A 57,671-nucleotide genomic window follows, 5' to 3' on the forward strand; every position below is an offset into this window, starting at 1 on the left:
CCAGAAGAGAAAAAGAATAGTAAATGCACTCGCCATTGCACTCATCATATTCACCGCTTTGGCTGCACTCATTGGATCATCTCCAAAAAGAATAATGAAAATTCTACCCAAAATAACAAATAAAGGGGCGCCCGGAGGATGCGGTATCTGGAGTTTGAAACAGCTACTCACAAACTCACCACAATCCCATAAGCTTCCGCCCGCTTCCGCAGTAAGTGTATAAACCATGCTGGCAATAGCAAAAACCACCCAGCCAATAATGTTATTAATCTTGTTAAACTGCATATTTGTTTTGGTTTTTAAAGACTGGCAAACATAACTTATTATAGGTGAAAATTGAAATACATTGAGGGGATTCAGCCATTTTAAGAAAGTTTTTACACCTGTAAACCTATGATTTTGAATACCAATGCTGCCTTAGAATTGTAAAGCGGTAATTTCAAAAGCCTGTCTTAACTTTGCGCCGGCATGAATCAAAAACAAACGGTAGCATTTCACACCCTGGGCTGTAAGCTGAATTTTTCCGAAACCTCCACCCTGAGCAGGTTAATGGAGAAAGAAGGTTTTGAGAAAAAGGAATTTGATGAAGTAGCAGATGTATATGTAATTAATACCTGCTCAGTTACCGATAATGCGGATAAGGAATGTCGCCAGATTGTACGCAGGATTCAACGCAAAGCACCTGAAAGTTTCGTAATCATTACAGGTTGTTATGCCCAGTTAAAACCCAAAGAAATTGCCAGTATTCCAGGAGTTGACCTGGTTTTGGGGGCAGCTGAAAAATTTAATATTGCAGAACATATCGGCAATCTGACCAAAACCAATGATCCTGCCAAAATTTGCAGTTGCGATATCAGTGAAGTGAGTGGATTCAATGCTTCCTTTTCACAAAACGATCGTACCCGTACTTTTTTAAAAGTGCAGGATGGGTGTGATTACAACTGTTCCTTTTGCACGATACCTATGGCCAGGGGAAAAAGCAGAAGTGATAGTATTGCCAATGTAATTATGAATGCTGAGAAACTGGCAGCGGACGGTGTAAAGGAAATTGTACTGACTGGCGTTAATCTGGGAGATTTCGGGAAAGGTCCTGACGGAGACAAACAGCATCAGGAAAATTTTACCGATCTGGTAAAAGCATTGGATGAAGTAAAAGGCATTGAGCGTTACCGAATATCTTCCATAGAACCGAATCTTATTACCAATGAGTTGATTGAATGGGTGGCAAACAGCGACCAGTTCATGCCTCATTTTCATATTCCACTTCAAAGTGGATCAGACAGAATACTGGGCTTGATGAGAAGGAGATACAAGCGGGCATTATACGCAGAAAAAGTAGCGCTGATTAAACAATTGATGCCCCATGCAGCCATTGGCGTCGATGTGATTGTAGGTTTTCCGGGAGAAACGGATGAAGATTTTAAAGAAACCTTTGACTTTATCCATTCGCTGGACGTCTCTTATCTGCATGTATTTACTTATTCGGAAAGAGACAATACCAAAGCCCTGGAAATAAAACCTGTGGTTCCCATTTCTGTTCGTAATGAACGCAATAAAACCCTCCGGAATTTGTCTTATATGAAGTTGCAGTATTTTACTCAGCAACATGCAGGAACCAATCGTCCTGTTTTATTTGAAGCCTATAACAAAGAAGGCATGATGGAGGGATATACTGACAACTATATCAGGATTAGTACTCCCTACAGAGCAGAGTGGGCAAATCAGATTGTAGCTTGGAATATATAAGACTTACTTATTTTACCGTAAGAAAAGTAGCGGGAAACTCCACTATCATTACTTGTCCCAGACCTTGTAACTGTACATATACTTTTTTTCTTCCACCTCTTACTACAGTTCCTTCCTGATCCATGAAGACGCCGTAATTTACTTTAACTAAATCGCCACTTGAAAAACCTTCATCAGAGATAATGGTAATTTTGGCATCTTTTTCGGCAAGGTATAGTTTAATGTTTTCTACTTCTTCATCTTTTATAACAGCAGGCTTACCCAAATAATAAACAAAATTCAAAGCGCCGTCGGTCATGAGTACTTTGGACCTTTCTGTATCATCAATTCTAACAAAAACATAAGATTTAAAGAGCGGCTCTTCAATAATTTTCTTTCGGTCCGACCATTGTCTTTCCACCTTTTGCAAAGGGCACCAGCTTTCAATACCCTTTCTGATTAAAACAGAATCTATTTTCTTTTCCCACCTTGGCTTGGTGTAAATGGCGTACCATTTTTTTGTTAGTTTATTTTCCATTTTCTCGCTGAATCGTACTATCTGTTTAGCTAATCAATTTTTTGCCGTTGCTGTCTTTGTTTCAGCCAATTGCTGTATTACTTTCACCCCTGCATCAATATGTAAATCCTGCTTTAATAATTTCAACCATTCCTGGTAACGAATTCCTTTATTTTTATCAGGATTATTGTAAAATTTATCCTTGTCTGCATCCATCGCCTGTACATTCAATTCGGACTTCAATTTAAGCAATGCATTATTCTGATTTACCGTACTGGTAATTTGTTTCTGCATTTGCTTGAACTGATCAATTTGCAGATTAATGGGATTTTCATTCTTGGCGCTTAACCATTTTAAATTGTCCTGTAACAATTTCAGGTTGGGATCGGAAACAATTCGTTCCTGTTCCTTTTTAACTATTTGATCCAGATGGGTGCCTTCACCCCCATTCCATAACTGATATCTGGTCTGTGGAATAGCATCCCAGGGTAAGGAATTGGGATTATCCTTCTCTCTGATCTTCAGATATTCATATGTATCGGGCATAATAATATCTGGCACTACTCCTTTTAATTGTGTACTGCCACCGTTAACCCTGTAAAATTTCTGGAATGTTAAGCTTACAGCTCCGAACTCTGTTCTACTGCTGTAAAAATCAATCGGTCTTCCAAATGGTATGGGTCTTTGTACTGTTCCTTTTCCATAGGTTGAGCTACTTCCGATAACAATACCTCTTTTATAGTCCTGGATAGCTGCAGCAAAAATTTCACTGGCAGATGCACTTAGTTCATTCACCATTACCGCTAATGGTCCATCATATAAAACCGATTCATCATTGTCTCTCCAGGTCTGCTGATCAACTCTGCCGTCTCTTTCCTTTACCTGAACAACCGGGCCTGATGGGATAAACAAGCCAACCATTTTAACCACTTCCAACAAGGAACCACCCCCATTGTTTCTAAGATCAATCACAATTCCTTTTACATTTTCAGCTTTTAGCTTTTTAACTTCTTCTGCTACATCTTCCGAACACTTAAAACCATTTTTGTCTTCAAAATTGGCATAGAAATCTGGCAATGCGATATACCCGATTTTATCACTACCCTGCATCACAATTGCACTACGGGCCAATCCTTCATCCTGTTCAATTTTTTCTCTGATCAGTGAAACTGTTCGGGTAGTACCATCTTGTTTTTTGAAGGTAATTCTTACTTCTGTGCCTTTATCACCTCTGATTAACTTAACTGCATCTTCTGTACCATATCCACTCACATCAACGGGTTCATTAGCCCCCTGTGCTACTTTTATAATTATATCTCCCGCAACGATGGCACCTGATTTCCAGGCAGGTCCTCCAGTAACAATGCTGGCTATTTTTATTCCATTATCATCCTGTTGCAACTGCGCCCCAATGCCGTAAAACTGGTTGCTCATTCTCTCATCAAATGCTCTTTTCTCAACGGGAGGATAATAATCCGTATGAGGATCCATTAAATTGGTAATAACATTTATAAAAGAATTGAATCGCTGTTCTTCCGTAAAAGTAGTTTTAATCCGGTTGAAAGTCCGGTCCATCATTTTAAGCACACTGTTTCTTGCATTCAATTCCAGACTATCATCTGGTAACACACGAAAACTATCCTTGCCTTTGTTCTTTTCTCTTTCTTCCTGTAAATCAACAAAACGTTCCAGTGTATAATATTTCAATTTTTTTCTCCAGCGATCCTTACGGTCCTCATCAGTCGGGGCATAACTCAGTTTTTCACCATCCAGCTGCACCGATTCATTTACAGAGAAATCAAAGGGCTTTGATAATATCTCTTTATAAAAACCTACCGTTTCTTCAACGCGTTTTGAATAAATACTACTGACTGCTGGCTGAAAATGCATGGCAGCACCATGAATTTCATCATCAATCGTTGTTTCCATTTTCTTCAGACCATTTACATCTTCGGAAGTAAAAATACTTTTATCTCCATCCAGTTGATCTAAATAACCTTTAAAGACTTTTTTTGAAAAATCATCATTGATTTTTTTAGGACTGTAATGCTGCTGTTCCAGCAACATGCCTACGGTATTCAATAATCTTTGCTGCTGTGCTATTTTTTCATTGGAATCTGCTCCGTTTATGCTGCGAAATGCAATAAAAAGTGAGCCAAATAATACCAGAGCCGTTAACACTAACCCTTTTCTACTCTTCATAAATTGCTTGAATTTTTGCATGGTCTTTCCAAAAATAATCCAAAATAAGATGCCAATTGCAACTACATTTTCAATTAACAAAGGTTTGGATGAAGTTTTTTTAAAAAATATTTCCTACTTTTGCCGTCCACAAAACGGAGGGCGTAGCTCAGTTGGTTAGAGCGTCAGTTTGTGGCACTGAAGGCCGGGGGTTCGAGACCCCTCGCTCTCCCACTTAAAACCTATAAAACGTATGTTTTATAGGTTTTTAAATTTTACAGCATGAGTCTTATTTACCTGATACCCTTTATTTCAGCCTTTATTGGCTGGTTTACCAATTGGGTTGCCATTAAAATGCTTTTTCATCCCAAAGAACCCGTGAAGATTTTGGGCATCACTTTTATCGGAATATTCCCTAAAAGGCAGGCTCAGTTTGCTGAAAAACTGGGCAAATTGGTTAGCGCCGAATTGCTCTCCTTTCAGGATATTGAAGAAAAAATAACCAACCCTAAAAATATGGAAGCGTTGATCCCCCAAATTGACGCCCATATTGACCATTTTCTGCGAGTGAAACTAGCCGACCACATGCCCATCATCAGTATGTTCATTGGCGACCAGACCATTGTACAGATGAAAGCTGTTTTTATGGCTGAGTTACAGGAACTATTCCCGGGTCTAATGAAATCCTATATGAATCAGTTGCAAAATCAGCTAGACCTCGAAAAAATTGTAATAGAAAAAGTAAAAGGGTTTTCATCAGACAAATTAGAACAGATATTAAATGATATCATGTCTAAGGAATTCCGATTTATTGAAATTCTTGGAGGTGTTTTAGGTTTTATTATTGGTGTTATTCAGGTGCTGCTAACAATGATTGCTTAGTCACCGACGGATTAAAAGCCCTATTCGCCGATTTTGTTAAACTTTATCCACTCAGGCTTGTCATATTACCGCTCATAAAATGGGAGATTCAATCCCAATGGGTCTAAACCAACTTTGCAATTAATAACAATGATGAATATGCGTAAATTTTTAGGAATTTTTCTTTTAGCCGGGATGATTATGGGTCATGCCAAGGCACAAATGCCCCCAATGATGGGTGGACGTGCCGGTGCAGGCGCCAGCCAGAACATGAATATTGGACATTTCTATGGAAAAATGGTTGACAGTAAAACCAATAAAGGAATTGAAGGCGTTACCGTTCAATTGAGAGGTAATAAATTCGATACCGTTACCAAAAAAATGAAAGAAGCCATTTTGGGAACCGTTATTACCAAGTCTAATGGTGATTTCAGTTTCGAAAACCTGCCACTATTTGGCAATTTCAAATTAAATGCTACTGCTCTTGCCTATAAAACGATAGACCAGACCATTTCATTCGGCATTAAAATGCCTTCAGGCGGAGGTGGAAATATGCAGCAAATGCTGGGAATGGCCGATAAAGATTTAGGCAATATCAAAATGGAAGAAGATGCCACGAATTTGGGTAACGTTACAGTAACCGCATCTACCAAACCCCAATTTGAATTGGGCATTGATCGTAAAATCTTCAATGTAGACAAGAACTTAATGGGTTCGGGACAAACCGCAACCGAATTAATGCGTAATATCCCTGCTTTAAATGTTGATATTGATGGAAATGTAACATTAAGAAATGCTTCCCCAACTCTATTCATTGATGGCAGACCAACGACAATTACACTGGATCAAATACCTTCTGATATTATTGAAAGAGTTGAATTAATCACCAACCCTTCCGCCAAATTTGATGCTTCCGGTGGTAATGCAGGTATTTTAAATATCGTCCTAAAGAAAAATAAGAAAGTGGGGTACAATGGTGGTATCAGAGCAGGCGTTGACTCACGGGGAATGTTAAATGGCGGTGGAGATATCAATATCCGTCAGAATAAATTGAATTTTACGGGTAGCGGTGTTTATAATCAGCGTAAATCTATTTCTGAAGGTATTACCGACAGAAACAATTTATTAGCAACCCCAAGCAATATATACAACGTGCAGGACGCAACCAACAAAGGATACTTTGCTTTCTTCAGAGGTGGTCTTGATTATTTTATTGATAACAGAAACACCATTTCTGTTACAGCCAATTACAACAGAGGCCAGTTTGATAATGACCAAACTCAGCGTGTTGACTCTACTATCAAGGGGATACCAACTTCTTATTCTAATATCGGAACCCAGTCTACCAGCAATTTCAGAAATCTGGGCACCCAAATTAGCTACAAGCACAATTTTGCAAAGAACGGACACAATATCTCTTCAGATTATAACTATAATAAAAGCACCAACGATAACCTGACTAATATTGGCAATTATACTTATAATCTGGATGGCACACAGAAAGGCAACCCTTTGTTGCAACGTGGTATTGGATCCGGAGGAACTACCAACCATACCTTCCAAATAGATTATGAGAACCCGCTTAGTGATGACAGTAAATTTGAGGCAGGTGGACGTGTGGCTATCAGAGATTTTAATAACAAACTAGATCAATTTCGCTTTAATCAATTGACTGGCCAATACGAACTGGTTCCTTTAATTAGCAGCAGATACAAATACACAGATGCTGTATATGCAGCCTACAGTACTTATAGTTTTAAAGTTAATAAGTGGAGTTATCAGTTGGGTTTAAGAGCTGAAAGTTCCAATTATACCGGAACCCTTTTAAATGCCAGAGGTGCTGATTCGGCCACTTTCTCAGTTAAGTTCCCATTGAGCTTATTCCCAAGTGCATTCATTACTTATAAAATTGATGAGAAGCAGGATTTCCAGATCAACTATTCAAGAAGAGTAAACAGACCTAATTTCTTTCAGTTAATGCCTTTCCCGGATTATTCAGACCCTCAGAATATCAATATGGGTAATGCTGGTCTTAAACCTGAATTCACCAATTCATTTGAAATGAGCTGGAACAATGCTTACAAAAAAGGATCAAACTTTTTGGTAACGGCATTCTTTAAACATTCTACCAATTTAATCACCCGTTATGTTTATAGAGATGCAAATGCCTTAATTCCCGGGGACAGCGCTTTCTTCAGCACTTTTATCAATGCAAACAGTGCCAGATCATTTGGTTTGGAATTAACCAATAAAACAGCCGTAAACAGCTGGTGGGAAATGACGGTTAACCTGAATATATTCAATTCCAGATTAAATGCAACGGTACCTGGCCAACCTAATCTGGTTCAGGAGCAATGGAGCTGGTTTACCAAAATGAACAATACATTCAAATTAGGCAAAGGATTTTCAATCCAGTTAAGCGGAGATTATCAAGCCAGAACCGTATTACCTCAAAGCGGCGGCGGTGGTGGCCGTGGCGGTGGTGGTGGTGGTATGATGTTCGGAGGCGGGCCTCAGTCCGGTGCTCAGGGATACAATCAGCCTCGTTATGGTGTAGATTTAGCAATCAGAAAGGAGTTCACCTGGAAGAATGGCAGATCTGGCAACTTAACCTTAAGCATGAATGATATCTTCAGAACACAATTGTTCCAGAGTTATTCTGAAAGTTCCTTCTTCAACCAAACCAACCAACGTAGAAGAGATCCTCAGGTTTTACGCCTGAATTTCAGCTACCGTTTCGGAAAATTCGATGCAAGCTTATTCAAACGCAAAAATACCAAGGCTGACCAAAGTGGTGGCATGGATATGATGCAGCAATAATTTTAGTTTTAGTTTAAGATGAAAGGCCCTGGTTTCTACCGGGGCCTTAGTTTTAAATAACAGTAAATTTTGAGATTTTTGGGGCTAAGAAAGCTTTCAGAAGAATCAAATTAAACACCTAATCAGCCGATTTTCCCTGCAACATAGGAACAAAAGAAAATTCATCAAACAATTCTTCCTGTAAACTTCCATCTGCAAGTTTGGTTATTCGCATCATCCTTTGTGCTTCTCCCTCATTTACAGGTATCACCATCATTCCTCCTGTCTTTAATTGTTCAAGAAGCAATGGGGGTATAAATGGAGCGGCTGCGGTTATCAGAATTTTATCAAATGGTGCATAAGTTGGCAACCCTTTGAATCCATCCCCGAAAAAGAATTTTACATTGGGGTAATTTTTTCTGAAATGATAGTATTCTTTTTGTTCGTCAAACAATTTCTTCTGCCTTTCAATGGTATATACCCATTGAGGTCCAAGTTCAGCCAAAATGGTGGTCTGATAAATACTTCCGGTCCCTATTTCTAATACCTTATCCCCCTTTTTTATTTGTAGTAACTGAGTTTGATAAGCTACTGTATAAGGATGGGAAATGGTCTGGTCTGCAGAAATAGGGAAAGCACGGTTTTCGTAAGCAATTTTGTCGAATACAGATTCCAGAAAAAAATGCCGGGGAATCTTATTCATTGCCTCCAAAACGGCTTCATCTGTAATTCCTTTCTCGCGCAAAGTATCAATCAGCTTTTTGCGCATTCCCTTATGATGATATGTATCCAAATAATCTCTGTCTTTTTGCATGCTGCGAATATACCTTACTATTTTAGGTTCATACTACTGATAATTCCTTCAATTCTGTTTTCCAGTTCTTTTTGTTTCACATCAAATGCTTCGCGGTTTTCCAGGCGGGTATTTACACTGAAGTAGAACTTGATTTTTGGTTCTGTACCAGAAGGTCTCGCAGAAATCTTACTTCCATCAGCGGTAATAAATTGAAGCACATTACTTTTCGGAAGTTGAATCGGCCAGGTTTCACCGGTTTGTAAATTTTTACCCACCTGTAATTGATAATCCAGCAACGTAGTTACTGCAGAACCGTTAATGGAAGATGGTGGATTGGAACGATATCCTTCCATCATATCTGCAATTTCTTTCTGTCCGTTCATGCCTTTTTTGGTAATGCTGATTAGATTCTCATAATAAAAACCATATTGAATATACAGGTCAATCATTTTATCGAATAAGGATCTGCCCTTGTTTTTTTCATATGCCGCCATTTCGCACATCAATGCAACTGCACTAACAGCATCCTTATCTCTGATCTGATCTCCGATCATTAATCCAAAACTTTCTTCACCACCAATTACGTAATTTTCTTTCCCTTCCAGTTCTTTAATTTTTTCAGCAATCCATTTAAAGCCGGTTAAAACATTATAACAGGCAACCTTATTTTGTCTGGCTACTTCATTAATCATTTCTGTGGTAACAATTGTAGAAACTACCATATCATTGGGCTGTGCAATGCCTTTGGCTTTTCTGGCTTCCATCATGTATGCAAATGCAAGTACTGCTGTCTGATTGCCATTCATCAAAACCCATTCGCCCTTATGATTCTTAACACCAATACCCACACGGTCCGCATCCGGGTCTGTTCCCAAAAGAATATCTGCATTCAATTCACGGGCTTTAGCCAATCCAATGCTCATGGTTTCGCTTTCCTCCGGATTGGGATACTTTACAGTTGGAAAGTTACCGTCTGGTGTTGACTGCTCTTCTACAATATGTACGTTCTCGAATCCGAATGCTTGCAAAACTTTAGGTACCAGTGTTATACCTGTTCCGTGAATTGGCGTATATACAATTTTTAAATCTTTCTGTGCTGATACAACATCTGGATAAACACTAAGCTCCTTTACCATTTCAATGTACTGGGCATCCAGTTCCGCTCCAATAATGGTAATATTGGCTTCACCTCCATCCCACTTTACGTCATCAACACTTTTGATAGCTTCTACCTCTGTGATTACATTTTTATCATGGGGTGGCACCAGCTGTCCCCCATCATTCCAGTAAGCTTTATAACCATTGTATTCTTTGGGATTATGAGATGCTGTACATACCACGCCTGCCTGACAACCCAATTTACGAATTGCAAAACTCAGCTCCGGTGTTGGTCTTAATGCCTCAAACAAATACACTTTAATACCATTGGCTGCAAACACATTAGCTGTGGTTTCAGCAAAAAAACGGCTGTTATTCCTACTATCGTGGGCAATTGCTATTTGTATGCTGGAATCAGGATAGGTCTTCTTTAAATAATTAGAAAAACCCTGAGTAGCCATTCCAATAGTGTATTTATTAACCCGATTGGTACCAACACCCATTAATCCTCTTAAACCACCTGTTCCAAATTCAAGATTCCTGTAAAAGGCATCTGCCAGTTCATCAGGATTGCCGGCCTGTAAAGCGAGAATTTGGTCTTTTGTGTACTGGTCATAGTTCCCGTTTAACCAGGTATTTACATTGGCTTGTATTGCTGCGTCCATATTAAATGCTCATTTATATTTTAATTATTAAGATACTATCATTTCTTTTATTTAACATATGCACCCTGAATTTTTCCGCCTTCAGTTTCAACCTGGATATGTTCCTCCTGAGTGGTGGCAATAGACAGACCCACAAAATCGGGTTTTACCGGAAACTGTTTATGCATTCTTTCCACTAATACAAGTGTTTGAATACTTTTCGGATGTGCTTCCAATAATGGTTTCAATGCATATAATAGTGTTTTTCCACTATTCGTTACATCGTCTATTAAAACAATATTAGCACCGTTTAGATCCAGTTTTTCACTCAAAATCACGTCGGTTGGCTTTTGTTTGTTCAGCTGAACAGCTATCGTTTTAATGGGTTTGTTTAGCAAAGTCCCCAATAAGCTGGCCATTTCTTCCGCAATAATCATCCCACTCTGCTGAACTCCCATTAAATATAGCTCTCCTGTTTGGCCGCTCAGGCTTTCCGCAATCTCCAGACTCATTCTTTTTAATTTCTGCTGAGCAGCTGCTGCGGTTAAAACGTATTTTCTTTCAGACATAGTATAAATTATACCTCAAAATAACAACAATAATGCATTCTCCAATTGTATTATCTTAGCGTATAACTTTCTTTATGCAGTACTTACAACAAGTTTTGTTTTGTATCATGGCCGGGGCAGCCATTTACTGGTTTTCAAAAAAAGTGGCCGAAATCAGAAGGAATATATTTCTTGGGAAAGCACAGGATTTATCGGATAACCCCGGCCAGCGCTGGAAGAATGTAATATTACTGGCACTTGGGCAGAAGAAAATGTTTCATAATGTTCCGGTTGCCATCATGCACTTCATTATTTATGCCGGTTTTATCATCATTAATATGGAAGTGCTTGAAATTGTACTGGATGGTATTTTAGGCACCCACAGACTTTTTCTTCCTTATCTGGGCGAGTTCTACGGCTTGCTCATCAATACTTTTGAGTGGTTGGCGGCAAGCGTTATTGTCGTTTGTATCATTTTTCTTGCCAGAAGAAACTGGCTTAAACTAAAACGATTTATCAGTAAGGATTTAAACGGATGGCCCAAAACAGATGCCAACCTGATTCTGATTACAGAGATTGTATTAATGAGTTTGTTTTTAACCATGAATGCAACTGATCAGATTTTACAGGACAGAGGCGTTGCACATTACGAGCCTACCGGAAGTTTTTTTCTTTCTGCTCAATTAATACCTCTGTTTGAAGGTTTGCCCGATGGCACATTGATAGCCATTGAGCGAGTAGCATGGTGGATTCATATTGCAGGAATTTTCGCCTTCCTGAATTATCTTCCTTACTCTAAACACTTACATATTGCACTTGCTTTTCCCAATGCTTATTACGCAAATTTGCAGGCTCCGGGAAAAATAAAAAATATGCCCGAAGTACAAAATGAAGTATTGTATGCAATGCAACCTGAATTCGCACCTGCTAACGCTACTCCACCTGCCAGCTTTGGTGCAAAAGATGTATTTGATTTAAGCTGGAAAAATTTATTGGATGCTTATAGCTGTACAGAATGCGGAAGATGTACTTCAGAATGTCCAGCGAACCAAACGGGTAAATTACTAAGTCCCAGAAAAATCATGATGGCCACCCGAGACAGACTGGAAGAAGTAGGCAGAAATATCAATGTCAACCAATCATTTGTTTCTGACAACAAAACTTTGTTACACGATTATATTTCAGTAGAAGAACTTAGAGCATGTACTACTTGTAATGCCTGTGTGGAAGCATGTCCGGTAAGCATTTCTCCTCTCGACATAATTGTTGAATTAAGAAGATCATTAATTATGGAAGAAAGCAATGCACCACAGGAATGGAACAGCACTTTCAGCAATATTGAAAACAATTTTGCGCCATGGAAATTTTCTCCTGATGATCGTGATAAATGGGCCAATGAAATGGCCTCTTAATAATTACTAATAAACATTAAAAAGAATATATGAAGATCAATACGATGGCCGAAATGATGGCAAATGGAGAAACCCCTGAAATTCTGTTTTGGGTTGGTTGTGCAGGAAGCTTTGATCAGCGCGCACAAAAAATAACCAAAGCTTTTGCTACTATACTTGATAAAGTAGGAATAAAATTTGCCATTTTAGGAAAGGAAGAAGCTTGTACTGGCGACCCAGCCAGAAGAGCTGGAAATGAGTTTTTGTTCCAAATGATGGCCTATCAGAATATTCAGATTTTGAATGGTTATAATATCAGAAAAATTGTAACAACTTGCCCACACTGCTTTAACACATTAAAAAACGAATACCCTGAGCTGGGGGGCAACTATGAAGTAATTCATCACACCACACTTTTGCAGGAACTAATTGATCAAGGGAAAATTATATTAAAAGAAGGCGGCAGTTTTAAGGGTAAAAAGATTTCTTTCCATGACAGCTGCTATTTGGGTAGGGCCAACAATATTTATGAAGCGCCCAGAAAAGTTTTAGAAGCACTGGATGCTGAGTTGATAGAAATGAAAAGATGCCGTACAAAAGGTCTTTGCTGTGGCGCAGGTGGAGCACAAATGTTTAAAGAAGATGAACCAGGCAACAAGAGAATTAATATAGAGAGGGCTGACGAAGCACTTGAAACGGGGGCAACTTTCATTGCAGCTGCCTGTCCATTCTGCAATACAATGATGATGGATGGTGTAAAAAACAGGGAGAAAGAAAATGAAGTAGCTGTTTTGGATATAGCAGAAATGATTGCCGAAAGCATTGCATAAGTTGTACCTTTGCAGCATGGATATTCAAGCGTATAAGAACAATTGTCCGGCAGACTTCAGTGATCAGTCTAAAGTGTGGATTTACCAGAGTAACCGGCTGTTTTCTATCAGTGAAGCATTTGAGATAGATCAAGTTTTACAGGATTTTATAGCTGGCTGGAAAAGCCATGGTTCTCCCGTTAAAGGTTTTGCCAATTTATTTTTTGGTCAGTTTATTGTTTTAATGGCGGATGAATCTGCTACTACAGTTGGCGGATGCAGCACAGATAGTTCTGTACACGTGATCAAAAAAATTGAACAGTTGTGCAAAGTAGATTTATTCAACAGACAGAATCTGGCTTTTGTAATAAAAGATAAAATTGAATTATTACCTCTTGCCCAATTTAATTATGCATTAGAGAATCAATTCATACAACCTGATACGCTTTATTTTAATAATACCGTTGCTACCAAAGGAAGCTGGATGAATGAATGGATCATTCCTGTAAAAGAAAGTTGGCTATCCTCCAGAATCAAAAAAACGGTATAATACGCCCAATTCCAAAACGCGTTTTATATTTTAGCCCCTGTTGATTTTTTAGCAACCGAAGGCGATTTCTGCACCATTCTATTCAACTGAAAGCTTATTGAAATCCGGTAGTTTCGGCTTCGGGTAGCACTGAAGCTTTCCAGTTCAAACCTGGGTCCGGTTGTAAAGGAGCGAATGGATTGTGGCGTAAAAGGGTCAATAGCATTGAAAGAAATAATTAATCTTCTGTCCAGCATTTTATGTTGTACGCCAAAATTGGTATTGATATTCGATCTGCTTAGCCCTTGCGGATTGGCATAGCGATTAAAACGGGCAGTACCTTCAAAAGTCCAGACACTGCTAGGTGAATAGGTGTAATTAATATTGGTGTACAAAGAACCTCCGTCTCTATAGAGATACATTTTTTTCTCACTCTCCCCATAAACATTGTAGGTATACCCTATACTGCCATTCATCCTGAACTGCTTGGTAAATGTGTAGCCTCCGAATACGCTTGCTTCGTATTCGTTCCGGTCAGCAATATTCAACCAGGTAATATTGGTTTTTCCTTCTTCGGCAAGGCTTCGTATTGTATTAAAGACCTGTGATACCTTGTTATATCCAAAGGAGGTATTGATATAATATTTTCCTTTCGAAAAATTCAGGTTCCAATCAAAATTATGAGACAAAGTTGGCAACAATGCTGGATTTCCAAATCTGAGATTGTAAGGATCGGAATAGTCTATATTGGGATTCAATTCACCAATTCCCGGCCTTCGGATGGTTGATCTATATACCAATGCAGTATTGAATTGCCTGTTGAAATCCTTTCTGAGTGTAGCATATGGCAATATATTCCAGTAACTGTTTTCAACATTGGCAACATTCCCTTTTATAAAATCAAAAGACATGGAAGTGTACTCTGCCTGTGCACCTGCTGTTAGTCTAACGTCTTTTTTAAATAACCAGCTAAAACCCGAACGGACACTGGCTATTTCCTGATAAAAGAAAAAATCATTACTGAGTAAATCATTTTTAATCATTACTCCGTCTGACTTTCTTAGAAAATTGGTATTTAAAGTATTGTGAAATCTGGATGCATTGTAATTGAGTCCTGCACTAAAATTACTGCCCTTATGTTTTAGCGGCTTGGTATATTCCAGTCTACCACTCCAATTGTTATTCCTATTATTAAAGTATTGAGACTGTGTTGAATCAATTCCGGTAGGCACCATACCGGTAGCCAGAAACTGCTGATAAAAGTCTCTGTCATTGTCGTTCTTACTGGTATTGGCAGATAGAAACATTCTTAATTGTTCTGCTGCATTTTTCTTCCCCTTTTGCACTGCCGACAATTGCAATCCGTGGGTATATCCATTTCCTATGCTGCTATTCTCCCTATTGCTGATTTTATATGCTTCATTAAATCGATTGATATTAACGAACTGATTGACACTTTGGTTATCAAAATAATTCATATTCCCCTGATACACCAATCCCATTTGAAACTGTTTTGACCATTCCCAATCTAATTGCGTTCTGATATTCGGTCTCAAATTCTGATTGGTATATTGATTGGAACTATTGAACTGATTGGTTGAATCTTTGTACAAATTGGTCCGGTAGCTATACCCATTTCCCATTAATCTACTCGCACCTAAACCCAAGGTTTGGTTATAAGTAAATTTTTTATTCCGGTAACTGATATTTCCGGAAAAATTGCCTTCCCCCCTGGTTCCTGCGCTGAAACTGATTCTACCTAACCAGCCAATCTTCCCTTTTTTTGTAACAATATTTATTACTCCACCGGCTTCAGAAGCATACTGTGGCGGAGGGTTGGTCATGATTTCAATTTTTTCAATGGTACCACCCGGCAGGCTCTCCAGCAAATCCTGTAATTGCTGTGCGTTTAACTCTGTAGGTTTATCATCAATCAAAATTCTGGGCTCCTTACCTTTCAAAAGAATTCGACCATTCGGATCATTATTCACCAGCGGTATATTCTTTAGCAGTTCTGCTGTACTTGCCCCATTACTAAGTGCACTTTCTCCGATATTATAGGTTAATTTATCGTCCTTGTTTTCAAATAATGGCTTTTCAGCATAAACAACCACTTCAGTTAAGGTAGACTGTCCGGGATATTTTAGCTTAATATCACCCAGATTAAAATCATACCTCTCGGCCCTAAGAAATATACTGTCTATTTGTACAGGAGATAAGCCCAGTGCATTAATTCGCAAAGAATAATAGCCCAGCGGAAGTCGGTTGAATTCGAAATTTCCATTTTTATCAGATACCCCCTGAAACCTTAGAGAATTTCCAGACATCCCTACCAATACCAGATTGGCAAATGGAACGCCTTCTCCACGTGTGGAATCCGTTATTGTTCCGGTGATAATACCCAGATGAGCGGAACCGGATTTCATTGCATTAATCTGAGCATTACCAGCAAGAGAAAACTGCAGACATACACAAAACAACAGGGAAATCCTTAATAGCATCCGGCAATATAACTAATCCTGAAAACCCGTTGCATATTCTGGGATGACTGGTTATTTAAGCAATTCTTTCAGCTTAATCTGCAATTCTTCCCCCCTTAAATCCCTGGCAATGATTGTTCCGCTTGGATCCAGCAAGTAATTTGCAGGTATGCTCCGTATTTTATATAACTGAGCCACCTTATTATTCCAGCTTTGCAAATCACTCACCTGAGTCCAGGTTAATTTGTCCTTTCTGATGGCATTCATCCAGCTGGCTTTATTGTCATCCAGGGAAACGCCTAATACTGTAAAATTTTTATTGGAATATTTCTTGAATGCGTTTACCAGATTGGGATTTTCTGCACGACAAGGTCCACACCAGCTTGCCCAGAAATCAATCAGCACATATTTTCCTCTGAAAGATTTTAAAGAAACGACTTTACCCAATGTATCTTTCTGACTAAACTCCAACGCCACAGTTCCAACCTTATTGAGGTTAGCTTCAGCAATGGTTTGCTCTATCAACTTAGCAAAAGTTCCTTTTTTAGCTGAAGAACTTAATGCAGTGTAACGCTGCTCAAGGTCATCGTTTCCATTCAACAATGGACTAATAGCAAACAAGACAAAAGAGCTGACAGGGGAACCAGGTTTTTCTTTTGCGAACAAGGTAGCTTCCTGCAAAACCTTACCCTTATACAATTCATATAGTTGTATCAGGGAATCTCTTTTAAACCTGTCTTTTTCAGGATTAATTTGTTGTACCAGATAATTTAACCGATCTCTTATTGGATTAAATGTTGATTTAAATTGCTGGTAGTCAGATTCAACTGCAGAACCTGTTATAGTAGCGGCAGAAAACTGATTAAAATCTGCTGTAATGTTTACCTCATCATTGTCAAGGAAAATATCCAATGCTTCCTTATATCCTACAAATCCCAACTGAAAAATATCAGGTGCAGCAATTGTCCCTTTCAGAGTGAACTTACCCTCTCTAACTGTATCCGTAGCAATGGTTTTACCATCGTTCCCATTCATTAAAAAACCAGCATATTTGGCTTTGCATTTGCAATATTTCCATTGATTTGAAATTTGGGTTGAGCAAAAACAGAAAGACAAGTCAGAAGGAATAAAGAAGTCAGAAGCGTTTTCATAGTTTATTTAGCGTGCCTTGATTGTAGAATTTGTAAGACTTCTGCTAAGTTATGGCCTTTAGCGTTAAGCAAAAGCAAATAATGAAACAGCAAATCCGCCGACTCATTCAAAAATAAATCGGTATTATCATCTTTTGCCTCTATAACCATTTCAACTGCCTCCTCCCCGACTTTCTGGGCAATTTTATTGATCCCTTTGGCAAACATCCTAGCTACATAGGATTCCTCGGGATTACCATTTTTCCTTAATTCAATAATTTGCTCTAAATAGGTTAAAAAATGTTCTTCATGATTTTTCTCATTCCAGCAGGTATCAGCACCTGTATGGCAGGTTGGTCCTTCAGGAATTGCTTTTATTAAAACTGTGTCATTGTCACAATCAACTGCAATAGACTTCAAATGCAGAAAATGTCCACTCTCTTCTCCCTTGGTCCAGAGGCGCTGTTTTGACCTGCTGAAAAATGTAACTTTTTGCAGTTCCATGGTTTTTTCAACCGCTTCAGCATTCATAAAGCCAAGCATCAGCACTTTATGAGTCTGGTAATCCTGAACTACGGCTGGCACCAGCCCGTCTGCGTATTTATCAAAATCTATTTTCATAATCAGTTATTTATAAACGAACAGGAATTTGCTGTTCAGACAAATATTCTTTTAACTCAGGTACAGTTAATTCTTTAAAATGAAAGATGCTGGCTGCAAGTGCGGCATCTGCATGTGCTTCCTGAAATACTGCAGCAAAGTCTTCTTTATTTCCAGCACCACCAGATGCAATGATGGGGACAGGCAATGAAACTGACAATTGTTTTGTTATATCCAACGCAAACCCTTTTTTGGTTCCATCATTGTTCATGGAAGTAAGTAATATTTCACCGGCCCCTCTATCGACTGCCTCTCTGGCCCAATCAAAACACAATGTATTGGTTTTTACTTTTCCGCCATTCAGGTATACATACCAGTTACCATCCTCCTCCTGTTTGGTATCAATGGCCAATACTACACACTGACTGCCAAAAGCCAATGCAAGTTCATTAATCAGGTCAGGCTTTTTAAAAGCAGCTGTATTCACGGATATTTTATCGGCACCGTTTTTCAACAAGACCTGAACATCTTCAACTGAATTAATTCCTCCGCCAACAGTAAAGGGAATATTAATATGATGGGCAATTTTATTTACCAGATTGCTCAGTGTTTTTCTTTTTTCATTTGTTGCGGTAATATCTAAAAAAACCAATTCATCAGCCCCTTCTTTGGCATAAATAGAAGCCAGTTCAACAGGATCCCCTGCATCTCGTATCTGTTCGAAATTGATCCCTTTAACCGTTCTGCCGTCTTTGATATCCAGACAGGGTATAATTCTTTTTGTTAGCACAATTCTTCTATTTTAATTCTTCCTTCATAAATGGCTTTCCCTACAATCACCCCTTTGCATCCAATCTCTCTTAAAGCAAAAATATCATCCATGGAACTGACCCCACCGCTGGCAATAAAATGCAACTGCGGAAAATGCCGAATAATTTTGGTATACAATTCCAAAGAAGGACCTTCCAGTTTTCCGTCTTTACTAATATCCGTACAAAACAATTGAGTAATTCCTTTTTGAATATATTTTTCAATAAACTGAATGATGGTTTCTTCAGATACCTGCAACCAGCCTCCTATAGCAATAAACTCTCCCTTTACATCAGCTCCCAGTAAAAATTTGTCAGCTCCGTAATATTGTATCCAGGAGGCAAACAAATCAGGATCTTTTACAGCCAGACTCCCGATGGTTGCCAGGCTGGCCCCGGATTCATACACCAGTTTCAGATCGTCTTCGGTTTTAATCCCCCCGCCAAAATCAATCACTAGTGATGTATAGGTGGCAATGGATTCCAAAACTTTCCAATTGGTTACCTTTCCTGCCTTGGCACCATCCAGATCTACCAGGTGCAATCTTTTAATTCCGGCATCCGCAAATGATTTTGCTACTTCCAGCGGATTGTCATTGTAAATGGTTTTTTGCGAATAATCGCCTTCGGTTAACCTGACACATTTTCCATCAATAATATCAATAGCGGGTATAATTTCCATTTTTATAAAGCAATAAAATTTTTTAAAATCTGTTCGCCGGCTTCTGCGCTCTTTTCCGGGTGAAACTGTACTCCGAAAAAATTATTTCGATGCAATGCAGCGCTATAGCCGATTCCATAATGGGTAGTTGCGATTGTATGTTCTCCTAACGAAGCATAAAAGCTGTGTACATAATAGCAGTAGGATGATTCTTTAATACCAATGAATAAAGGGCTTTTTAAATGTTCAATCGTATTCCAGCCAATCTGAGGAATCTTATTGACTCCGTTAACCGGGGTAAATCTGCTTATTTTTTCATCGAATATTCCAAGACAATCTGTGTTGTTCTCTTCACTATGTTTGCACATTAACTGCATGCCAAGACATATTCCAAGTACTGGTTGTTTCAAGTTTATAATTACCCGATCCAGACTCCTCTGCTTCAGGTAATTCATAGCGGTACTAGCTTCTCCTACACCCGGAAAAATTACTTTGTCTGCCTGAATAATTTGTTCAGGGTCATCTGTAACATCTGCCGAACAACCAATCCTTTCTAATGCATAAAGAACAGATTGTATGTTTCCGGCATTGTATTGTATAATTACTGTTTTCACTTATTACAATTTAGGTCTAATTCCACTTATAAACAGAGTTGTTGCCTCATCAATATCAGCAGCTTCACTCAATATTTTAATATAAGCAGATCCAATGATAGCACCATGCGAATATTGAGTTACCGCTTCAAAACTTTGCCGGTCTTTAATTCCAAATCCCACCATCACAGGATTATTTAATTGATAAGATGCCAACCTTCTAAGATATCCATTCACTTTATCAAAATCAGTATCTCCTCCGGTAGTTGCAGAAGCACTTACTGCATACAAAAAACCAGAACTTAAGTTATCTAGTTTCCTAACCCTCTCTTCTGTTGTTTCCGGTGTAACCAGAAAAATAAAATTCAATCCATACTTCTTAATGATTGCTCCATATGAATTTTCAAATTCAAAAGCTGGTAAATCCGGTAAAATCAAACCATCTATTCCTGCATTAGCCGCATCCGCACAAAACCGTTCAAAACCATATTGAAGAATCGGATTCATATATCCCATTAATACAATGCCGGTTTCTTGTAAATGGGAATTTTTTCTGCAATGCTCAATTTGGCTGAATAACTTGGTTATAGTCATACCATTGTTAATGGCTTTGTTGCTGCTTTCCTGTATGGTGGGCCCATCCGCAAGGGGATCGCTGTAGGGCATACCCAACTCAATAATTTCTACCCCATTTTTAGCAAGCGCTTCCATTACAGTCAATGTACTATCCAGAGAAGGATACCCTGCTGTAAAATAAACATTCAGCACAGGCTTTTTTTTCTTTTGAAATATATTTTCTAGTCTGCTCATTATCCAGTTTTATAAATTCATTTTTCCGCTATTCATATAAGTAGCCAAATCCTTATCCCCTCTTCCACTTAAGCAAATTACAACACGATCTGTTGGCTTCAAATTCAGTTGCCCCAGTACTGAAAAAGCATGGGAAGTTTCCAACGCAGGTATAATTCCTTCTGTTTTGCTTACATGAAATGCTGCATCCAGCGCTTCTTCATCCGTTGCACTCAGAAAAACACCTCTCCCCGATTGAAATAAATGAGCATGCATAGGCCCGATTCCAGGATAATCCAAACCTGCAGAAATACTATGCGGCTCAACAACCTGACCATCTTCAGTTTGCATCAGCAGGCTTTTACTGCCATGTAAAATTCCTACAGAACCCAACTGTGTGGTAGCAGCACTCATTCCACTTGAAACGCCCTTTCCCGCTGCTTCTACAGCAACCAGTTTTACAGATGGCTCATTTAAAAAATGATAAAAAGCTCCTGCCGCGTTACTACCACCACCTACACAGGCAATTACATGGGTAGGAAGCGCTGATCCGGTTTGCTCTAATAATTGAGCTTTCATCTCTTTACTTATTACACTTTGAAAACGGGCTACCATATCCGGATAAGGATGCGGCCCTACAACGCTTCCAATAATATAATGGGTATTTTCCGGATGATTAATCCAGTCTCTGATGGCTTCATTGGTTGCGTCTTTAAGGGTCTTACTTCCGCTAGTGGCCGGAACCACTTTAGCTCCCAGCATTTTCATTCTGGCTACATTGGGTGCCTGACGCTCAATGTCTTTTTCTCCCATATAAACAATACACTCAAGACCTTTTAAAGCACATACTGTTGCAGTAGCCACTCCATGCTGACCTGCTCCCGTCTCTGCAATAATTCGGGTTTTACCTAATTGTATTGCCAGCAAAATCTGACCAATGGTATTATTGATTTTATGTGCCCCTGTATGACAAAGATCTTCTCGTTTTAAGTAAATCTGAGTTTGGTATTCCTCACTCAGTCGTTCAGCCTTAAATAAAGGGGTGGGCCGGCCTACATATTCCTTTAGCAGATGAGCAAACTCTGCCTGGAAATCGGGTTCCTGCATAATCTGAAGATACTTTTCCCTGAGTTCCGTTACATTACGCTGCAACATTTCAGGAATATATGCCCCACCAAACTCTCCGTAATAACCCTGCAAATCGGGTGACTGATAATCATTCCTCACCATATTCATTTTGAAAAATTTAATTGTAACGCAATCAGACCTTTACTGGGGTCCATTCTGGATATTTTCCCGCCATAATTATAATATATCTTATACACCCCAATCTGGTCAATGGTTTTATTGGCATTATACAATATGGAAATATTGCCCACAGATGATATAAAATTTTGATAATTATACCTGAAAACCAGATCACCGATTTTATCTATTCGTCCTGTGTGATCATACTGAATTACTAAGTTCCCTATTTGGCTTAACCAACCTTCATAGTTAAATTGAATGCCAAGACTTCCTGCTTGTTGTGGCTGGAAATTATTATTGTATAGCACTTCTCCTGAAGCATCTGTTTCAACAGAAATAATTTTACCCTGATCATCCAGGTAAATAAGCGTATTACCTGAGCTTACTTTGTACTGAGCCTTTCCACTCACATTCATAAGAATATTACTTAATTGCTGGGCAGAAAGATTACTGCACAAGAAAAAACCCAGCAAAGCTATCAGCCCCCCTTTTCTCATAATTGTTTCAATTGCTTTATAAATGGTTTTACCAATTCCATATTCTTTATTCCCGGACTAAATTCAAATTTACTATTCACGTCAATTGCAAATAGGTCTTTCGCAACAGGATCTGATTTAAATGATTGTAATGCCTGTATATCATCAGGCCCAATACCTCCGCTTAAAAAGAATGGCTTATTAATATTCAGAGAAAATAAAATATCCCAGTTGAACCTTTTTCCTGTACCACCATATTCTGAACCGGCTGTATCAAATAAAAACATATCTACTATATCCTGGTAGTCCTTGATTTTCCATAAAACATCATCATCATCTCTGAGTCTGAATGCTTTAATAACAGAAATGTAGTCGGCAATTTTTTCGCAATATCGGGGAGTTTCATCTCCGTGTAACTGTGCCAGATACAAACCACATTCATCTACCAGCGTTAATAGTTGGTCTGGCTCTTCATTCACGAATACTCCGACTTTATTGATCATTGCACCTTTTGCCTTTTTTAACTCGAATCTGGAACATGTTTTTAAAACATACCTGGGAGATTTGGGATAAAAAATGAATCCGGCGAATTCTACGCCCATTTGATCCAATTCCATCATTTGCTGAATACTGTTTAATCCACAGACTTTAGCCCGCATTTTGTTTTTCTTTTAGGTTTTTAACAAAATTGGCAAAAGCAATTCCGGGACTCGCTTCACGCATAAAACGTTCCCCAATTAAAAATCCGGAGAACCCGGCTTTTTGTAAAGTTACAATTGTATCCGGATGATCTATCCCACTTTCTGCAATGGCAGGCATTTCTTTTGGAATCTTCTTAATCAACGCTAGGGAATGATCCAGACTGACTTCAAAACTTTTCAGGTTCCTGTTATTGACGCCTACAAAATCAACTTCCGGGTAGATATGACCCAATTCATCCGATCCATGTATCTCTAATAATACCTCCAATCCTAATTGGTGCGCCAAAACAGCCATTCTCCTAACTTCACCTGGGGTTAAACAGGCAGCGATCAGTAAAATCACAGACGCCCCATGGGCTTTTGCTTCATAAATCTGATAATCATTAATCATGAAATCCTTGCGCAAAACAGGAATGGTCAATTGAACCGCATTTGAAAGATCGTTCAGGTGACCCCCAAAAAACAATTCATCCGTTAAAACAGAAACAGCTGCCGCTCCATGTTCAGCGTAGGCACTTGTAACTTCTTCAACTGTAGAAATTGCATTAATAATCCCCTTACTGGGCGACTTTCTTTTGTATTCAGCTATAATGCCCGTTTTATTTTTATTCTCTAAAGTAGCCCTGAGCGAAATACATGGTCTGGAAAAATAAGCGGACTGCTCCAATACACTTATTGGTGTTGCTGCTTTTCTCTGCGCAACTTCACGAATTTTTTGTTCAACGATTGTATCCAGAATGGTCATAAATAAAAGTATTTGACTATTGCATTTGAATCAGGTTAGTAAAACTTTGATAGGCTGCTCCTGATTCCAGGCTATTAACAGCTGCCTGATACGCAGCATCATAATTGGCGTATTTGCCGGTACTGTTTAATGCCATGGCAGCATTTGCCAACACCACAGCATTCTGAGACCAGCTTCCCTCTCCCTTTAAAACACGCAGGAAAATGGCGGCTGATTCTTCAACCGTATTTCCACCGTAAATGGCTTCGGGCAGTACAATTTTTTTACCGAGGTCAATAGGAGAATACACCGCTTCCCCATTTTTGGTAATCACTTTAGTTTCGCTGGTTAAGGAAATTTCATCGTAGCCATCCAGGCTATGAATAATGGTAAACGACTTACCAGTTGGCTGCAGTAAATAATTGTAGATTCGTGCCATTTCCAGATTGTACACTCCTACCAGCTGATAATCCGGATTGGCTGGATTAACCATGGGTCCAAGCATATTAAAAAAAGTTCTGACCCCAAGCTGTTTACGAATGGGCCCTACCACTTTTAAAGCAGGATGAAAAAGTGGAGCATGCATAAAACAAATTCCAGCTTCATCAATTTCTCTTTTTAATAAATCGGCAGTCTGCTTAAAGCGGTATCCCAAGGCTTCCATCACATTAGATGCCCCGCTAATGGTAGAAGCTCCATAATTCCCGTGTTTTGCAACTTTTTGTCCGGCACCTGCTACAACAAAACAAGCAAGTGTTGAAATATTAAAAGAGTTTTTCCCATCTCCTCCTGTACCAACAATGTCAACCAAGTCGTTTGTACCTAAATCTGTCTTAACACATAAATGTAATAATGCATCTCTGAAGCCGCTTAACTCGTCAATGGTGATGCTTCTCATTAAATAGACAGTAATGAAAGAGGCTATTTCCGAATCGTTATATTGGCCGTTTGCCATATTAACCAATACTTCAAAAGCCTTTTCTCTGCTCAACGATTTATACTCAAACAAGTATTGCAATATTTTTTTCATCTTACTTTTTTAACCAGTTTTTCATAATAATTTCTCCCTTTGGTGTCAAGATGCTCTCCGGGTGAAACTGAACTCCCTCAATATCAAACTTACTATGCATCAGCCCCATGATTAATCCACTTTCATCTTTAGCTGTAACCATAAGTTCTGCAGGTAAATCATCGGAGGAAACAGCCCAACTATGATAGCGACCCACTTCAACTTCATTACCCAATCCTCTGTATAAAGGTGAAAATTGTCCATTTCCCAACAGTTGAGGAAACACCGGTGTAGCAATACCATGATATACCTTAGGTAGATTAATTAAGGTAGCTCCAAAAACTTCACCAATTGCCTGATGTCCCAGGCATACACCTAGTATACATTTACTGGAAGCATACTCCTGAATCAGGGGCTTCAATAAACCAGCTTCCGCTGGAATACCCGGGCCGGGCGACAAAACTATTTTATCATAATCGCGTACTTTTTCCAGCTCAATCTGATCATTTCTATAAACATCCGGATATTCACCCGTAATCTTAGCTATCAGATGAACCAAATTGTAGGTGAAGGAATCGTAATTATCAAAAACAAGAATTTTCATAGTATCAAATTAAATAACGGATGAAGCAAGATCAACTGCCTGATGTAAAGCATTTAACTTATTATTTACCTCCTGTAATTCACTCTCCGGAATACTGGCAGCCACCACACCGGCTCCTGCCTGACTGATGAGTTGATTGTTTTTACTTAGAAAAGTTCTGATCATGATGGCATGATTAAAACTGCCATCAAATCCAACAAATCCAATAGCACCTCCATAAAAACTTCGGTCAGTTGGCTCGAGTTCTTTAATAATGTCTATTGCTTTTATTTTGGGGGCTCCACTCAATGTTCCTGCAGGAAAACTTGCTGCAAATATTTCAAATGGATTCTGTCTACCTTTGAAGCTTCCCTCTACTTCACTAACCAGATGAATCACATGACTGTAATAATGAACTTGTCTGTATTGAGCTACTTTAACATCTTCGCATACCCTGCTTAAATCGTTTCTGGCAAGATCTACCAGCATAACATGTTCTGCATTTTCCTTTTGATCTGCAAGTAAAGCAGTCGCAGCCTGTTGATCAGTTGCATCATCACCAGTTCTTTTAAACGTGCCGGCAATGGGATGTACAATTGCTTTGCCATTTTTAATTACCAGTTGCGCTTCAGGTGATGATCCCATGATTTTATAATCTCCGTAATCAAAAAAGAATAAATATGGGGAAGGATTAATACTTCTTAGTGTTCTGTATACATTGAATTCATCACCTGTAAAAGCCTGACTGAAACGCCTGCTTAGTACAATCTGAAAAACATCTCCCCGCATACAATGTTCTATCCCCTTTTTAACGAGCGAGATATAGGCTTCATCTGTCATATTCGACAGTTGTTCCCCTACAACAGCAAAAGGATATACGGGAACATCTTTAATTCGAATCAGCGACTCTACCATTTGCAAATCACCCTCGATACCGGGAATATTATTTTCACAAATAATCAACTCGTCTTTGAAGTGATTAAAGGCAATTACATATTGATAAAGCCTGTAACGAACCAATGGAATCATTGGCGTTTCTATTTTTGAGGCAATGGAAGGTTCAAAAAAATCAATCGCATCAAAACAGTTATATCCAAATAATCCTTGTGCAAACGAATATGCAGCATCTTCCGGAACTGATACCTGAAATGAGTTCATATAGTCCCATAGATGGTCAGCTACTTTCTTTGATTGATTAAGAACTGACTTAACAGGATCGGATCCCGGAAGTTTGTATTCAATGAGATTCTTGGATTTTATTTCAATCCCTCCAATGGCATTTACACAAATAAAGGAGTAACTATTGTCATGTGCATGATGATCGGTGCTCTCCAGCAAAATGGTATCCCTGAAACGATCCCTTAGTCTTAAATAAATACCTACCGGAGTATAAATATCTCCCAACATCTTTTTACCGGTAGTTTTCAATTGTATCTTACTCATAAGAAATAACTTAAAATAAAAAGCCCCAGAAATACATCCGGGGCTCTTACAATATTGTTCAGTACTGGCTATAGCACTACATTCCCCGTTCAGAGTCAGTATGCCACCACCAATGCTTGTTTACTAAAATCATAACACAAATATGAGACTTAAGATGGAAAACACAAAAAATAATTATAACACCCCTTTGGTAGAAGGCAAATAATTACTCAATGGGTCTCTTTTTACGGCCATGCGAATAGCTTTGGCAAATGCCTTGAAAATTGCTTCTATTTTATGGTGCTCATTATCACCCCTACATTCAATATTCAAATTACACTTTGCCCCATCACTAAAGCTTTTGAAAAAATGAAAGAACATTTCAGTGGGCATTTCCCCAATTTTCTCTCTTTTAAACTCAGCATTCCATACCAACCAGTTTCTTCCTCCAAAGTCAATTAACACTTTCGCATCCGCTTCATCCATTGGCAAAGCAAATCCATATCGTTCCATGCCTCGCTTATCGGAAAGTGCTTTTGCAAAAGCTTCACCTAGTGCGATACCCGTATCTTCTATGGTATGGTGTTCATCAATATGTAAATCGCCCTTTGCTTCTAATGTCAGATCAATCTTTCCATGTCTGGCAATCTGGTCCAGCATATGATCAAAAAAACCAAGGCCTGTATGAATATCTGCCCTTCCCGTTCCATCCATATTCAAGTCAATCGATATCCGGGTTTCGTTCGTATTTCTTTCATGGTGCACTTGTCTGAGCCCGGTTTTTAAAAACTGATAAATCGCTTCCCAGGAATCAGTCTCCAGTACAATAACTTCTTTAAATAATTCTTCCTGTTCAGCGCTTATTTCATGTAACCCAGATTTTAAATAAATGGCTTTTGCTCCCAGATTCATTGCCAGCTGAATATCACTCCAGCGATCGCCAATCACAAAGGAATTAGCCAGATCATAATCCGGATTGTTCATTAAGTGTGTAAGCAACGCTGTTCCTGGCTTGCGGGTAGGCTGATTATCGGAGGCAAAGGTTTTATCAATTTTCATCTCATCAAACACAAAACCAACAGAAGCCAATGTTCTGATCATCAGATCGTGATAAGGATAAAACTGAGACTCCGGATAAGAATCGGTTCCCAATCCATCCTGATTGGTCACCATCACTTTATAAAAATCAAATTCGGAAGCAATTCTTGACAGCTGCGTTAAAGCCCCCTTTACAAAACTAGTCTTATTAATACTGTCTATTTGAAAATCAACAGGCGGCTCCTGTAATACCACTCCATCCCTGTCAATAAATAAAATCCTTTTCATATTATTTTTTTGCTCTTTGCTTTTTTACTTCTTCAACAGAAACGGGTCCTGATTTATTTCCAAAACTGTTTCGCACAAAAGTTAACACATCAGCAATTTGCTGATCGGTTAAAAAATCATGGGCAGCCATAGGATTGTTGTATTCTTCTCCATTAATTTCAATTGGGTCAGATAGACCTTTCAGTACTATATCAATAAGTCTTGTTTTGCTTCCGTTTACGTAGACTGTTCCGGACAAGGGCGGATTCAACCTTGGCACACCGTTTCCATCTGCCTGATGACAGGCCTGACAGTATAAATCATATACTTTCTTACCATTGGTCATCTGCAATATACTCAAGCCCTGTTTAACAGAAGAAGTGCTTGCTTTAAACTGCTTACCTGATGGCTTGGTCTGTGCAGAGCCTGAAAAATCAGCCGCAATCAAGCAAAATAATACAAGAATCAGTTTCTTCATAGTGCTTATGGTTTGTAAGAAATTTTCCAGACATAACCGGCTTTATCATCCGATATATAGATTGTACCATCAGGGCCCATTGCCAACCCTGTTGGACGATGCTTGGCTGCAGATAAATTAGTAACCGGACTCATACCAGAGAACCCATCCGCAAAAACCTCCCAGTTACCCGTTGGCATTCCATTTTTCATAGGCACGAATACCACATAAAATCCTTCCTGAGGTTCAGGTGTTCTGTTCCAGCTGCCGTGAAATGCAATAAAAGCACCATGCTTGTACTTTGCCGGAAACTGGTTGCCATTGTACATCAACAATGCATTGGGTGCCATATGCCCCGGGAAGCCAACTAATGGGCTGATGGCATTGGGAGCGCCCTCTTTTTTACCATCCCCGCCATATTCGGGACTCAATATTTTCTTATTCTGGAAATGATCCCAGTAAACAAAGGGCCAGCCACAATCGTCCCCTTTTTTCACACGATAAAAGGTTTCGGATGGCAACTCCGCTCCTTTTTTCTGATCGTACATTTCAGGAAAATACTGAAATAACATATCCCTTCCGTGAATGGTTGCATACAAATCATCTACTTCATGATTCCAGTCAATCCCCAAGGCATTCCGCATACCAGTAGCATATCGAACCCCGTCGGCTAATTTCTGATTTAATTTGGCTGTAGGGAACTGCCAGATGCCGCCAGCCGTTTCAAGAATGGGACAAGGGGTCATTCCTGGAGATCCTTTCTGACGGTCTTTTTCCTGACAAACATTGGAAGGGGCACCGATATTAACATAAATATTTCCTGCTTTGTCAAAAGTGATAGACTTGGATGCATGCTGACGTTGATTCAACAAGCCTTCCACCACTATTTCAGGCTTATCCGGATTCACTATATCCTGATTGGCGTCTAGTTGATAGCGATATACGGTTTCATCAGAAGTAGCATATAAATAACCTTTGTATATTCCAATACCCGTTCCGGTATAATTGCCAAATGCAAGGGTATCTTCCATAATACCGTCTTTGTTTTTATCTCTTAACCGATAAATGCCTTTACCATTTACCAGACGGTCAAGTTTCATGTACAAATCTCCATTCGTGTTTACGGCAATATGTCTTACCCTTCCGAAATTACTGGCTACAATCTGACTGGAAAAACCAGCTGGAAGTTTAATAGGAACTTCGGGCTGTTTTTGTGCACTTACAGATAAAAAAGACAAAAAGCCAAGAATTCCCAATAGATATTTTCTCATAGTGTTCTATAAATTAAGGTGTGAAATTAAGGATTCAACTGATACCAGTCCTGCATAGCTTCTACCAGTAAAGTATTGTCCTGTTCAGAACCAACGGTAATTCGCAGGCAATCATTACAAAGCTGCACATTACTTCTGTCACGCAACACAATACCTTTTGTCAATAAAAATTCATACACTGCCCTTGCTTCTTTTATTTTCACCAATATAAAATTGGCATCAGAAGGGTAAACAGTTTCAACTGTTGGCATAGAAGCAAAAACTTCAGCTAATGCCTCCCGCATATCTACCAGCAATCGAATCATATCATTTATCTGTCCTACTTCTTCTAATGCAGTTAGCACCAGTTCCTGTGTTGCCTGATTGATATTGTATGGCGGCTTTACCCGATTCAATATCTCAATAATAGCAGTAGAGGCAAAAGCCATGCCCAGCCTTAATCCTGCCAAACCCCATGCTTTACTTAATGTTTGCAAAACAACCAGATTGGGATATTCTGTTAGTTCCTGTACGAATGATTTTTGTTTGGAAAAATTAATATAGGCTTCATCCACAATCACCAGCCCTTTAAAATTATTCAGCAAGGTTTCTATATCGAGCCGTTTCAGTGAATTTCCGGTTGGATTATTGGGAGAACAGATCCAGATTAATTTGGTTTGATCGTCAATGGCATCTTCTATTCCGGATAAGTCAAGTTCAAAATTGGGCAATAAAGAAACTTTTTTAACTGCTACATCATTGATATTAGCACTCACTTCGTACATACCATAGGTTGGAGGACAAATGACAATATTGTCTTTGCCGGGATTACAGAAACAACGGTACAACAAATCGATGCATTCATCGCTGCCATTTCCTAGAAAAATATGTTCAGCTGCAATCCCTTTTACCATTGCCAGCTTTTGCTTAATGGCTTTCTGATGCGGATCAGGATATCGATTGTACCATTTTTTCAATGGTGACCCCAGACTATTTTCATTGGCATCCAGGAACACTTTGGCTTCTCCGCTGAACTCGTCCCTTGCAGAGGAATAAGGAGTTAAACGCGCAATATTATCTCTTACCAGTGTATTTACATCAAACATTTTACTTCTATTTAGTTCTGATACTTACGGCTTTGGCATGGGCTGTTAAACCTTCTGCTTCAGCCATTTTTTCTACTGTATTTGCAATGGAAACCAAGCCTTCTCTGGACAATTTTTGAAAAGTAATTTTCTTAACAAAACTATCAACACTAACACCACTGTACATTCTTGCATAAGCATTCGTAGGCAAGGTATGATTGGTGCCGCTGGCATAATCTCCTACGGATTCCGGTGAATAATTTCCAATAAATACCGATCCTGCATTCACAATTTTTTCTGCTATAGCCTCCGCGTTATTGCAGGCAATAATTAAATGTTCTGCAGCATAGGCATTCACCAGTTCAATTGCCTCTTCCATGGTATTCATTAACACAACGCGACTATTGGAAAGTGCTTTGGCTGCCACTTCTTTTCTGGGAAGTTCGGCTAATTGTTTTTCTAATTCAAGATTTACCTGATTGATTATTGCCTCAGAAGTGCTTACCAGTAAAACCTGACTATCAGGCCCGTGTTCTGCCTGACTTAACAGGTCTGCCGCCACAAAAGCAGGAATAGCTGTATCATCTGTCATCACACAAACTTCACTGGGCCCTGCAGGCATATCAATGGCAACCCCATCCATCTGTACCAATTGCTTGGCAGCTGTTACATATTGATTACCGGGTCCGAATATTTTGTAAACAGCCGGAACAGTTTCTGTACCATATGCCATAGCTCCTATAGCCTGCACGCCACCTATTTTGAAAATACTCCGGATACCCACCAATTGGGCAGTAAATAAAATGGCCGGATGCAGCTTTCCAGATTTATCAGGTGGTGAACAAAGTATCACTTCTCTGCAGCCTGCTATGGATGCCGGAATACCCAGCATTAAAATGGTGGAAAACAAGGGAGCAGATCCACCGGGAATATATAATCCGACTTTTTCTATCCCTACTGATTTTCTCCAGCACTGAATCCCGGGCATGGTTTCTATCATTGATTCTGCTTTCAACTGGGGGGAATGAAAATTCCGGATATTGGCAGCGGCTGTCTCTATGGCTTTCTTTAAGCCATTATCCAGCGAATTAAGTGCTTCCTGAATTTCAAGTTCAGAAACTTTAAAATCCGGCAAGTGAACTCCATCAAATTGTTGCGTGTATTGCTGAATCGCAAGGTCTCCCTTCTGTTGTACCTCATTCAACACGGATTTCACTTTAGACATTAAAGTACCACTATCAGACACAGGTCTTACAATGATGGATTCCCATGCAGACTTTTGAGGAAAAGCAATTGTATTCATGTTTACATTATCATTTTTTCAATGGGCACAACCAAAATTCCTTCTGCACCTGCCTCCTTTAATTGTTCAATAATATTCCAGAAATCATTTTCATTTAACACACTATGAACACTGCTCCACCCTTCTGTTGCCAACGGCAATACTGTAGGGCTCTTCATACCAGGCAGCAATGAAATGATATCCTTCAGCCTATCATTGGGGGCATTCAACAAAATGTACTTGTTGTTTTTTGCCTTTTTAACGGACTGAATTCTGAAAATCAGGCGCTCCAGCAACTGAACCTGAGTAGGATTCAATGCGGCCTGTTTAATCAAAACAGCCTGTGATTCAAAAATTACTTCCACTTCCTTTAGTCCATTCATGAAAAGCGTAGAACCGCTGCTGACTAAATCACAGATAGCGTCTGCCAAACCAATTCCGGGAGCAATCTCTACACTTCCACTAATTTCATGTATCTCTGCTGTAACACCCTGACGCTGTAAATAGTTGTTTACAATCACAGGATAACTGGTAGCAATTTTTTTGTCTTGCAAATATTGTGACGAAGGGTAGTCCTGCCCTTTGGGGATTGCAATACTTAATCTGCATTTTCCAAATCCAAGCTTTTCTGCTATTGCAACCTGCTTATTTTTTTCGAAAATGACATTTTCCCCTACAAATCCTATATCGGCTACTCCGTCCTCAACATATTGTGGGATATCATCATCTCTAAGAAAAAACACTTCAAGGGGAAAATTGGTTGCTTCTGCCTTAAGCTTGTTTACGCCATTACTAATGTCGATTCCGCACTCTTTTAACAGTTTCATGGAATCATCATGCAAACGACCACTCTTCTGAATAGCCAATCTCAGCTTGTTACATTCAAAGTTTGCTTTCATATTCATTTTTTAGTCAGTTAATAAAAACAAAAAAGCCTACCAGTAGGTAAGCTTAGTGTTTAATATCATAATACAATACACCGATGCCTACCCATTGGGTTGCATATGATGATGGTGTAAATGTAAATTTTGCTTCATTGTGTTGCAAAACTACATGGCAGATTCGGAAAGACAAAAAATATTTTTAAATGAAGGGGCAGATTGGCAAGCAAGGATATTAATTGCTAATTTGGGGTATTGATTCCCTTATAAACAATACGATTATATGAAAATGAAAAAAACCATCCTTCTGGCACTTATGCTATCAGGATCCAGTTGGTTTCTGAAAGCGCAGGATGCTGTTAGCTATCAGACTCCCCCTAAAGTGATTGCAGATTTACTATTGGCCGCACCCACCCCTGCAATTAGCGTGGATGGCTCCGCTACATGGATGCTTTTATCTGGCAGAAATTCCTACCCTACAGTGGAAGAATTGGGTCAACCTGAAATCAGGGTAGCCGGATTAAGATTAAACCCCAATAATTTTTCTCCCAGCAGACAAAATTTCATCAACAATTTCCAATTAAAACATCTGAAAGAAAACAAGACATATACCATTACTGGTTTACCTGCCAATTTACTGGCAGCTTCTGTAAGTTGGAGCCCCTCAGAGAATAAAATTGCATTTACGCATTCATCAGGATCACAGGTTGATTTATATGTGATTGATGTAGCAACCAAAAAAGCAACCAGAATCAACAAGCGTCCTTTGAATACCGTATTGGGAAATGCTTACACCTGGGTTGATGATAATACTATTCTATACAAGTCAACTGTATCCACTGCGGCGGCAGCTCCTAAAAAACCCATCACTCCGAAAGGTCCAACCATTCAGCAAAATCTTGGCAAAGCGGCCCCCAGCCCTACTTATCAGGATTTAATTAAAAGCCCTTACGATGAACAGTTGTTTCAATTTTATGCCACTTCACAGTTGGTAATGAATAGAAATGGAGTAGAAAGCCTTGCGGGTAAACCTTGTATATTAAGTAGTTTCAGTTTATCCCCGGATAAAAAATACATTTTACAGAAACAGTTGCAGCAACCCTTCTCTTATCTGGTAACTGCCAATGGATTTCCTTCTAAAATGATTATCACAGATCTATCTGGCAATACCGTTAAACTATTGGTTGAACTGCCATCCACAGAAGGCACACCTTCGGGCTACGATAATACCCAGAATGTGCCAAGAGCTTTTGATTGGAGAGATGATGAAGCAGCTACTATTACATGGGCAGAACCATTGGATAGCGGATTTATTAAAAAGCAAGTAGAATTCAGAGATGAGGTATTGGCATTAAGCGCTCCGTTTTCCGGTTCCCCCAAAACTTTGTTTAAAACAAAACTTCGTTATGCAGGAACAACCTGGGGCAATGAAAATATTGCGCTGGTGAATGAAATTTCAAGAAGCAAGCAACTTGGGAGAGTTAGCTTGTACAATTCAAAAAAAGAAAGCCTTGAATTATTATACGAAAGAAACCAAACAGATGCATACGGCAACCCCGGATCACCCGTAACAGCAAAAAACAATTTTGGAAGAAACGTAATTGTTACAGTTGATAACGGAACAAAACTATTACTGAACAATACCACTGGTTCATCCCCCAAAGGCGACCTTCCTTTTTTGGCTAAATTTGATTTAACAACCAAACAAAATGAAATTATATGGAGATGCAATGAAGGTGAATTTGAACAAGTCTCAGAAGTACTGGATGCCAATAATCTGGTATTACTAACCAGAAAAGAGTCACAAAAACAGGTCCCCAACTATTATATCAAAAACCTGAAGCTGAAAATGGCTGACCGGGCTATCACCACATTTACAAATCCATATCCTGCATTGGAAACGGTAACAAAAGAAAAAATAAAATACAAGCGCGCAGATGGTGTAGATTTAACTGGAGATTTGTATTTGCCCAGTGGTTATGATAAGAGCAAAGGGCCATTACCCCTGATTATATGGGCTTATCCAAGAGAGTTTAATTCCGCAGCCGATGCAGCTCAGATCAGAGGCAGTAAAGACCGTTTCACTACTTTAAGCTGGGGCTCTCCTATTTACTATGTTACACAGGGTTATGCTGTTCTGGACAACGCCGAAATGCCGATTGTGGCTACAGGCACAGACAAAAAACCCAATGATAATTTTATTGATCAACTTAAATTAAATGCAGCTGCTGCCATTGAACATTTATCTGGCATGGGCGTTGCCGATAAAAACAGAGTAGCAGTTGGCGGACATAGTTATGGGGCATTTATGACTGCCAATTTACTGGCACATACCAATTGGTTTAAAGCAGGTATTGCCAGAAGTGGAGCTTACAACAGAACGCTTACTCCCTTTGGCTTTCAAAATGAAGACAGAACTTACTGGCAGGCTCCGGATTTATATTACAAAATGAGCCCGTTCAGTTATGCAGATAAAATTAAAACACCTATCCTATTAATACACGGAGAAGCCGATGACAACACAGGAACTTATCCAATCAACAGCGAAAGACTATATGCCGCAATAAAAGGCAATGGCGGAACCGTGAGATTCGTTTACCTACCCTATGAAGCGCATGGATACAGAGGAAAAGAGAATGTATTGCATACACTTTGGGAGCAATTCCAGTGGCTGGAGAAATACGTTAAGAACGCCAAATAAAATTTGATTGTATTCAAAAAAATAGTCCCCTGTCGGGGACTATTTTTTTATATGCGTTTCAGATTGAGTAGCATTGAGTAAAAAACTATAAAGGATATCAAGAAACCCATCAGAGAAAAAGTCCACCCCATTTTTACTGCTCTTGATTTTTTCAGCTTTACCTGTATAATCCAGTCACCAACAGCATTATACATTTCTGCATGAACTCCGGAACTAAAGCTGGTTCGGTCTTCAGCAAAAAGTGTTGTATATCTCTCTCCCTCCTGTTGTTTACTTATCTGATAATAAAACAATTCACTGGTTCCTGATTCACTTAATCCAAGCGCTTTAACAAAATTTTCCTTTCGGATAATAACAGCTGCAAAACCCCATAAAGTGTCCTGTTGAAGAATCGGGTATCTTCCAACAAAACCAATCCCCCCCTGCTTCAATTTTAACGGACCTTCAAAATGAAGCTGATTGGAAGAACTGCTCAACATGGCTTCTCGTATATGTTCAGGATAGGTTTTTAAATTAAACCCTATCACCTGTTCATTTCCTTCAAGCGGATAGGTATGAGTAATTACCATATCCTGCACCAATTGAATAGCGTCAATATTTTTATTTTGACGCAGTAATTTCTGGGCAATCAAATCAAAATGATTGTTCAGCAAATCATGCTCAACCATCGAAGCCATAACACTGGTGATGGAGCTACTGTTTTGAATGGTGGTTTCAATTAAATTACCAATATGGGTAACTTCCTTTTCTACCAGCTGCCTTTCAATGCTCGCCTCTTTCTCATACCACTTCCAGGCTAGTATTTGCGTTACCAATATCATTAACACAAAAACCAGCCAGGAAGTAAACTTGCTATATTTAATTGCAGCATTCATTCTATAACATAGCTTAAGTTAATTTTTTTTCTGTTAATATCCTAAACCCCAATCTCTGCCTTTCATAATTGCAGGAACTCCTTCAGCAATCCATTTGGCAGGTTTTTCTCCTTTTAATAAATAGTCAAAGAATTGCTGCTCTCTTATTTGTATATCTTTTCTGTTTTTTCTTTCCACCAGGTTATGGTCTTCATTATTGTAGTTCAACATCCAAACCTGTTTGCCTAATCTTCTAAGGGCAGTGAACATTTCAATTCCCTGATACCAAGGCACAGCACCATCAGCATCGTTAGCCATTACTACCACAGGCGTTTTTACTTTAGGGAAATGGAAAAGCGGAGAATTTTCAATATACAAATTGGGCTTTTCCCAAAGATTGGCCCCAATTCTACTTTGTGTTTTTTCGTATTGGAACTGTCTGTTCAATCCCGTCCCCCAACGAATTCCTCCATATGCACTGGTCATATTGGCTACCGGCGCTCCGGCCCAAGCTGCCGCATACAAAGGTGTTCTGGTAATCACATGCGCAATCTGGTATCCACCCCAGCTCTGGCCTTGTAAACCCAGTTTGGTACTATCCACATATCCCTTGGCTACAACAGCTCTGGTTCCACTCACAATATAATCGTAGGCACCCTGACCAGGATAACCCGTTTTATACCAGATATCCGGCACGAAAACAATATATCCTCTGCTAACAAAGAAAGGAATATTCAGACGGGATGGTGTGGGTGCTGGTGCACTGTATCCATACAAACCATCACTGCTTCTCTCATAGAAATAAGCAATCATGGGATATTTTTTCTTGGGATCAAAATCTTCGGGTTTATAAATAATGCCTTCAGCCACTTTTCCTGTATATGCTTTCCATGTAAACAATTCAGCAGTACCCCAATTGTATTGGGACTGTTGCGGATTGGGCTGGTGAAGTATAGTTGCAGACTGAACCTCTTTCATTAAACTATTGGCAAGTAAAGAACTTACTGCAATATTGGTAGAGCGTTCAAAAGTTTCCGTACCGAATGAAATGATATCAGCATCTTTTGCTTTGGTAACAGCTGAAATTCTCAATGGCAAAGTTGCAGCAGCTATATCTGAAATCTGAAAAACAGACCCCATTGAATGGGCTTTTAATCCACTGCCTTTGTTTTTACGATTGAACACATTCAACAGTAATTGCTGATCATTTTTAATAAAGCGTTCTTCTCTGTTTAAGTTGATATTCCTGAATACCAGCTGGTTTTTTCTGCCCAACCCATTGGTAATATTAACAGATGCCTTCTTGCCTGCAGGGTCTACCTGCCAGATATCAAACTGATCATAAATTAGCAGAGCCTGATCATTTTCAAGCCAGCCCGCAATTCCATAAGGATTGGGTTCGTCCGGCACATCGTTCTCCACATCATACAAAGGCAGTTTAATATCAGCTGCCAATGCAGTTATCTGTTGATTATCCGATGAATACACACTGTATTTTCTGGCAAGGTCATTATACATAACCAGATATTTTCCAGTGTAGGAAGGGTAAGCGTTTCCTTTTATGTTTTTCTGAATGATTTTTCTGGAACCCGTAACAGGATCAATGGCGTAGATATCCATATAAGCTCCTCCAAGCCACTGAGTGGCAATTCTTTTTCCTTCATCTGCCATGCCATAAAACACAGCCCCATCTCCTTCATGCGTTTGCATCACAGACCTGAATGCAGGTGATCCAATCTGAACAACGGATTTTTTTTCAAAATCAAATCTGGCCAGATACGCTTTATTTAATTCCTGCTGAAGGTTCTTCAGCTGAACAGGTTGTAAATAATCATCATTATAATGCCATACATCCACACTCACTCTTTCAAACTCAGGCGTTAAAGTGTCTTTCACAGGCAATACCGGAGCGGTACCGAAAAACAATCGGTTGCCCGACTTACTAAAACTGATGGCCTGCGCATTTTCACTCACAGTATATTTAGCGGGCATGCCAGCGGTATTTCTATCCACAATAACAGTGGCACTGTCAGCACCATCTTTATGATAGTATAACTTATAAAATTTCTGTAATGATTTGGCGCTGCTGTCTCTTTCTGCAATAAATGCCAGTTGCCCTCCTGATTCATCCATCCGATAGGCTTTGGCATCATTAAAGCCAGCGAGAACAGTTCGGGTTGTCTTGTTAGTCAAATCCAGTTTAACAATAGCGGACTTTACTTTATTATCGTTTGCTTTCTTGGAAGTCTCCATCAGCAGCACATTCCCTTTCTTGCTAAAGAAATATTCGCTTACCAAGGGAAAAACCATGGTATCGCCGGATTGCAGATTCATAACCATCAAATCAGTTCCTTCTTCAACAGGTTCTGCATTATTTCTGGGAGCAGCAGGAGCAGCAGGCCTGGCAGAGCTGTCGCCCTGTGCAGGTTTTGGAGCGGGTGCCACAGGTTTCTTTTCGAACAGAATGGCGACATGAGATGCATTTTCATCAGCAATTTTAAAACTCTTTACACCAGCCATTTTCTGAATACTTCCAGTACTCAAATTCACAATGGCAAGTGAATCTTTCGGCATTTCTTCGGGTCGCTTCTTTTTAATTCTGGCTTCACGTGTTTCTTTAAATGGAGCTTTGATTCTGCAGATCAGAAACTGGCTGTTATCGGAAATATTAGCGTTATACCCCCTGGCTATTTCAGCAACAGTACTACCATCTTTTCGTTTGATATACAACTGTCCGTCACCTTCCTGAGGCACTATGGTAAATGCTACAAAAGCACCGTTATCACTTACAATTCTTTCGGCAATATTTTGCCATCCGTCATAAACGGAATGATCCAGGGGCTTTTTCTGGGCAATACCTGGAATACTCAAAACAAGCAAACCAATAATAGGGAGAAATTTCATGTTGATAGTAATTTTGGATTTTCCGAAGATAATTAAAACAATACCCAAATATAAATTGTAATTAAGGGGAATTTGATAAATGGATGAAAATGAAAAAATGGGCAGGATTTTGGATTCTTTTCTTTCTTTTGAATAGTACCCTGGCACAAAACACAGGCATTTACTCAGGGATTATTTTTGACAAACAATTACAGAGACCCATTTCCGGAGCTACGGTGGAATTGGTTCAATTAAACCAAAAAGTGATTGCTGATTCTTCGGGAAAATTCATATTCAGACAAATTAAGCCTGGTTATTATACATTTCAGTTCTCAGCCCTTGGGTACACAACCCAATACAGATACAATGTACCCATTGTAACAGGTAATGAAAATACCATGGTGATTGAACTGGAACCTGCTATCAGTGAACTACAGAATGTACAGGTAACCAGTACCAGCCGAAACCGTTCAGCAAAAGCGGCAACCCTTGAAACACCCTTAAGTGTTCAAAGACTTACTTCTGAGGAAATCAAAGCAAATCCGGGTGGGAACTTTGACATATCCAGAGTAATTCAGGCGCTACCAGGCGTTGGAGGATCTTCCAGTACAGCCGGATTCAGAAACGATATCATTATCAGAGGTGGCGCTCCCAACGAAAACGTATTTTACCTGGATGGAATTGAAATTCCGGTAATCAACCACTTTGCTACACAGGGAAGCGCCGGGGGGCCAACCGGTATTCTGAATGTAAGCTTTATTGAAGACGTTAAACTTTCTTCCTCTGCATTCGATGCCCGTTTCGACAACGCACTTTCTTCTGTATTTGAATTCAATCAAAAAAGAGGTAACAATAACCGTGTACAGGGAAATATTCGTTTAAGCGGTACAGAATTGGCCACCACTTTTGACGGACCGCTCGGAAAATCTGGCAAAACTACTTTTCTGGCTTCTGCAAGAAGAAGTTATTTACAGTTGTTGTTCAAAGCCATTGATTTACCTATACGACCTAATTACTGGGATTTCCAATATAAAATATCTCATCAGTTGAGTAAAAAAACAACCCTGACACTTTTAGGTGTTGGAGCCATTGATGAATTCAACTTTGCAGCACCAAGAGAAGCTACTCCGGACAAATTGTATGTACTGAACAGTAATCCTTCCATTCAACAGTGGAATTATACCATTGGGGCTTCTATTAAACATCAGTTGAAAAACGGCTACTGGAATCTGGCCATCAGCAGAAACAGCCTGGATAATCAATTGGAAAAATACGAGAACAACCTGGGGCCAGTCAGAGGTGCCAGAACCCTTCTATTGGGTTCCAGAGAAACTGAGAATAAAATCAGATTTGATGTTAACCAGAATATCAATGGATTAAAATGGAGTTATGGTGTGGTAGCCCAATGGGTTAACTATAGCAACAATACAAATCAACTGATTAGTAATGCCATCACCGATAATAATAACAATATTATTCAGCCAGCCGTCACTTACAACTACAATAGTGCCATTCAATTTGCCAGATTGGGTGCTTTTACGCAGGTTGGGAAAAGATTTCTGGATAATAAATTAGGGATTAGCGGTGGAATCAGATTTGATCAGAACACATTCACCACTACTGGAATGAACCCACTGAAAACATTGAGTCCAAGAATAGCTGCCAGCTACCAGCTATCAGATAAAGTAACATTCAATGCATCCATAGGCACTTATTTTAAAATGCTTCCCTATACTGTATTGGGTTTCAGAAACAATAACAATGAGTTGGTGAATAAGCAAACCGACTATACCCAAAGCACCCATTATGTAGCTGGATTTGAATACCTGCCTTCAGCTTCCACCCGATTTACTTTTGAAGGATTTTACAAACGCTACAGCAACGTACCGGTAAGTGTTAGAAATGGAATCAGTTTATCGAATCAGGGGGCGGATTTCTCCGTACTTGGAAATGAAGCGGTAACTACCAATGGCAAAGGAAGAGCCTATGGTTTTGAATTCTTTGCCCAGCAAAAATTAACCAAGCAATTTTATGGTGTTTTCAGCTATACCTGGTTTGTAAGCCAGTATACCAATGTCGGCAACAATTATGTGGCCAGTTCCTGGGATAACCGACATTTATTAAGTGCAGTATTGGGATACAAATTGAAAAGGAACTGGGAAATCGGATTAAAATTCCGTTACCAGGGAGGGGTTCCCTTCACTCCTTACGATTTAGTAGCCAGCAGGCAAAATTTTCTTGCGCTGGGCACTGGGGTGCTTGATTTCAGCAGAGTGAATTCTCAAAGACTGAATGCTTTTAACAGCAGCGATATACGGATAGACAAAAAATGGTTTTATAAAAAATATACGCTAAATGTATTTCTGGATATCACCAATTGGTACCTGGCCAAGAGCCCTGCGCCATCTGTATATACTTTCCAACGCAATGCAAGCAACACTGCCTTTATAACAACAGATGGATTGCCCGTTCAACCAAATGGAAGCAATGCAGTACCTTTCTTATTAAGCAATAATGACGCGAATGTTACACCCACATTTGGGTTTATAGTTTCGTTTTAGCAGAATGTTTAAGCAGCATTCTGGTCATTTGCAATACAACGGATAGGATAATCAGTCCCACACCGTAATAAAAACTGTTTGACAAATATTTATTCTCGTCAAAAAGTATAAAAGCCATAATGATGGCATAGACGGGCTCGAGGTTTAAGCTAAGATTCTGAGTAAATGCAGAGACTTTTTTTAAAGAGTCCAGCATCAGCTGCATGGCAACTATGGTACAAAGCCAACTGAGTACCAATAACCAGCCTAAATCTGATAATGTAGGTATAATAGTAGTTTCAGGAAAGAAATAAGCATATACAGGCATCAACAACGTAAGTATCACTAAACCTCCTGTAAGTTCGTATAACATCATGATGGTTGGTTCAGCATCTGCTATCTGCTTCTTATTTAAAACGGAAAACAGAGCGGCAAGAAATGCAGAAACAATTCCAACAATAATACCTGTCTGATACCTTTCATCAAAATGAAAAATCAAATAAATACCCAATAAACTCAGTAGGCCCAAACCTAGTTCTGCCCACTGCAATTTTTTTGTGACCAGTAATGGTTCCAGCAATGCCGTGAACAATCCGGTCGCAGAAAAACAGACCAATCCTATGGAAACGTTAGAAAGTTTAATACTACCATAAAAAGCAACCCAATGCAAAGCTATAAGGGTTCCAATTAGAAAAAAATTAACCGCCTGCTTATTGGGTATCCGAGTTGATTTCTTGGTCAGGGTAAATAATACAGACAGGCTTACAACGGTGATCATGATTCGGTACCAAACCAATGTCATTTCATTCAAATGAATGAGCACTCCTAGTATCCCGGTAAAACCTGCCAGAAATACCGAGATATGTAATTTGATTAATGCATGTTTCACGAAAAAATATTAACTGGCTTTTACCCGTTTTCTGTAGTTCTTAAACATACTTTGCCATTGTATGCTGATAACACCAAGCACCCCCTCTTTAATGATGCCTTTATTCATTTTGCTAACTCCAACTTTACGGTCTCTGAAAATAATGGGCACTTCAACAATTTTGAACCCAAGTTTCCATGCGGCAAATTTCATTTCTATTTGAAATGCATATCCTACAAAAGAAATCATATCAAAATTAATTGCTTCAAGCACTTCCCTTTTGTAGCAGATAAATCCGGCAGTAGGGTCCTGTATGGGCATCCAGGTAAGCAGTTTGGTATACAAAGCACCACCCCTGGAGTACAACTGACGATCCCATGGCCAGTTCTCTGTTTGTCCGCCCTTTACGTATCTGCTGCCAATAGCAAGATCTGCATTGCCTTGTTTACAAGCAGCATATAGCCTTTCCAGGTCATTAGGGTCATGAGAAAAATCGGCATCCATTTCAAAAATAAATGCATAGTCTCGCAGAAGACACCATTTAAATCCATGTATATAAGCAGTCCCTAACCCTAATTTTCCTTTTCGCTCCTCCAGAAAAACCTGACCCGGATATTGTTGAATGGCGCTTTTTACAATTTCAGCAGTACCGTCCGGAGAACCATCATCTATCACCAGAATATGATATCCCTGATTCAATGCCATCACGGCATCTATCATAGAAGAGATATTATCTTTCTCATTATAGGTTGGTATGATGACAATTTTCTCCGGCATTTATTTTTTAAGCAGGGTTCTGTTTAATATTTCTGTTAATTTCTGTTTGGTGTTCATGGCAAAGTCTCCTTTCATCATCCAATCATAATACTGAGGTTCTTCTTTAAGCACCTGAACCACCGGTTTCCCCTTGTGCTTTCCGAAGTTGAAAACTTCTACCCCATTTTCCTTTACAAATCTTCTGGCGAAATCTACAATATCATCTTCTCCGGTAAACTTCACAATGCTTTCTACTGTATTCCCTATCTGAGGATATCTTTCTATCTGCGCTTCCAATACTTCCCAGGTAGCAGTAGCATCTGCTTCTGCACTATGTGCATCTTCAAGGGTTTTATTGCAATAAAATTTATAGGCCGCTCCCAGTGTTCTTTGTTCCATCATATGAAAAACTTTCTGAACATCCACCAACTTTCTGCCATCCGCTGAGAAAGGCACTCCTGCTCTCAAAAACTCTTCAATGAGCATCGGAATATCAAAACGATTGCTGTTATATCCACCCAAATCGCAATTTTCAATAAACTGTTTTATTTCATTGGCAACCTGTTTAAAACTAGGCGCATCTTTAACCATTTCATCTGTGATACCATGAACATCAGATGCTCCGGCAGGTATAGGTATCTGTGGGTTAATTAGTTTTCTCTTTACCTGTCTGGTTCCATCCGTTAATATTTTTACTATGGCAATCTCTACTATTCGGTCATTACTGATATTTACACCGGTTGTTTCAAGATCAATAAAAGCGATGGGGCTGGTTAAATTTAATTTCATTCTATAATTTCAGGATGAGGTTGGCATGATTTCTTCTGCCAACGAATTTATGTTTAATCCATCATAATTTCCACTACTCATGAACAGAATATTTGCATTAACCCTGTTAATTTTCATTAGCCAATTCAACAATTCAGACTTGTCATTCAGTACAATCAATGCATCATTTCCAAATCCTTCCTTCACTTTATCTGCCGGCAAATCGGGCATCTTCTTGATTTCCAATGCATGCTTTGCATAAAACACTACTGCTTCATCTACCCCATCCAGGACGCCTTTGTATTCATTCATGAAATTTACATTCAGACTACTGTAAGTGTGCAACTCCAAAATGGCAATTAATTTTCTTTCCGGAAACTGCTTTTTTACTGCTTCCACCGTAGCTTTTACTTTGCTTGGCGCGTGTGCAAAATCTCGATAGACGTTGGTAACATCGCTTTTTGCCAGTAATTCCAATCTTTTAGCTGCGCCGGTAAAGTTCGCAATTGATTGTAAAAAAGCTTCCGCAGAAATACCTAATTGCAAGCAGGCATAATACGCAGCCATAGCATTCATTAGATTGTGATTCCCAAAAACACTTAAAACACCTTTAATACCATTTACTTCCAGTGTTGTAGATCCATTCTTTATTTCATGTTGAGGAATACCATAAGCTTGATATTGAATATCTGATCTTTTGTTCTTCTCTATCAGTTCAACCAGCACCGGATCCGTATCATTATAGATCAAAATGCCTCCTGGTTCTATCTTCTGAATAAATATTACAAACTGTTCCAGATAAAAATCGAATGTGGGAAAAACATTGATATGATCCCAGGCAATTCCCGTAAGAATAGCAACATGAGGAAACAGAAAATGAAATTTGGGTCTTTTTTCTAAAACGCTGGCGGGATATTCATCTCCCTCACAAACGATAACAGGTGCATAGGTAATTTGAACCGACTGCTCAAAACCCGTCAGTTTTGCTCCCACCAAATAATCAAAAGCCATACCTTGCTCTTTCAGCACATGCATAATCATACTAGTGGTAGTGGTCTTTCCATGACTACCTCCCACAATAATCCGCTTTTTCTGCACAGACTCCTGATAAATATATTCAGGAAATGAATAAATGGGAAGTCCTAATTCTCTGGCTTTCAACAACTCCGGATTGTCTGCTCTGGCATGCATTCCCAGGATTACTGCATCCAGGTCAGGTGTTATGAGTTCGGAATTCCATCCAATATTTTCCGGTAAAATACCTGATTCCCTGAGATTGCTGAGCGCTGGTTCAAAAATTTCGTCATCCGTGCCGGTTATCTGATACCCTTTCTTCTTAAGTGCAATGGCAAGTTGATGCATCACACTACCCCCTATTGAAATAAAATGAACCTTCATACGTTTATAAGTTTAGTCAAAACAATTTAACAATATCAAAGCCTAAAACAGGCAGCATATTCACCTAAATGAATATCTTTGATCAGGTGCAAAATACATCTTCCAAGATAAAGCCCAACAGCATGAAAAAAATCAGTCTCATTCTTCTTATCGCCATCAGCACAGCGCTGGTATTCAGTTCCTGTGCTTCTGTTAAAGGAAAGGGATGCCCAACCACCAATCCCCGCTATTTCAGAGGGTAATCTGCCTGGCTTGTGTTAAATGAATTAATTTTGCAGAAATAAGCATTATGAACTGGATTCATTTAACAAATTTATCAGCACTTGATCAGATAATTAAGGATTCATTTGATAAGCCTCAGGTAATTTTTAAACATAGTACCCGTTGCTCAATCAGCTCCATGGCATTGAACCGTTTGGAAAGAGAAGAAGCTCCTGCCAATGCTAATTTCTATTACCTCGATTTATTGAACTATCGCAATATTTCCAACGAAATTGCCAATAAATTCAGTGTATACCATGAGTCTCCGCAAATTCTGATTATCAGAAACGGTGAATGTGTTTACGATGAAAGCCACCAGGGCATCAATATGAGTGAAATTGCAGAGCAGGTAGCAGCCTAGTACCTAAATTCCCTTTATATGAATATTACTGTTTTTGGAGCAACTGGTCAGGTGGGCAAAAGAATTGTACAAATGGCTTTAAACCAGGGTCACCATGTAACTGCATTCGGAAGAAATGTTGAATCCCTGCTTGACAGGGATACTACCAATGAATTACTGACCGCGCAAAAAGGGTATTTATTCAATGAAAAAGATGTGGCAAAAGCCATAGAACATGCAGATGTAATAATCTCAGTATTAGGTGGGGCTTCCGATGGATCAGATAAAACCAGAAGCCTGGGCATCAAATACATCGTAGAACAGATGCAGAAAAAAGGGAAAAGAAGAATTGTGGCCCTTGGCGGATTAGGTGTGCTGAATGCTGAAGACAATACCCTGATTTTGCATGGCGAGGACTATCCTGAGGAATACCTTGCCGTAGGCAATGAACACTTAAAAGCTTTTGAAACTCTATTGGAAAGCAATCTGGACTGGACTTTTTTCTGCCCTGCGGATATAAAAGATAAAGAAGAAACGGGTATTTATATTACTAGCCTTAACTATGTGCCGGAACCCAATCATTTCAGAATAAATGCGGGCGACCTTGCACTGGAAATGCTGAAAGCCGCCACGCAATCTGAATATATTCAACAGAGAGTGGGAATTAGTAATTATTAGGCAAGTTCCACTACCATTGCACTGGCACCTCCGCCCCCATTACAAATACCTGCTGCACCTATCTTGCCACCTTGCTGCTTCAGTACATTGATTAATGTAACAATGATTCTTGCACCGCTACAGCCTAATGGATGTCCAATAGAAACTGCACCACCATGCACATTTACTTTTTCAGATGATAAATTCATTTTCTGTGTATTTACAATTCCTACCACAGAAAATGCTTCATTCAATTCCACAAAATCAATTTCACTCATTTTCAATCCTGCTTTGGCAACTGCTTTGGGTACAGCCAATGAAGGGGTGGTGGTAAACCATTCAGGAGCCTGTTCTGCATCCGCATAAGAGCGAACAATCGCCAGAGGTTTAATGCCTAACGCATCTGCTTTTTCCTTGCTCATTAATACCAAAGCAGCCGCACCATCGTTCATAGTACTTGCATTCGCAGCAGTAACAGTACCATCCTTTACGAAAGCCGGTTTTAATCCAGCAATTTTATCGAACTTAACATTATAGGGTTCTTCATCTTTAGAAAAGATAATAGGATCTCCTTTTTTATGAGGAATTTCAACAGGAACAATTTCCTCATTGAACCAGCCCTTTTCCCATGCAGCCTGACTTCTCTTATAACTTTCAATTGCAAATGAATCCTGATCTTCTCTGCTGATATTGCATTCCTTGGCACACAATTCAGCTGCATTGCCCATTGCATAATTGTGATACACATCGGTTAATCCGTCTTTCGCAAGACCATCAATCATTTGCACATTTCCGTACTTATTTCCCCAGCGCATATTCGGACTGTAGAAAGGAACATTACTCATACTTTCCATGCCACCAGCCACCACAATATCAGAGTCTCCTAAAAGGATACTCTGAACACCTTGTGCAATGGCTTTCATACCACTGGCACAAACCTTATTAACAGTTGTAGCAATTACAGAATCCGGAAGTCCGGCAAATTTTGCAGCTTGCCTGGCAGGGGCCTGACCCGTATTGGCCTGTATCACACAACCCATCAACACTTCGTTTACGAGATTGGCATCTATGCCGGCTTTGGCCAATGCACCTTTAATTGCAATGCCACCTAATTGGGTAGCAGTAAAATCTTTTAAACTTCCACCAAAACTTCCAATTGGCGTTCTTACTGCCGAAATAATATAAACTGTTTTTGTAGACATATTCCTTGAATTTGAGCAGCGAAGTTAATCAAAATACTAACATGTGTTAGCACAATTAGGATTCAATTAACTGAATACCTGTCTGGGTAAAACTGATCAGTTTCTGCTTATATAAATTCCCGGTGGTCATCTTAAAAGCTTTCTTGCTCATGCCAAAGAAATCATAAATATCTGTGGGATCAGACTTGTCGTTATATGGAAGGTATCCATTGTTCTCACGTAAGAGCTGAAGTATTTTCTGTCCCTCATCTTCTACTTTGGAAAAACCAGGTTTACCCAATATCACATCAATTTTATTATCCGGTCTGATGGTTTTTATAAACCCTTTTACTTTATCTCCAATTTCCAATTTTTGAAAAACTTCATTGCCGTGCAGTATGCCAATATGTTTGTTATTGATGATCATCACATAACCCAGCTCTGAGGTTCTGTAAACAAACAAATCTACCGGCTCCATTTCTTTCACCGTTAAATCATCGTTGCTCATTAAATTTTCTATCTTCTCCGTAGCGGCAACACGACCCGTCATTTCATCAATATAGGGCATTACCAGATAAGAACCACCCATACGCATTCCGGAAATCTGTTTAGAAACCGGAACAAATAAATCCTTCATTAATCCCCAGTCCAGGAAAGCACCTTGTTTTGTAACAGATACCACTTTCAGTTTGGCAATTTCACCTACCACTGCTTTGGGTTCCTGTGTTGTGGCAATTAAACGATTATCAGAATCGTGATAAACAAACACGCGCAATTCGTCACCAATTTTCAGGTCTTTGGGTGCAAAACGCTTGGGCAATAAAATCCCTTCTGCACCATCGTCCAGATAAAAACCAAAGTCTACCTTTCGGCTCACTTTTAATGTATTGTATTGACCAACTTGAATAGGTTCCATATGGCTGATTTAAAATAACTCAGTTTGCGCTGTGTCCGCAGGTGGTCTTGTTTCCCACTCCATTTCAATGCTCTTGTTAAAATCGGTCAGCTTGGCACCAACAGCTTTCCATCCCATCACTTCTACCATTTTAGCCACTTTAAATTTGGCTTTGCGAACCTGTTGTCCCCGTCCGGTTTGTACCACCAGAATGGGTTCTGCTTCTGTGGTTACCGCTTCCAGACGATTGTCCTTTCCTTCTTTGATAAATGTGAACTGGGTTTTCAGTGTACTGGTTTCAATTTTGAATCGCTTGATATTGTACTGCCCCTTCTCGGCATCCAGGTACACTGCCGTGATGGTCTTCTCTGGATTAAACTGTTCAATCAGCGCTACTTTCTCTGGTTCAAATCGTTGTGTAATTTCAGTATCAGTTAATTCGTATGAACCATCCTTGTAAATTACCAGGATACGCTCATCTTCGAATATCCCCAAATACAGTCCTTTCTCTTCTGTATTTAGTCTGCCAAACTTATCATCGAACCAGAGTTTTCTTCCAGCCAAAGTACTCTTACCAGCTTCTTTTAGTTTAACAGTCTTGATTGGATACTTAGTAACTTGATTACCCATACTTCCTCTTCCCTTGATTTCCAGTTCTTCAAAATAGAAATCAAGCTCCTTGATACGGGCAGTACAATTTGGACTCAGTACAACTTTCAAGACTTCTGCCTCCCCGTTTGGATTGGCAGACAAATAATGTACTTTGCTTTTTTCTGTTCCCTTGGTTAAATCGTATTCCTTATCGCGGGTTACTCCGGTAACATTAAATCGCTTGGCATAACTAACGCCCGATTTGCCATCCAGATAAATCATATTGTAAGTGGTACGTTCATCATTCTTTACAAAAATGGCTGCATGAATAATCTCTTTCCCAATAAAAGTTTTATCAGAAACTTTTATCACTTTCATGATACCAGATTTGGTAAAAGCGATAATATCGTCATAATCGGAACACTCACATAAGAATTCATCTTTTTTAAGACCTGTACCAATAAAGCCTTCTGCCCGGTTAATGTACAATTTAGTGTTGGCAATGGCAACATGTTTAACCTGAATGGTATCAAACTCTTTAATCTCTGTCTTTCTTTCCCTGCCTTTACCGAATTTCTTTAAAAGATTATCATAGTAGGCAATGGCAAAATCAGTCAGGTGCTCAAGATCATGGTTAACCTGCTGAATATCGGCCTCAATATTCTTGATTTGATTATTCAATTCATTAATATCCAAACGATAAATTCTTCTGACTGGCTTTTCTGTCAGCTTCAAAATATCTTCGCGCTCAACGGGTCTTTTCAGTTTTTTCTTAAAAGGACCAAATGCTTTGTCTATGGCTTGAATTACTTCTTCCCAAGTAGCATGCTTCTGCTCTAACTCCTTATATATTTTTTCTTCAAAGAATATTTTTTCTAGTGAAGTATAGTGCCATTTGTCTTCTAATTCTGCCAGCTTAATTTCCAGTTCTTTCTGTAAAAGCCCTTTGGTTAAATCAACTGAAGACTTCAGTAATTCCTGAACACCCATGAAACGGGGCTTATGGGCTTCAATTACACAGGCATTTGGAGAAATGCTTACTTCACAATCCGTAAATGCATATAAAGCGTCTATGGTGATATCCGGAGAAATACCGGGAGCCAAGTCAATATGTATTTCAACTTCCTTGGCCGTTACATCCGTTACTTTTTTAATCTTAATTTTCCCCTGTTCATTGGCCTTGGTAATGCTCTCCATTAATTGGGTTGTGGTTACACCATAAGGAACATCTTTAATTACCAGTGTTTTTTTATCCAGCTCTTCTATATGTGCACGTACACGAACTTTACCCCCACGCTTACCTTCATTATAAGCCGAAACATCAATCATACCCCCGGTCTGAAAATCAGGATACAATTCAAATTTTCTTCCTTTTAAATATTTTATAGCAGCATCAATCAGTTCACAGAAATTATGTGGCAGTATCTTGGTAGACAACCCAACCGCAATACCATCAGCACCCTGAGCCAGCAACAAGGGGAATTTCATGGGAAGATGAACCGGCTCGTTCTTTCTTCCATCATAACTTAACTGCCACTCAGTAGTTTTAGTATTAAAAGCAACTTCTAAAGCAAACTTAGACAAACGGGCTTCAATATATCGGGAAGCGGCTGCTGAATCGCCTGTTCTAACATCGCCCCAGTTACCCTGAGTTTCAATCAGCAAATCCTTCTGTCCTAGGTTTACCAAAGCGTCCCCAATACTGGCATCTCCATGAGGATGGTACTGCATACTCTGCCCAATGATATTGGCTACCTTATTAAACCTACCATCATCCATTTCTTTCATGGAGTGAAGAATTCTCCTTTGCACCGGCTTCAAACCATCTTCCAATGCTGGCACTGCCCTTTCCAAGATTACATACGATGCATATTCCAGGAACCAATTTTTATATTGTCCCTGAACACCGGTTTCATTTTCAAAAACCCTTCTGTCTATTTTCTCTTTTGCCATGCTATATCCTTAAAACTACCAACTTAATTTTTTCATAAAACGTACAACCATTTCACTTCTACTATGCAGCAGGAAGCTGAATTGTAATTTCCTTCCAGCCTTTTGTCCAATCTCCCTGAACTGTTAACTTTCCTTCATTTGCAAGACTTCGTAAACGCCATACCAGAAAAGCATCTCCCGTCTGAACAGGCATTTTACTCTGTGCGGCGGAAATAATCTTATTTAGTTTTTGTGCTTCTTTTCCAATTTGCGCCAGCAGGTACTTATCAAAAAACTGCACTTCCTTAGCTACAATTTTTTACCCCCTTCCAAAAACGAACGAGTGCATTTTCGCGCATCGTTTTTTTCCACTCATCCGGATCCACTTCAAATTCACTCAGTGTAATAGGCCTTGCCAATTTTTTGGCCTTCATAAATTCACGCGGTTGTATTTGGTGTAAGTGAGTGGGATAAAAAATATTTCCTTTCTCATTAAAGAAGGGCAGATTATTTAAATACAAGACCTGGATTCTGCCAGCGAATTCAGCCAGTTGACTCATTAGCCAGTAATATCCGCAAACATCATGGGCATTCTGCCCCATCCAGATCCACAATTCAAGGGATTCCTCTTCCTGCAGTTGCCTCATCAACTGGTGTACTGTCATTTTATCATCTACCAGATCCAGTTGGTTCTCGTATGGTGAATTTTCCAATACTTCCTTCCACCAGTTCCTTCTTTGCTGATATCCTTCTGTTGCATAAATATCGTCGATAGGCCCAACAGCAAAATCGTCTTTAATTTCCAGGACTTCGCCATTCAAACTCTCATCCAGCTCCATAGCCTGCTGCAAAACTTTTACATTGGCTGCTTCAAATACAATATGAATCATCTATTCTTTTTTATTAGTCAACTAAATCTAGTTCAACTCTCAGATTATTGATAATGAACTCTTGTCTTTCCATGGTATTCTTACCCATATAGTATTCCAGGAAGTCTTGTATATGATCTCCCTGTTCTAAAATAACCGGTTGTAAACGCATATCCCTTCCAATGAAACGACCGAACTCTTCCGGAGAAATTTCTCCCAATCCCTTGAATCGGGTAATCTCTGGCTTATTACCTAGTTTAGAAGTTGCAGCTTGCTTTTCTGACTCATCATAACAATAAATGGTTTCCTGTTTATTTCTAACCCTAAACAAAGGGGTTTCTAAAATATAAACATGCCCTTTTTTAACCAAGTCTGGAAAGAATTGCAGGAAGAAAGTCATCAGCAATAAACGGATATGCATACCATCCACGTCGGCATCGGTTGCAATAACAATATTATTGTATCGCAATCCTTCCAATCCATCTTCAATATTCAAAGCATGTTGCAACAAATTAAATTCCTCGTTCTGATAAACAACTTTTTTGGTCTCTCCAAAGGAATTCAATGGCTTACCACGCAAACTGAAAACCGCCTGCGTATCTACATTTCTGCTTTTAGTGATACTACCACTGGCACTGTCTCCCTCGGTGATAAAAATGGTGGTATCTTTTTGAAGGGCAATGTATGCTTCCTTATTTTTGGCTGGCAACTCATCATTCAGATGTACCCTGCAATCTCTTAACTTCTTGTTGTGCAGATTAGCTTTTTTGGCTCTTTCATTGGCCAGTTTTTTAATCCCTGCCAATTCCTTTCGCTCACGCTCATTCTGTTCAATCCGCTTTTTTAAAGCATCCGCAGTAGCCGGATTTCTGTGTAGAAAATTGTCCAATTCCTTGGCTAAAAAATCCAACACAAAAGACTTCATACTTTGCCCGCCCTCAGATACATTCTGTGAGCCAAGTTTGGTCTTGGTCTGGCTTTCAAAAACGGGTTCCTGCACCCGAACAGAAACCGCAGCAACAATACTGGTTCTGATATCTGAAGCGTCGTAATCTTTTTTGTAAAAATCCCTGACTACTTTAACGTATGCCTCTCTGAAAGCCTGCTGATGGGTTCCGCCCTGTGTGGTATATTGTCCGTTTACAAAGGAGAAGATATCTTCTCCGTAATCGTTGTTGTGAGAAATGGCAATTTCAATATCATCTCCTTTCAAATGAATGATTGGATAACGCAGTTCATCCGGATTGGTTTTGCGCTGCAATAAATCGAGCAATCCGTTTTTACTCACATATTTCTTGCCATTGAAATGCATGGCAAAACCAGCATTCAGATAACAGTAGTTCCATAACTGGTTATCTAAATATTCATGAATAAAATGGAAATTCCTGAAAACCGTATCATCCGGGGTAAACTGCACCAGTGTACCGTTGGGTTCATCCGATTTGGTTTCCTTATGATCCTTTACCAATACTCCTTTTTCAAACTCTGCTGTTTTTGCTTTACCATCCCTGTAAGAAGTAACAGAGAAATGACTACTCAACGCATTTACTGCTTTGGTACCCACTCCATTCAACCCCACACTTTTCTGAAACGCTTTGCTGTCGTATTTGGCTCCTGTATTAATCTTACTTACTACATCCACTACTTTCCCCAAAGGAATACCGCGACCATAATCTCTGACTGTAACTGTTTTTCCCTCAATGGTCAATTCAACCTGCTTGCCATGACCCATGGTGTATTCATCAATACAGTTGTCTATCACTTCCTTGATTAACACATATACCCCATCGTCAGCAGCAGATCCATCTCCCAGCTTACCAATATACATACCCGGACGAAGCCTGATATGTTCCTTCCAATCCAATGACCGGATGCTATCCTCGTCATATTTTACCAAATTCTTGTCTTCTGCCATAATTCCTGTTTAAGTCGAATATTGCTAACGGCAAATCTAAGTCCCTCAAATCGCAGCCCAATTTTTATTATCTACAAAAGGCCTTTTTATGTGGATAAATCGTTGTTTTTGGTGGATTGTATAGTCCAAATCCTACCTTTACATCAATGAAAAGCCCTTTTCAGCCCCAGACCAATTTAACCATGATGGCCGAATATGCTGCCAGTCATCAACAGGAAAACGATCGTTTTAGTGCATTTATCAAGGAATTCAACGACGAAGAAATAGATGCCAAAGTGCAGGAACTGGATGCTTTAATCAGTCCTACCATCTCTTGCACAGACTGTGGCAATTGCTGTAAAAGTTTAATGGTTTGCCTGAACGAGGACGAAGCAGACCGATTATCCGGACACCTGAAAATGCACAGATCTGATTTTGATCAGACTTATTTAGAAAAAGGCAGCAATGGATTAATGATCATGAACCGCATGCCCTGTCCTTTTTTGTCTGATAATAAATGTTCAGTTTACGAATACCGCTTCGAGGGATGCAAGGAATTTCCGGCTTTACATATGCCGCATTTCAAGCGAAGAATTTTTACCACGTTTATGCATTACGATCGTTGTCCCATCATATTCAATGTGGTGGAAGCCCTAAAAGACGAAATGCACTTTACCAAAGACCAGTAACCCGTTTCATATGTCTGTACTATTTGGAATTGACCATCTGTTGCAATTGCCTGCTGTTGAATGGAAGAGCAGCAGAATTGGTTTCGTAACCAATGAAGCAGCCACAACACAAAGTTTAGAACCGTCCAGACTCTTACTACAAAAAGCCGGTTTTACTATTCGCAAACTGTTTTCTCCGGAACACGGCCTGAATGTAAAAGGGGCAGATGGAGCACCCATGCATAATGGAGTGGATGAATTAACCGATCTGCCTGTTATCAGTTTATATGGACAAAAATTAGCCCCGGATCAAACAGATATGGAAGACCTGGATTCTCTGGTTTTTGATGTACCTGATGTAGGTGTTCGTTTTTATACCTACCTATGGACGCTAAGTTATTTAATAGAAGCATGTGCAAAATACCAGAAACCCCTGATTGTACTCGATCGTCCCAATCCCATATCCGGATTGACCGATTTGCAGGAAGGTCCTTTTCTGGAGGAAACCTGTGCCTCATTTATCGGCAGATGGAATATTCCTTTACGCCATTGTTGTACTTTAGGAGAACTGGCTTTGTATTTCAATGAAACCAGGGGGATTAAAGCCGACCTTACAGTAATACCCTGCAAGCATTGGAGCCGGTCGATGTTCCAGTCCGATTGGGGAATTTCTTTTGTCCCGACTTCTCCGGCTATACAAACTGCGGAGTCTTTATTGTTATATCCCGGACTATGCTTACTGGAAGCCACCAATCTCTCAGAAGGGCGATCTACCGATTTTTCTTTTGAAGCCGTTGGTGCACCCTGGTTGCAACATGAAAAGCTGGCAAATCAAATCAATCATTTGTTTGGCGAAGAACTGGAAGCCAAACCCGTCCATTTTATTCCGCAGGATGCCAAATTCGCGGGTGAACAATGCAAAGGGGTGCATTTCAAAGTAAAGTATCCAGACAGTTTCAAACCTGTATTTTTTGGTTTGGTTTTATTACGGATGATTAAAGATATGCACCCGGATCATTTTTCATGGGCTGGTTATAAAACCTATGTGAATCCCGATGGAATCCATCATCTTGACAAACTCACCGGAATAGCGAATTCGGAAAAATTGTATGAATTACCCATGCCGGCTTTTCTGCAGCAGTGCACAAAACTTACCTCTGTACTCGGCTGGAATAAAGTCATTGAGCCTTATCGATTGTATTAATCTGACAGTATTAGTTTTCCTGTTTCAATAAACCCCTGATTACGACGCTCGCGGCCATGCATCCGAATATGGCAGGCATATAGGATATGGTTCCGATGATAGACTTTTTGGGATAAGCTTTTTCGGTTTCAATAATGCGGGACTGGTCAACTCTTTCGGCGCTGAACACTACCGTAACGCCTTTATAAATTCCGAAACTGTGTAGTTTTTTCCGAACATAACTTGCCAGGTTACATTGATAGGTTTTGGATATATCGGTAATCACTACTTGTGATGGATCTACTTTACCACCTGCCCCCAAAGAACTTACCAAGGGTATTTTCCTCTCTAGGCAGGCCTTAATAAAATACACTTTGGGAGACAATGTATCAATGCAATCCACCGCAAAATCATATTGGGCTTCATCAAGCAGTTCTCCCGTAATTTCATCTTTAATGTAAATAGACTTTACAATCAATTCAATATCAGGATTAATATCCTTTAATCTTTCTGCCATTACTTCCGACTTTAGTTTTCCGGCAGTAGAATGAAGTGCAGGAATCTGACGGTTGGTATTGCTTAGGTCAACAGTATCTGCATCTACAATGGTCATTTTCCCCACACCTGACCTGGCAATCATTTCCGCACAAATACCCCCCACACCACCTAAACCAACTACCAGCACGTGTTTTTTCTGTAAGGTTTCTATGGGCTCATCTCCCAGCAATAACTGGGTCCTGCTCATCCAGTAAGGAATCATTCGTCTGAATTTATATTGAGAATAAATTAATTTATCTTGTTATTGTTTACACAATCCATTTGATTGGAATAAACCAGATTTAACAAGCGCAAAAATGAAGGTATGAAGTTATATTTAAAAATATTTTTAGTTGCCATCCTGGCTAATTGCTGTTTAGGAGTGGCTGCTCAATCCATTCCAACTATCGAGGTATTGACACAGGGCAACAAGACCAGTATCCGTGGATTAAGTGTGGTGTCTGAAAAAATTGTCTGGGTGAGTGGCAGCAATGGCATGGTGGGAAAGTCAA

Annotated in this window: 52 protein-coding genes and 1 tRNA gene (1 of these 53 running past the window's edge); 14 read left to right on the top strand and 39 right to left on the bottom strand. The window is 39.4% G+C overall.

Going from position 1 to position 57,671, the window contains the following annotated elements; genetic code table 11:
- Nucleotides 1–285, bottom strand: a 285-nt coding sequence (locus F777_RS18220) for a glycosyltransferase family 117 protein (protein WP_037370133.1), incomplete at its 3' end; no start/stop codon positions are given.
- Nucleotides 286–468: 183 nt separating this feature from the next.
- On the opposite strand from F777_RS18220, the gene mtaB reads away from it, so the two are divergent.
- A complete protein-coding gene (mtaB, locus tag F777_RS0110325) occupies nucleotides 469–1,746 on the top strand; it encodes a tRNA (N(6)-L-threonylcarbamoyladenosine(37)-C(2))-methylthiotransferase MtaB (RefSeq protein WP_026751972.1) in 1,278 nt (425 codons plus the stop codon).
- Between the two features lie 7 nt (nucleotides 1,747–1,753).
- Here mtaB and F777_RS0110330 read toward each other — a convergent pair whose 3' ends face one another.
- The gene (locus tag F777_RS0110330; RefSeq protein ID WP_026751973.1) at nucleotides 1,754–2,263 is read right to left on the bottom strand and encodes a UpxY family transcription antiterminator; all 510 of its coding nucleotides are present in this window, start codon (nucleotides 2,261–2,263) and stop codon (nucleotides 1,754–1,756) included.
- A gap of 33 nt (nucleotides 2,264–2,296) precedes the next feature.
- Nucleotides 2,297–4,444: a carboxy terminal-processing peptidase gene (locus F777_RS0110335; protein ID WP_026751974.1), complete on the bottom strand. Its 2,148-nt coding sequence runs from the start codon at nucleotides 4,442–4,444 to the stop codon at nucleotides 2,297–2,299.
- A gap of 137 nt (nucleotides 4,445–4,581) precedes the next feature.
- Here F777_RS0110335 and F777_RS0110340 point away from each other — a divergent pair.
- The 3 genes from F777_RS0110340 to F777_RS0110350 all read left to right on the top strand — a co-directional run bounded on the left by F777_RS0110340 (nucleotide 4,582) and on the right by F777_RS0110350 (nucleotide 8,104).
- A tRNA-His gene (locus F777_RS0110340) sits at nucleotides 4,582–4,655 on the top strand.
- 50 nt (nucleotides 4,656–4,705) lie between these two features.
- Nucleotides 4,706–5,305 (top strand): DUF445 domain-containing protein, encoded by a 600-nt coding sequence (locus tag F777_RS0110345; RefSeq protein WP_026751975.1) that lies wholly within the window; start codon nucleotides 4,706–4,708, stop codon nucleotides 5,303–5,305.
- Between the two features lie 138 nt (nucleotides 5,306–5,443).
- Nucleotides 5,444–8,104 carry a TonB-dependent receptor gene (locus tag F777_RS0110350; RefSeq protein ID WP_026751976.1) on the top strand — a complete coding sequence of 887 codons (2,661 nt, stop codon included), beginning with the start codon at nucleotides 5,444–5,446 and terminating at the stop codon, nucleotides 8,102–8,104.
- A 118-nt stretch (nucleotides 8,105–8,222) separates the two neighbouring features.
- Here the strand turns inward: F777_RS0110350 and F777_RS0110355 are convergent, their stop codons facing one another.
- Genes F777_RS0110355 through F777_RS0110365 form a run of 3 tightly spaced genes read right to left on the bottom strand, consistent with a single transcriptional unit; the run spans nucleotide 8,223 to nucleotide 11,190 of the window.
- Nucleotides 8,223–8,897, bottom strand: coding sequence for a protein-L-isoaspartate(D-aspartate) O-methyltransferase (locus F777_RS0110355; protein WP_026751977.1), 675 nt, complete (start codon nucleotides 8,895–8,897; stop codon nucleotides 8,223–8,225).
- 17 nt (nucleotides 8,898–8,914) lie between these two features.
- Complete coding sequence (locus F777_RS0110360) at nucleotides 8,915–10,642, bottom strand: phospho-sugar mutase (protein WP_026751978.1); 1,728 nt, start codon at nucleotides 10,640–10,642, stop codon at nucleotides 8,915–8,917.
- Nucleotides 10,643–10,689: 47 nt separating this feature from the next.
- Nucleotides 10,690–11,190, bottom strand: coding sequence for a phosphoribosyltransferase family protein (locus F777_RS0110365; RefSeq protein WP_026751979.1), 501 nt, complete (start codon nucleotides 11,188–11,190; stop codon nucleotides 10,690–10,692).
- Nucleotides 11,191–11,264: 74 nt separating this feature from the next.
- Between F777_RS0110365 and F777_RS0110370 the strand changes: the two genes are divergently transcribed.
- Genes F777_RS0110370 through F777_RS0110380 form a run of 3 tightly spaced genes read left to right on the top strand, consistent with a single transcriptional unit; the run spans nucleotide 11,265 to nucleotide 13,919 of the window.
- Nucleotides 11,265–12,581, top strand: coding sequence for a 4Fe-4S dicluster domain-containing protein (locus F777_RS0110370; protein WP_026751980.1), 1,317 nt, complete (start codon nucleotides 11,265–11,267; stop codon nucleotides 12,579–12,581).
- A 29-nt stretch (nucleotides 12,582–12,610) separates the two neighbouring features.
- The gene (locus F777_RS0110375) at nucleotides 12,611–13,390 is read left to right on the top strand and encodes a (Fe-S)-binding protein (protein WP_026751981.1); all 780 of its coding nucleotides are present in this window, start codon (nucleotides 12,611–12,613) and stop codon (nucleotides 13,388–13,390) included.
- Nucleotides 13,391–13,406: 16 nt separating this feature from the next.
- Nucleotides 13,407–13,919 carry a hypothetical protein gene (locus tag F777_RS0110380; RefSeq protein WP_026751982.1) on the top strand — a complete coding sequence of 171 codons (513 nt, stop codon included), beginning with the start codon at nucleotides 13,407–13,409 and terminating at the stop codon, nucleotides 13,917–13,919.
- Nucleotides 13,920–13,942: 23 nt separating this feature from the next.
- Here F777_RS0110380 and F777_RS0110385 read toward each other — a convergent pair whose 3' ends face one another.
- The 20 genes from F777_RS0110385 to hisG all read right to left on the bottom strand — a co-directional run bounded on the left by F777_RS0110385 (nucleotide 13,943) and on the right by hisG (nucleotide 33,401).
- On the bottom strand, nucleotides 13,943–16,324 hold the full coding sequence (locus F777_RS0110385) for an outer membrane beta-barrel protein (RefSeq protein ID WP_161631507.1): 2,382 nt from the start codon (nucleotides 16,322–16,324) through the stop codon (nucleotides 13,943–13,945).
- A 126-nt stretch (nucleotides 16,325–16,450) separates the two neighbouring features.
- Nucleotides 16,451–17,413, bottom strand: a complete 963-nt coding sequence (locus F777_RS16475; protein WP_051408555.1) for a TlpA disulfide reductase family protein — start codon at nucleotides 17,411–17,413, stop codon at nucleotides 16,451–16,453.
- Between the two features lie 119 nt (nucleotides 17,414–17,532).
- Complete coding sequence (gene hisIE, locus F777_RS0110400; protein ID WP_026751984.1) at nucleotides 17,533–18,129, bottom strand: bifunctional phosphoribosyl-AMP cyclohydrolase/phosphoribosyl-ATP diphosphatase HisIE; 597 nt, start codon at nucleotides 18,127–18,129, stop codon at nucleotides 17,533–17,535.
- A 10-nt stretch (nucleotides 18,130–18,139) separates the two neighbouring features.
- On the bottom strand, nucleotides 18,140–18,898 hold the full coding sequence (gene hisF, locus F777_RS0110405) for an imidazole glycerol phosphate synthase subunit HisF (RefSeq protein WP_026751985.1): 759 nt from the start codon (nucleotides 18,896–18,898) through the stop codon (nucleotides 18,140–18,142).
- The gene (hisA, locus tag F777_RS0110410; RefSeq protein WP_026751986.1) at nucleotides 18,892–19,599 is read right to left on the bottom strand and encodes a 1-(5-phosphoribosyl)-5-[(5-phosphoribosylamino)methylideneamino]imidazole-4-carboxamide isomerase; all 708 of its coding nucleotides are present in this window, start codon (nucleotides 19,597–19,599) and stop codon (nucleotides 18,892–18,894) included. Before hisA ends, hisF begins: the two co-directional genes overlap by 7 nt.
- 2 nt (nucleotides 19,600–19,601) lie before the next feature.
- Nucleotides 19,602–20,192 carry an imidazole glycerol phosphate synthase subunit HisH gene (gene hisH / locus F777_RS0110415; protein WP_026751987.1) on the bottom strand — a complete coding sequence of 197 codons (591 nt, stop codon included), beginning with the start codon at nucleotides 20,190–20,192 and terminating at the stop codon, nucleotides 19,602–19,604.
- A gap of 3 nt (nucleotides 20,193–20,195) precedes the next feature.
- Complete coding sequence (gene trpA / locus F777_RS0110420) at nucleotides 20,196–20,981, bottom strand: tryptophan synthase subunit alpha (protein ID WP_037369371.1); 786 nt, start codon at nucleotides 20,979–20,981, stop codon at nucleotides 20,196–20,198.
- Between the two features lie 9 nt (nucleotides 20,982–20,990).
- Nucleotides 20,991–22,190, bottom strand: coding sequence for a tryptophan synthase subunit beta (gene trpB / locus F777_RS0110425; RefSeq protein WP_037370138.1), 1,200 nt, complete (start codon nucleotides 22,188–22,190; stop codon nucleotides 20,991–20,993).
- A gap of 2 nt (nucleotides 22,191–22,192) precedes the next feature.
- Nucleotides 22,193–22,705, bottom strand: a complete 513-nt coding sequence (locus F777_RS0110430; protein WP_026751990.1) for a hypothetical protein — start codon at nucleotides 22,703–22,705, stop codon at nucleotides 22,193–22,195.
- Nucleotides 22,702–23,343: a phosphoribosylanthranilate isomerase gene (locus F777_RS0110435; RefSeq protein WP_026751991.1), complete on the bottom strand. Its 642-nt coding sequence runs from the start codon at nucleotides 23,341–23,343 to the stop codon at nucleotides 22,702–22,704. Before F777_RS0110435 ends, F777_RS0110430 begins: the two co-directional genes overlap by 4 nt.
- The gene (trpC, locus tag F777_RS0110440; RefSeq protein ID WP_026751992.1) at nucleotides 23,333–24,130 is read right to left on the bottom strand and encodes an indole-3-glycerol phosphate synthase TrpC; all 798 of its coding nucleotides are present in this window, start codon (nucleotides 24,128–24,130) and stop codon (nucleotides 23,333–23,335) included. Before trpC ends, F777_RS0110435 begins: the two co-directional genes overlap by 11 nt.
- Before the next feature lie 16 nt (nucleotides 24,131–24,146).
- Nucleotides 24,147–25,139 (bottom strand): anthranilate phosphoribosyltransferase, encoded by a 993-nt coding sequence (trpD, locus tag F777_RS0110445; protein WP_026751993.1) that lies wholly within the window; start codon nucleotides 25,137–25,139, stop codon nucleotides 24,147–24,149.
- A gap of 1 nt (nucleotide 25,140) precedes the next feature.
- Nucleotides 25,141–25,722, bottom strand: coding sequence for an anthranilate synthase component II (locus tag F777_RS0110450; RefSeq protein WP_026751994.1), 582 nt, complete (start codon nucleotides 25,720–25,722; stop codon nucleotides 25,141–25,143).
- 9 nt (nucleotides 25,723–25,731) lie between these two features.
- Nucleotides 25,732–27,144, bottom strand: coding sequence for an anthranilate synthase component I family protein (locus tag F777_RS0110455; RefSeq protein WP_026751995.1), 1,413 nt, complete (start codon nucleotides 27,142–27,144; stop codon nucleotides 25,732–25,734).
- A gap of 174 nt (nucleotides 27,145–27,318) precedes the next feature.
- Complete coding sequence (gene hisB / locus F777_RS0110460; RefSeq protein WP_026751996.1) at nucleotides 27,319–28,449, bottom strand: bifunctional histidinol-phosphatase/imidazoleglycerol-phosphate dehydratase HisB; 1,131 nt, start codon at nucleotides 28,447–28,449, stop codon at nucleotides 27,319–27,321.
- Between the two features lies 1 nt (nucleotide 28,450).
- Complete coding sequence (locus tag F777_RS0110465; protein ID WP_026751997.1) at nucleotides 28,451–28,906, bottom strand: c-type cytochrome; 456 nt, start codon at nucleotides 28,904–28,906, stop codon at nucleotides 28,451–28,453.
- 5 nt (nucleotides 28,907–28,911) lie between these two features.
- Nucleotides 28,912–30,156, bottom strand: a complete 1,245-nt coding sequence (locus F777_RS0110470) for a PQQ-dependent sugar dehydrogenase (RefSeq protein ID WP_026751998.1) — start codon at nucleotides 30,154–30,156, stop codon at nucleotides 28,912–28,914.
- Between the two features lie 26 nt (nucleotides 30,157–30,182).
- Nucleotides 30,183–31,241 carry a histidinol-phosphate transaminase gene (gene hisC, locus F777_RS0110475; protein ID WP_026751999.1) on the bottom strand — a complete coding sequence of 353 codons (1,059 nt, stop codon included), beginning with the start codon at nucleotides 31,239–31,241 and terminating at the stop codon, nucleotides 30,183–30,185.
- Between the two features lie 7 nt (nucleotides 31,242–31,248).
- Complete coding sequence (gene hisD / locus F777_RS0110480; RefSeq protein WP_026752000.1) at nucleotides 31,249–32,523, bottom strand: histidinol dehydrogenase; 1,275 nt, start codon at nucleotides 32,521–32,523, stop codon at nucleotides 31,249–31,251.
- 2 nt (nucleotides 32,524–32,525) lie between these two features.
- Nucleotides 32,526–33,401, bottom strand: a complete 876-nt coding sequence (gene hisG, locus F777_RS0110485; RefSeq protein ID WP_037370141.1) for an ATP phosphoribosyltransferase — start codon at nucleotides 33,399–33,401, stop codon at nucleotides 32,526–32,528.
- 265 nt (nucleotides 33,402–33,666) lie between these two features.
- Here hisG and F777_RS0110495 point away from each other — a divergent pair, with 265 nt between their 5' ends.
- Nucleotides 33,667–36,084, top strand: a complete 2,418-nt coding sequence (locus tag F777_RS0110495) for a S9 family peptidase (RefSeq protein WP_201767601.1) — start codon at nucleotides 33,667–33,669, stop codon at nucleotides 36,082–36,084.
- A 47-nt stretch (nucleotides 36,085–36,131) separates the two neighbouring features.
- On the opposite strand, the gene F777_RS0110500 is transcribed toward F777_RS0110495, so the two are convergent.
- Together F777_RS0110500 and F777_RS0110505 are read right to left on the bottom strand one after the other, a co-directional pair.
- Nucleotides 36,132–36,959 (bottom strand): CHASE domain-containing protein, encoded by an 828-nt coding sequence (locus F777_RS0110500; RefSeq protein WP_026752003.1) that lies wholly within the window; start codon nucleotides 36,957–36,959, stop codon nucleotides 36,132–36,134.
- Nucleotides 36,960–36,992: 33 nt separating this feature from the next.
- Nucleotides 36,993–39,842, bottom strand: coding sequence for an alpha/beta hydrolase family protein (locus F777_RS0110505; protein ID WP_026752004.1), 2,850 nt, complete (start codon nucleotides 39,840–39,842; stop codon nucleotides 36,993–36,995).
- Nucleotides 39,843–39,931: 89 nt separating this feature from the next.
- Between F777_RS0110505 and F777_RS0110510 the strand changes: the two genes are divergently transcribed.
- On the top strand, nucleotides 39,932–42,382 hold the full coding sequence (locus F777_RS0110510) for a TonB-dependent receptor (RefSeq protein ID WP_037370149.1): 2,451 nt from the start codon (nucleotides 39,932–39,934) through the stop codon (nucleotides 42,380–42,382).
- On the opposite strand, the gene F777_RS0110515 is transcribed toward F777_RS0110510, so the two are convergent.
- Genes F777_RS0110515 through murC form a run of 4 tightly spaced genes read right to left on the bottom strand, consistent with a single transcriptional unit; the run spans nucleotide 42,366 to nucleotide 46,151 of the window.
- Nucleotides 42,366–43,250 (bottom strand): DMT family transporter, encoded by an 885-nt coding sequence (locus F777_RS0110515; protein ID WP_026752006.1) that lies wholly within the window; start codon nucleotides 43,248–43,250, stop codon nucleotides 42,366–42,368. The two genes, F777_RS0110510 and F777_RS0110515, sit on opposite strands and share 17 nt — an antisense overlap.
- A gap of 9 nt (nucleotides 43,251–43,259) precedes the next feature.
- Nucleotides 43,260–44,006, bottom strand: a complete 747-nt coding sequence (locus tag F777_RS0110520; protein WP_026752007.1) for a polyprenol monophosphomannose synthase — start codon at nucleotides 44,004–44,006, stop codon at nucleotides 43,260–43,262.
- Nucleotides 44,007–44,774, bottom strand: coding sequence for a 3'-5' exonuclease (locus F777_RS0110525; RefSeq protein ID WP_026752008.1), 768 nt, complete (start codon nucleotides 44,772–44,774; stop codon nucleotides 44,007–44,009).
- A gap of 9 nt (nucleotides 44,775–44,783) precedes the next feature.
- Nucleotides 44,784–46,151: a UDP-N-acetylmuramate--L-alanine ligase gene (gene murC, locus F777_RS0110530; protein WP_026752009.1), complete on the bottom strand. Its 1,368-nt coding sequence runs from the start codon at nucleotides 46,149–46,151 to the stop codon at nucleotides 44,784–44,786.
- A gap of 289 nt (nucleotides 46,152–46,440) precedes the next feature.
- Here murC and ytxJ point away from each other — a divergent pair, with 289 nt between their 5' ends.
- Both ytxJ and F777_RS0110545 read left to right on the top strand, forming a co-directional pair.
- Nucleotides 46,441–46,773: a bacillithiol system redox-active protein YtxJ gene (gene ytxJ / locus F777_RS0110540; RefSeq protein ID WP_026752010.1), complete on the top strand. Its 333-nt coding sequence runs from the start codon at nucleotides 46,441–46,443 to the stop codon at nucleotides 46,771–46,773.
- An 18-nt stretch (nucleotides 46,774–46,791) separates the two neighbouring features.
- Entirely contained in the window at nucleotides 46,792–47,430 is a 639-nt protein-coding gene (locus F777_RS0110545; RefSeq protein WP_026752011.1) for an NAD(P)-dependent oxidoreductase, read from the top strand.
- Here F777_RS0110545 and F777_RS0110550 read toward each other — a convergent pair.
- The 6 genes from F777_RS0110550 to F777_RS0110570 all read right to left on the bottom strand — a co-directional run bounded on the left by F777_RS0110550 (nucleotide 47,427) and on the right by F777_RS0110570 (nucleotide 54,792).
- Nucleotides 47,427–48,611: an acetyl-CoA C-acyltransferase gene (locus F777_RS0110550; RefSeq protein WP_026752012.1), complete on the bottom strand. Its 1,185-nt coding sequence runs from the start codon at nucleotides 48,609–48,611 to the stop codon at nucleotides 47,427–47,429. The two genes, F777_RS0110545 and F777_RS0110550, sit on opposite strands and share 4 nt — an antisense overlap.
- A gap of 55 nt (nucleotides 48,612–48,666) precedes the next feature.
- The gene (locus F777_RS0110555) at nucleotides 48,667–49,506 is read right to left on the bottom strand and encodes a CvfB family protein (RefSeq protein WP_037369375.1); all 840 of its coding nucleotides are present in this window, start codon (nucleotides 49,504–49,506) and stop codon (nucleotides 48,667–48,669) included.
- A 9-nt stretch (nucleotides 49,507–49,515) separates the two neighbouring features.
- On the bottom strand, nucleotides 49,516–52,029 hold the full coding sequence (locus F777_RS0110560; protein WP_037369377.1) for a DNA gyrase/topoisomerase IV subunit A: 2,514 nt from the start codon (nucleotides 52,027–52,029) through the stop codon (nucleotides 49,516–49,518).
- Nucleotides 52,030–52,090: 61 nt separating this feature from the next.
- A complete protein-coding gene (locus tag F777_RS18405; protein WP_051408557.1) occupies nucleotides 52,091–52,309 on the bottom strand; it encodes a DUF3658 domain-containing protein in 219 nt (72 codons plus the stop codon).
- A gap of 4 nt (nucleotides 52,310–52,313) precedes the next feature.
- Entirely contained in the window at nucleotides 52,314–52,898 is a 585-nt protein-coding gene (locus F777_RS16480; protein WP_051408558.1) for a DUF1835 domain-containing protein, read from the bottom strand.
- Between the two features lie 13 nt (nucleotides 52,899–52,911).
- Nucleotides 52,912–54,792, bottom strand: a complete 1,881-nt coding sequence (locus F777_RS0110570) for a DNA topoisomerase IV subunit B (RefSeq protein ID WP_026752015.1) — start codon at nucleotides 54,790–54,792, stop codon at nucleotides 52,912–52,914.
- A 146-nt stretch (nucleotides 54,793–54,938) separates the two neighbouring features.
- Here F777_RS0110570 and F777_RS16485 point away from each other — a divergent pair, with 146 nt between their 5' ends.
- On the top strand, nucleotides 54,939–55,460 hold the full coding sequence (locus tag F777_RS16485; RefSeq protein ID WP_051408559.1) for a YkgJ family cysteine cluster protein: 522 nt from the start codon (nucleotides 54,939–54,941) through the stop codon (nucleotides 55,458–55,460).
- Nucleotides 55,461–55,470: 10 nt separating this feature from the next.
- A complete protein-coding gene (locus F777_RS16490; RefSeq protein ID WP_037369378.1) occupies nucleotides 55,471–56,643 on the top strand; it encodes an exo-beta-N-acetylmuramidase NamZ family protein in 1,173 nt (390 codons plus the stop codon).
- 10 nt (nucleotides 56,644–56,653) lie between these two features.
- Here the strand turns inward: F777_RS16490 and F777_RS0110585 are convergent, their stop codons facing one another.
- Nucleotides 56,654–57,382 (bottom strand): tRNA threonylcarbamoyladenosine dehydratase, encoded by a 729-nt coding sequence (locus F777_RS0110585; protein WP_026752016.1) that lies wholly within the window; start codon nucleotides 57,380–57,382, stop codon nucleotides 56,654–56,656.
- Between the two features lie 102 nt (nucleotides 57,383–57,484).
- On the opposite strand from F777_RS0110585, the gene F777_RS0110590 reads away from it, so the two are divergent.
- Nucleotides 57,485–57,671, top strand: partial view of a WD40/YVTN/BNR-like repeat-containing protein gene (locus F777_RS0110590; RefSeq protein WP_051408560.1) — the beginning only. 854 nt of this gene lie beyond the right edge of the window; only the first 187 of its 1,041 coding nucleotides appear in the window; it begins with the start codon at nucleotides 57,485–57,487; its stop codon lies off the right edge, out of view.

It is taken from the genome of Sediminibacterium sp. C3, from assembly GCF_000508085.1.
In the GTDB taxonomy this organism is placed as follows: Bacteria; Bacteroidota; Bacteroidia; order Chitinophagales; family Chitinophagaceae; genus Sediminibacterium.

Excerpts from the sequence above, each read along its gene's own strand:
- mtaB (WP_026751972.1), top strand. The coding sequence starts at position 469 with ATGAATCAAAAACAAACGGTAGCATTTCACACCCTGGGCTGTAAGCTG.
- F777_RS0110330 (WP_026751973.1), bottom strand. The coding sequence starts at position 2,263 with ATGGAAAATAAACTAACAAAAAAATGGTACGCCATTTACACCAAGCCA.
- F777_RS0110335 (WP_026751974.1), bottom strand. The coding sequence starts at position 4,444 with ATGAAGAGTAGAAAAGGGTTAGTGTTAACGGCTCTGGTATTATTTGGC.
- F777_RS0110345 (WP_026751975.1), top strand. The coding sequence starts at position 4,706 with ATGAGTCTTATTTACCTGATACCCTTTATTTCAGCCTTTATTGGCTGG.
- F777_RS0110350 (WP_026751976.1), top strand. The coding sequence starts at position 5,444 with ATGCGTAAATTTTTAGGAATTTTTCTTTTAGCCGGGATGATTATGGGT.
- F777_RS0110355 (WP_026751977.1), bottom strand. The coding sequence starts at position 8,897 with ATGCAAAAAGACAGAGATTATTTGGATACATATCATCATAAGGGAATG.
- F777_RS0110360 (WP_026751978.1), bottom strand. The coding sequence starts at position 10,642 with ATGGACGCAGCAATACAAGCCAATGTAAATACCTGGTTAAACGGGAAC.
- F777_RS0110365 (WP_026751979.1), bottom strand. The coding sequence starts at position 11,190 with ATGTCTGAAAGAAAATACGTTTTAACCGCAGCAGCTGCTCAGCAGAAA.
- F777_RS0110370 (WP_026751980.1), top strand. The coding sequence starts at position 11,265 with ATGCAGTACTTACAACAAGTTTTGTTTTGTATCATGGCCGGGGCAGCC.
- F777_RS0110375 (WP_026751981.1), top strand. The coding sequence starts at position 12,611 with ATGAAGATCAATACGATGGCCGAAATGATGGCAAATGGAGAAACCCCT.
- F777_RS0110380 (WP_026751982.1), top strand. The coding sequence starts at position 13,407 with ATGGATATTCAAGCGTATAAGAACAATTGTCCGGCAGACTTCAGTGAT.
- F777_RS0110385 (WP_161631507.1), bottom strand. The coding sequence starts at position 16,324 with ATGAAATCCGGTTCCGCTCATCTGGGTATTATCACCGGAACAATAACG.
- F777_RS16475 (WP_051408555.1), bottom strand. The coding sequence starts at position 17,413 with ATGAATGGGAACGATGGTAAAACCATTGCTACGGATACAGTTAGAGAG.
- hisIE (WP_026751984.1), bottom strand. The coding sequence starts at position 18,129 with ATGAAAATAGATTTTGATAAATACGCAGACGGGCTGGTGCCAGCCGTA.
- hisA (WP_026751986.1), bottom strand. The coding sequence starts at position 19,599 with ATGGAAATTATACCCGCTATTGATATTATTGATGGAAAATGTGTCAGG.
- trpA (WP_037369371.1), bottom strand. The coding sequence starts at position 20,981 with ATGAGCAGACTAGAAAATATATTTCAAAAGAAAAAAAAGCCTGTGCTG.
- trpB (WP_037370138.1), bottom strand. The coding sequence starts at position 22,190 with ATGGTGAGGAATGATTATCAGTCACCCGATTTGCAGGGTTATTACGGA.
- F777_RS0110430 (WP_026751990.1), bottom strand. The coding sequence starts at position 22,705 with ATGAGAAAAGGGGGGCTGATAGCTTTGCTGGGTTTTTTCTTGTGCAGT.
- F777_RS0110435 (WP_026751991.1), bottom strand. The coding sequence starts at position 23,343 with ATGCGGGCTAAAGTCTGTGGATTAAACAGTATTCAGCAAATGATGGAA.
- trpC (WP_026751992.1), bottom strand. The coding sequence starts at position 24,130 with ATGACCATTCTGGATACAATCGTTGAACAAAAAATTCGTGAAGTTGCG.
- trpD (WP_026751993.1), bottom strand. The coding sequence starts at position 25,139 with ATGAAAAAAATATTGCAATACTTGTTTGAGTATAAATCGTTGAGCAGA.
- F777_RS0110450 (WP_026751994.1), bottom strand. The coding sequence starts at position 25,722 with ATGAAAATTCTTGTTTTTGATAATTACGATTCCTTCACCTACAATTTG.
- F777_RS0110455 (WP_026751995.1), bottom strand. The coding sequence starts at position 27,144 with ATGAGTAAGATACAATTGAAAACTACCGGTAAAAAGATGTTGGGAGAT.
- hisB (WP_026751996.1), bottom strand. The coding sequence starts at position 28,449 with ATGAAAAGGATTTTATTTATTGACAGGGATGGAGTGGTATTACAGGAG.
- F777_RS0110465 (WP_026751997.1), bottom strand. The coding sequence starts at position 28,906 with ATGAAGAAACTGATTCTTGTATTATTTTGCTTGATTGCGGCTGATTTT.
- F777_RS0110470 (WP_026751998.1), bottom strand. The coding sequence starts at position 30,156 with ATGAGAAAATATCTATTGGGAATTCTTGGCTTTTTGTCTTTTTTATCT.
- hisC (WP_026751999.1), bottom strand. The coding sequence starts at position 31,241 with ATGTTTGATGTAAATACACTGGTAAGAGATAATATTGCGCGTTTAACT.
- hisD (WP_026752000.1), bottom strand. The coding sequence starts at position 32,523 with ATGAATACAATTGCTTTTCCTCAAAAGTCTGCATGGGAATCCATCATT.
- hisG (WP_037370141.1), bottom strand. The coding sequence starts at position 33,401 with ATGAAAGCAAACTTTGAATGTAACAAGCTGAGATTGGCTATTCAGAAG.
- F777_RS0110495 (WP_201767601.1), top strand. The coding sequence starts at position 33,667 with ATGAAAATGAAAAAAACCATCCTTCTGGCACTTATGCTATCAGGATCC.
- F777_RS0110500 (WP_026752003.1), bottom strand. The coding sequence starts at position 36,959 with ATGAATGCTGCAATTAAATATAGCAAGTTTACTTCCTGGCTGGTTTTT.
- F777_RS0110505 (WP_026752004.1), bottom strand. The coding sequence starts at position 39,842 with ATGAAATTTCTCCCTATTATTGGTTTGCTTGTTTTGAGTATTCCAGGT.
- F777_RS0110510 (WP_037370149.1), top strand. The coding sequence starts at position 39,932 with ATGAAAAAATGGGCAGGATTTTGGATTCTTTTCTTTCTTTTGAATAGT.
- F777_RS0110520 (WP_026752007.1), bottom strand. The coding sequence starts at position 44,006 with ATGCCGGAGAAAATTGTCATCATACCAACCTATAATGAGAAAGATAAT.
- F777_RS0110525 (WP_026752008.1), bottom strand. The coding sequence starts at position 44,774 with ATGAAATTAAATTTAACCAGCCCCATCGCTTTTATTGATCTTGAAACA.
- murC (WP_026752009.1), bottom strand. The coding sequence starts at position 46,151 with ATGAAGGTTCATTTTATTTCAATAGGGGGTAGTGTGATGCATCAACTT.
- ytxJ (WP_026752010.1), top strand. The coding sequence starts at position 46,441 with ATGAACTGGATTCATTTAACAAATTTATCAGCACTTGATCAGATAATT.
- F777_RS0110545 (WP_026752011.1), top strand. The coding sequence starts at position 46,792 with ATGAATATTACTGTTTTTGGAGCAACTGGTCAGGTGGGCAAAAGAATT.
- F777_RS0110550 (WP_026752012.1), bottom strand. The coding sequence starts at position 48,611 with ATGTCTACAAAAACAGTTTATATTATTTCGGCAGTAAGAACGCCAATT.
- F777_RS0110555 (WP_037369375.1), bottom strand. The coding sequence starts at position 49,506 with ATGGAACCTATTCAAGTTGGTCAATACAATACATTAAAAGTGAGCCGA.
- F777_RS0110560 (WP_037369377.1), bottom strand. The coding sequence starts at position 52,029 with ATGGCAAAAGAGAAAATAGACAGAAGGGTTTTTGAAAATGAAACCGGT.
- F777_RS16480 (WP_051408558.1), bottom strand. The coding sequence starts at position 52,898 with ATGATTCATATTGTATTTGAAGCAGCCAATGTAAAAGTTTTGCAGCAG.
- F777_RS0110570 (WP_026752015.1), bottom strand. The coding sequence starts at position 54,792 with ATGGCAGAAGACAAGAATTTGGTAAAATATGACGAGGATAGCATCCGG.
- F777_RS16485 (WP_051408559.1), top strand. The coding sequence starts at position 54,939 with ATGAAAAGCCCTTTTCAGCCCCAGACCAATTTAACCATGATGGCCGAA.
- F777_RS16490 (WP_037369378.1), top strand. The coding sequence starts at position 55,471 with ATGTCTGTACTATTTGGAATTGACCATCTGTTGCAATTGCCTGCTGTT.
- F777_RS0110585 (WP_026752016.1), bottom strand. The coding sequence starts at position 57,382 with ATGATTCCTTACTGGATGAGCAGGACCCAGTTATTGCTGGGAGATGAG.